The 55,888-nt window shown below is 73.4% G+C and carries 50 protein-coding genes and 1 pseudogene (2 of these 51 running past the window's edge); 23 read left to right on the top strand and 28 right to left on the bottom strand.

The window, feature by feature from the left end; translation table 11 throughout:
- A protein-coding gene (locus MPTA5024_RS32950; RefSeq protein ID WP_232326765.1) for a TetR/AcrR family transcriptional regulator crosses the window boundary here: on the bottom strand, positions 1 to 77 show its beginning. 547 nt of this gene lie to the left of the window's left edge; the window shows 77 of its 624 coding nt (coding positions 1-77); its start codon is at positions 75 to 77; the stop codon falls past the left edge of the window.
- Between the two features lie 88 nt (positions 78 to 165).
- Between MPTA5024_RS32950 and MPTA5024_RS32945 the strand changes: the two genes are divergently transcribed.
- The gene (locus MPTA5024_RS32945) at positions 166 to 849 is read left to right on the top strand and encodes a class I SAM-dependent methyltransferase (protein WP_036331607.1); all 684 of its coding nucleotides are present in this window, start codon (positions 166 to 168) and stop codon (positions 847 to 849) included.
- Between the two features lie 4 nt (positions 850 to 853).
- Here the strand turns inward: MPTA5024_RS32945 and MPTA5024_RS32940 are convergent, their stop codons facing one another.
- Positions 854 to 1,114 carry a 4a-hydroxytetrahydrobiopterin dehydratase gene (locus MPTA5024_RS32940; RefSeq protein WP_036332104.1) on the bottom strand — a complete coding sequence of 87 codons (261 nt, stop codon included), beginning with the start codon at positions 1,112 to 1,114 and terminating at the stop codon, positions 854 to 856.
- Positions 1,115 to 1,177: 63 nt separating this feature from the next.
- Between MPTA5024_RS32940 and MPTA5024_RS32935 the strand changes: the two genes are divergently transcribed.
- Entirely contained in the window at positions 1,178 to 1,795 is a 618-nt protein-coding gene (locus tag MPTA5024_RS32935; RefSeq protein WP_198167533.1) for a class II aldolase/adducin family protein, read from the top strand.
- Here the strand turns inward: MPTA5024_RS32935 and MPTA5024_RS32930 are convergent.
- Entirely contained in the window at positions 1,785 to 3,359 is a 1,575-nt protein-coding gene (locus MPTA5024_RS32930; protein WP_036331606.1) for a DUF885 domain-containing protein, read from the bottom strand. The two genes, MPTA5024_RS32935 and MPTA5024_RS32930, sit on opposite strands and share 11 nt — an antisense overlap.
- 58 nt (positions 3,360 to 3,417) lie before the next feature.
- Between MPTA5024_RS32930 and MPTA5024_RS32925 the strand changes: the two genes are divergently transcribed.
- Positions 3,418 to 4,665, top strand: coding sequence for a DUF4032 domain-containing protein (locus MPTA5024_RS32925; RefSeq protein WP_198167532.1), 1,248 nt, complete (start codon positions 3,418 to 3,420; stop codon positions 4,663 to 4,665).
- Positions 4,666 to 4,721: 56 nt separating this feature from the next.
- Here the strand turns inward: MPTA5024_RS32925 and MPTA5024_RS32920 are convergent, their stop codons facing one another.
- Positions 4,722 to 5,237, bottom strand: a complete 516-nt coding sequence (locus MPTA5024_RS32920; protein WP_036331605.1) for a DUF523 domain-containing protein — start codon at positions 5,235 to 5,237, stop codon at positions 4,722 to 4,724.
- 250 nt (positions 5,238 to 5,487) lie between these two features.
- Complete coding sequence (locus MPTA5024_RS32915) at positions 5,488 to 6,354, bottom strand: alpha/beta fold hydrolase (RefSeq protein WP_036331604.1); 867 nt, start codon at positions 6,352 to 6,354, stop codon at positions 5,488 to 5,490.
- A gap of 90 nt (positions 6,355 to 6,444) precedes the next feature.
- Here MPTA5024_RS32915 and MPTA5024_RS32910 point away from each other — a divergent pair, with 90 nt between their 5' ends.
- Entirely contained in the window at positions 6,445 to 7,854 is a 1,410-nt protein-coding gene (locus MPTA5024_RS32910; RefSeq protein WP_036331603.1) for an MFS transporter, read from the top strand.
- Complete coding sequence (locus MPTA5024_RS44015) at positions 7,851 to 8,513, top strand: MarR family winged helix-turn-helix transcriptional regulator (RefSeq protein ID WP_232326744.1); 663 nt, start codon at positions 7,851 to 7,853, stop codon at positions 8,511 to 8,513. Before MPTA5024_RS32910 ends, MPTA5024_RS44015 begins: the two co-directional genes overlap by 4 nt.
- A 7-nt stretch (positions 8,514 to 8,520) precedes the next feature.
- On the opposite strand, the gene MPTA5024_RS32900 is transcribed toward MPTA5024_RS44015, so the two are convergent.
- The 3 genes from MPTA5024_RS32900 to MPTA5024_RS32890 all read right to left on the bottom strand — a co-directional run bounded on the left by MPTA5024_RS32900 (position 8,521) and on the right by MPTA5024_RS32890 (position 11,506).
- Positions 8,521 to 9,960: an MFS transporter gene (locus tag MPTA5024_RS32900; RefSeq protein ID WP_232326743.1), complete on the bottom strand. Its 1,440-nt coding sequence runs from the start codon at positions 9,958 to 9,960 to the stop codon at positions 8,521 to 8,523.
- Between the two features lie 241 nt (positions 9,961 to 10,201).
- Positions 10,202 to 10,972 carry an extracellular solute-binding protein gene (locus MPTA5024_RS32895; RefSeq protein ID WP_051458948.1) on the bottom strand — a complete coding sequence of 257 codons (771 nt, stop codon included), beginning with the start codon at positions 10,970 to 10,972 and terminating at the stop codon, positions 10,202 to 10,204.
- Positions 10,973 to 11,086: 114 nt separating this feature from the next.
- Positions 11,087 to 11,506, bottom strand: a complete 420-nt coding sequence (locus tag MPTA5024_RS32890; protein WP_036332096.1) for a hypothetical protein — start codon at positions 11,504 to 11,506, stop codon at positions 11,087 to 11,089.
- Positions 11,507 to 11,724: 218 nt separating this feature from the next.
- Here MPTA5024_RS32890 and MPTA5024_RS32885 point away from each other — a divergent pair, with 218 nt between their 5' ends.
- Positions 11,725 to 12,246, top strand: coding sequence for a Dps family protein (locus MPTA5024_RS32885; RefSeq protein WP_232326764.1), 522 nt, complete (start codon positions 11,725 to 11,727; stop codon positions 12,244 to 12,246).
- A gap of 142 nt (positions 12,247 to 12,388) precedes the next feature.
- Here MPTA5024_RS32885 and MPTA5024_RS32880 read toward each other — a convergent pair whose 3' ends face one another.
- From MPTA5024_RS32880 to MPTA5024_RS32870, 3 genes are all read right to left on the bottom strand, one after another.
- Positions 12,389 to 13,357, bottom strand: coding sequence for a CapA family protein (locus MPTA5024_RS32880; RefSeq protein WP_036331599.1), 969 nt, complete (start codon positions 13,355 to 13,357; stop codon positions 12,389 to 12,391).
- 63 nt (positions 13,358 to 13,420) lie between these two features.
- The gene (locus tag MPTA5024_RS32875) at positions 13,421 to 15,409 is read right to left on the bottom strand and encodes a phosphocholine-specific phospholipase C (protein WP_051458946.1); all 1,989 of its coding nucleotides are present in this window, start codon (positions 15,407 to 15,409) and stop codon (positions 13,421 to 13,423) included.
- A 280-nt stretch (positions 15,410 to 15,689) separates the two neighbouring features.
- Positions 15,690 to 17,114 (bottom strand): helix-turn-helix domain-containing protein, encoded by a 1,425-nt coding sequence (locus tag MPTA5024_RS32870; protein WP_036331594.1) that lies wholly within the window; start codon positions 17,112 to 17,114, stop codon positions 15,690 to 15,692.
- A 97-nt stretch (positions 17,115 to 17,211) separates the two neighbouring features.
- Here MPTA5024_RS32870 and MPTA5024_RS32865 point away from each other — a divergent pair, with 97 nt between their 5' ends.
- Together MPTA5024_RS32865 and MPTA5024_RS32860 are read left to right on the top strand one after the other, a co-directional pair.
- Entirely contained in the window at positions 17,212 to 18,288 is a 1,077-nt protein-coding gene (locus tag MPTA5024_RS32865) for a winged helix DNA-binding domain-containing protein (protein WP_036331591.1), read from the top strand.
- A 195-nt stretch (positions 18,289 to 18,483) separates the two neighbouring features.
- The gene (locus MPTA5024_RS32860; RefSeq protein WP_036331590.1) at positions 18,484 to 18,921 is read left to right on the top strand and encodes an SRPBCC family protein; all 438 of its coding nucleotides are present in this window, start codon (positions 18,484 to 18,486) and stop codon (positions 18,919 to 18,921) included.
- A 162-nt stretch (positions 18,922 to 19,083) separates the two neighbouring features.
- Here the strand turns inward: MPTA5024_RS32860 and MPTA5024_RS32855 are convergent, their stop codons facing one another.
- Complete coding sequence (locus tag MPTA5024_RS32855) at positions 19,084 to 19,758, bottom strand: TenA family protein (RefSeq protein ID WP_198167531.1); 675 nt, start codon at positions 19,756 to 19,758, stop codon at positions 19,084 to 19,086.
- Positions 19,759 to 20,282: 524 nt separating this feature from the next.
- Between MPTA5024_RS32855 and MPTA5024_RS32850 the strand changes: the two genes are divergently transcribed.
- Entirely contained in the window at positions 20,283 to 21,791 is a 1,509-nt protein-coding gene (locus MPTA5024_RS32850) for a pectate lyase family protein (RefSeq protein ID WP_036331588.1), read from the top strand.
- Between the two features lie 173 nt (positions 21,792 to 21,964).
- Here MPTA5024_RS32850 and MPTA5024_RS32845 read toward each other — a convergent pair whose 3' ends face one another.
- From MPTA5024_RS32845 to exaC, 3 genes are all read right to left on the bottom strand, one after another.
- On the bottom strand, positions 21,965 to 22,468 hold the full coding sequence (locus MPTA5024_RS32845) for a hypothetical protein (protein ID WP_036331585.1): 504 nt from the start codon (positions 22,466 to 22,468) through the stop codon (positions 21,965 to 21,967).
- Positions 22,469 to 22,654: 186 nt separating this feature from the next.
- Positions 22,655 to 23,035, bottom strand: coding sequence for a DUF779 domain-containing protein (locus MPTA5024_RS32840; RefSeq protein WP_036331584.1), 381 nt, complete (start codon positions 23,033 to 23,035; stop codon positions 22,655 to 22,657).
- Between the two features lie 4 nt (positions 23,036 to 23,039).
- Positions 23,040 to 24,563: an acetaldehyde dehydrogenase ExaC gene (gene exaC, locus MPTA5024_RS32835; RefSeq protein ID WP_036331582.1), complete on the bottom strand. Its 1,524-nt coding sequence runs from the start codon at positions 24,561 to 24,563 to the stop codon at positions 23,040 to 23,042.
- Between the two features lie 278 nt (positions 24,564 to 24,841).
- Here exaC and MPTA5024_RS32830 point away from each other — a divergent pair, with 278 nt between their 5' ends.
- Together MPTA5024_RS32830 and MPTA5024_RS32825 are read left to right on the top strand one after the other, a co-directional pair.
- Positions 24,842 to 26,101: a serine hydrolase domain-containing protein gene (locus MPTA5024_RS32830; protein ID WP_051458945.1), complete on the top strand. Its 1,260-nt coding sequence runs from the start codon at positions 24,842 to 24,844 to the stop codon at positions 26,099 to 26,101.
- Between the two features lie 45 nt (positions 26,102 to 26,146).
- A complete protein-coding gene (locus MPTA5024_RS32825; RefSeq protein WP_198167530.1) occupies positions 26,147 to 27,292 on the top strand; it encodes an NAD(P)/FAD-dependent oxidoreductase in 1,146 nt (381 codons plus the stop codon).
- A gap of 4 nt (positions 27,293 to 27,296) precedes the next feature.
- Here MPTA5024_RS32825 and MPTA5024_RS32820 read toward each other — a convergent pair whose 3' ends face one another.
- A complete protein-coding gene (locus tag MPTA5024_RS32820) occupies positions 27,297 to 28,556 on the bottom strand; it encodes a helix-turn-helix domain-containing protein (protein WP_036332092.1) in 1,260 nt (419 codons plus the stop codon).
- Positions 28,557 to 28,742: 186 nt separating this feature from the next.
- On the opposite strand from MPTA5024_RS32820, the gene MPTA5024_RS32815 reads away from it, so the two are divergent.
- The 3 genes from MPTA5024_RS32815 to MPTA5024_RS41510 are packed head-to-tail and all read left to right on the top strand — an operon-like array spanning position 28,743 to position 32,145.
- Positions 28,743 to 29,267, top strand: a complete 525-nt coding sequence (locus MPTA5024_RS32815) for a PadR family transcriptional regulator (protein WP_036331581.1) — start codon at positions 28,743 to 28,745, stop codon at positions 29,265 to 29,267.
- Entirely contained in the window at positions 29,264 to 29,944 is a 681-nt protein-coding gene (locus MPTA5024_RS32810; protein WP_036331580.1) for an ABC transporter ATP-binding protein, read from the top strand. Before MPTA5024_RS32815 ends, MPTA5024_RS32810 begins: the two co-directional genes overlap by 4 nt.
- Entirely contained in the window at positions 29,941 to 32,145 is a 2,205-nt protein-coding gene (locus MPTA5024_RS41510; RefSeq protein ID WP_036331578.1) for an FtsX-like permease family protein, read from the top strand. The genes MPTA5024_RS32810 and MPTA5024_RS41510 overlap by 4 nt, the downstream gene beginning before the upstream one ends.
- A 15-nt stretch (positions 32,146 to 32,160) precedes the next feature.
- Here the strand turns inward: MPTA5024_RS41510 and MPTA5024_RS32800 are convergent, their stop codons facing one another.
- On the bottom strand, positions 32,161 to 33,642 hold the full coding sequence (locus MPTA5024_RS32800) for an FAD-dependent monooxygenase (protein ID WP_036331576.1): 1,482 nt from the start codon (positions 33,640 to 33,642) through the stop codon (positions 32,161 to 32,163).
- A 68-nt stretch (positions 33,643 to 33,710) separates the two neighbouring features.
- Here MPTA5024_RS32800 and MPTA5024_RS32795 point away from each other — a divergent pair, with 68 nt between their 5' ends.
- Entirely contained in the window at positions 33,711 to 34,409 is a 699-nt protein-coding gene (locus MPTA5024_RS32795) for a TetR/AcrR family transcriptional regulator (RefSeq protein WP_036331575.1), read from the top strand.
- Positions 34,410 to 34,516: 107 nt separating this feature from the next.
- Here the strand turns inward: MPTA5024_RS32795 and MPTA5024_RS42895 are convergent, their stop codons facing one another.
- Entirely contained in the window at positions 34,517 to 35,086 is a 570-nt protein-coding gene (locus MPTA5024_RS42895) for a TetR/AcrR family transcriptional regulator (protein WP_051458944.1), read from the bottom strand.
- A gap of 96 nt (positions 35,087 to 35,182) precedes the next feature.
- Here MPTA5024_RS42895 and MPTA5024_RS32785 point away from each other — a divergent pair, with 96 nt between their 5' ends.
- The gene (locus tag MPTA5024_RS32785; RefSeq protein WP_036331574.1) at positions 35,183 to 35,533 is read left to right on the top strand and encodes a nuclear transport factor 2 family protein; all 351 of its coding nucleotides are present in this window, start codon (positions 35,183 to 35,185) and stop codon (positions 35,531 to 35,533) included.
- Positions 35,534 to 35,536: 3 nt separating this feature from the next.
- Here MPTA5024_RS32785 and MPTA5024_RS32780 read toward each other — a convergent pair whose 3' ends face one another.
- Genes MPTA5024_RS32780 through MPTA5024_RS32770 form a run of 3 tightly spaced genes read right to left on the bottom strand, consistent with a single transcriptional unit; the run spans position 35,537 to position 39,847 of the window.
- Positions 35,537 to 36,820, bottom strand: a complete 1,284-nt coding sequence (locus MPTA5024_RS32780) for a glycosyltransferase (protein WP_036331573.1) — start codon at positions 36,818 to 36,820, stop codon at positions 35,537 to 35,539.
- Positions 36,821 to 36,825: 5 nt separating this feature from the next.
- The gene (locus MPTA5024_RS44010; protein ID WP_036331572.1) at positions 36,826 to 38,895 is read right to left on the bottom strand and encodes an HAD-IIIC family phosphatase; all 2,070 of its coding nucleotides are present in this window, start codon (positions 38,893 to 38,895) and stop codon (positions 36,826 to 36,828) included.
- 25 nt (positions 38,896 to 38,920) lie between these two features.
- A complete protein-coding gene (locus MPTA5024_RS32770) occupies positions 38,921 to 39,847 on the bottom strand; it encodes a TauD/TfdA family dioxygenase (protein ID WP_036331571.1) in 927 nt (308 codons plus the stop codon).
- Between the two features lie 490 nt (positions 39,848 to 40,337).
- On the opposite strand from MPTA5024_RS32770, the gene MPTA5024_RS32765 reads away from it, so the two are divergent.
- Positions 40,338 to 45,839: a non-ribosomal peptide synthetase/MFS transporter gene (locus tag MPTA5024_RS32765; RefSeq protein WP_036331570.1), complete on the top strand. Its 5,502-nt coding sequence runs from the start codon at positions 40,338 to 40,340 to the stop codon at positions 45,837 to 45,839.
- A 68-nt stretch (positions 45,840 to 45,907) separates the two neighbouring features.
- Here MPTA5024_RS32765 and MPTA5024_RS32760 read toward each other — a convergent pair whose 3' ends face one another.
- Entirely contained in the window at positions 45,908 to 46,474 is a 567-nt protein-coding gene (locus MPTA5024_RS32760; protein ID WP_442922109.1) for an RNA 2'-phosphotransferase, read from the bottom strand.
- A 186-nt stretch (positions 46,475 to 46,660) separates the two neighbouring features.
- On the opposite strand from MPTA5024_RS32760, the gene MPTA5024_RS32755 reads away from it, so the two are divergent.
- The 3 genes and pseudogenes from MPTA5024_RS32755 to MPTA5024_RS44760 form a co-directional block, all read left to right on the top strand.
- Entirely contained in the window at positions 46,661 to 47,488 is an 828-nt protein-coding gene (locus MPTA5024_RS32755; RefSeq protein ID WP_232326742.1) for a hemerythrin domain-containing protein, read from the top strand.
- A 173-nt stretch (positions 47,489 to 47,661) separates the two neighbouring features.
- On the top strand, positions 47,662 to 48,492 hold the full coding sequence (locus MPTA5024_RS32750) for a transglutaminase-like domain-containing protein (RefSeq protein WP_036332086.1): 831 nt from the start codon (positions 47,662 to 47,664) through the stop codon (positions 48,490 to 48,492).
- A gap of 102 nt (positions 48,493 to 48,594) precedes the next feature.
- Positions 48,595 to 49,335, top strand: a pseudogene (locus tag MPTA5024_RS44760) (IS701 family transposase); the annotation flags it as partial.
- A 21-nt stretch (positions 49,336 to 49,356) separates the two neighbouring features.
- Here the strand turns inward: MPTA5024_RS44760 and MPTA5024_RS32745 are convergent.
- The 4 genes from MPTA5024_RS32745 to MPTA5024_RS32730 form a co-directional block, all read right to left on the bottom strand.
- A complete protein-coding gene (locus tag MPTA5024_RS32745) occupies positions 49,357 to 49,641 on the bottom strand; it encodes a HesB/IscA family protein (RefSeq protein WP_051458942.1) in 285 nt (94 codons plus the stop codon).
- A gap of 98 nt (positions 49,642 to 49,739) precedes the next feature.
- Positions 49,740 to 50,342, bottom strand: coding sequence for an Rv1733c family protein (locus MPTA5024_RS32740; protein ID WP_157099852.1), 603 nt, complete (start codon positions 50,340 to 50,342; stop codon positions 49,740 to 49,742).
- Between the two features lie 340 nt (positions 50,343 to 50,682).
- Positions 50,683 to 51,066 carry a hypothetical protein gene (locus MPTA5024_RS32735; protein WP_036331569.1) on the bottom strand — a complete coding sequence of 128 codons (384 nt, stop codon included), beginning with the start codon at positions 51,064 to 51,066 and terminating at the stop codon, positions 50,683 to 50,685.
- A gap of 49 nt (positions 51,067 to 51,115) precedes the next feature.
- Positions 51,116 to 51,979 (bottom strand): LysR family transcriptional regulator, encoded by an 864-nt coding sequence (locus MPTA5024_RS32730; RefSeq protein WP_036332082.1) that lies wholly within the window; start codon positions 51,977 to 51,979, stop codon positions 51,116 to 51,118.
- 124 nt (positions 51,980 to 52,103) lie between these two features.
- Here MPTA5024_RS32730 and MPTA5024_RS32725 point away from each other — a divergent pair, with 124 nt between their 5' ends.
- Entirely contained in the window at positions 52,104 to 52,823 is a 720-nt protein-coding gene (locus MPTA5024_RS32725) for an SDR family oxidoreductase (protein ID WP_036332081.1), read from the top strand.
- 116 nt (positions 52,824 to 52,939) lie between these two features.
- A complete protein-coding gene (locus MPTA5024_RS32720; RefSeq protein WP_036331568.1) occupies positions 52,940 to 53,464 on the top strand; it encodes a DUF1697 domain-containing protein in 525 nt (174 codons plus the stop codon).
- Positions 53,465 to 53,489: 25 nt separating this feature from the next.
- Here the strand turns inward: MPTA5024_RS32720 and MPTA5024_RS32715 are convergent, their stop codons facing one another.
- Complete coding sequence (locus tag MPTA5024_RS32715; protein ID WP_036332080.1) at positions 53,490 to 54,446, bottom strand: DUF2332 domain-containing protein; 957 nt, start codon at positions 54,444 to 54,446, stop codon at positions 53,490 to 53,492.
- 52 nt (positions 54,447 to 54,498) lie between these two features.
- Here MPTA5024_RS32715 and MPTA5024_RS32710 point away from each other — a divergent pair, with 52 nt between their 5' ends.
- Positions 54,499 to 55,749: a cytochrome P450 gene (locus MPTA5024_RS32710; protein WP_051458940.1), complete on the top strand. Its 1,251-nt coding sequence runs from the start codon at positions 54,499 to 54,501 to the stop codon at positions 55,747 to 55,749.
- 12 nt (positions 55,750 to 55,761) lie between these two features.
- Here MPTA5024_RS32710 and MPTA5024_RS32705 read toward each other — a convergent pair whose 3' ends face one another.
- On the bottom strand, positions 55,762 to 55,888 hold the end of the coding sequence (locus MPTA5024_RS32705) for an acyl-CoA dehydrogenase family protein (protein ID WP_036331565.1). Its footprint extends 1,022 nt past the window's final position; 127 of the gene's 1,149 nt are visible here — the last part of the coding sequence; the start codon falls outside the window, past its right edge; the stop codon is at positions 55,762 to 55,764.

Here is a 55,888-nt window from a genome sequence, read left to right as displayed (position 1 = left end):
GTGGCGGCGGCCAGGATCGACTCCCGTCGCTCCTCGGGCCGCATCCGGGTACGCCGCCGCGCGGCCGGGGCATCCATCACGTCCGGCATCCTACGCCCCTTGCCCTTCTGCTTAGTCACGACTAAGTTAGGAGATAACTTAGCCATGACTAAGCAAGGAGGCATCATGGGTCTCGGACGGTTTCTCCTGACGGCGCACGGGGCCGGAGGCGGCGGACACCGGCACGGGCTCTTCCACGGCGGCACCATCGACCATCCCCGCACGTATGAAGTGATCTCGACGCTCGCCTTCGCGGGGAGGCGCGGCGGTTCCTTCGCCCGCCTGGCGGCGCTCTCCGGCGCCCGGCCGGGTGACCGGGTGCTCGACGTCGGCTGCGGCACCGGTTGCCTGACGCGGGCGATGGCCGCGCGGATCGCCCCCGACGGCCGGGTGACCGGCCTGGACCTCTCACCCGCGATGATCGCGTACGCCGGGGCCCGGGGCCCCGCCTCCTGCTCATACGTCCTGGGGGCGGCGCAGGACCTCGCGTTCGACGACGGGTCGTTCGACGTGGTGGTCTCCAGCTACGCCGTCCATCACGTCCCGGCGGAGGCCCGTCGGGCGGCGTTCGCCCAGATGCACCGCGTGCTGCGGCCGGGCGGACGGCTGATGGTCGCCGACTTCCGGCCGCCGAGGGGCGGTCTCGGACGGCGGCTGGCCGGCGCGCTGGCTCCGGCCATTGCCGGGGACGGCACGCCGGGAACCGACATCGACGGGCTGGCCGGCATGGTCGCCGGTGCCGGGTTCACGATCGAGGCGGAGGGCCGCCTGCGGCCGGTGACCCGCTACGTACGGGCCGTCCGGCCCTGAGCCGCTACCCGGCCTGGTGGTCGGCGACGATCGCGTCGATGCGGGCGGCCAGCTTGTAGTCCAGCTCGGTGAGGCCGCCCGCGTCGTGGGTGGTGAGCGCGAGGTGCAGGGTCCGCCAGCGGATGTCGATGTCCGGGTGGTGGTTCAGCGCCTCCGCCTGCTCGGCGATCTCGTTCACGATCGCGATGGCCGTGCGGAAGTCGGTGGCGACCACGGTCCTGCGGATGGTGTCGCCGTCACGGCGCCAGTCTGGAGCCTCGTACATGCCACCAGGACATCACGAATCACACGAGGCGGCTACTTGGCTGGATTGTGTAGATTCGCCCGCGTGGATGAGCTGCGGCGGGAGCTGTGCGAGCACGGCAGGCGGGCGGCGGCCCTGGGCCTGGTCATCGGGACGTCCGGGAACCTGAGCGCCCGGGACGGCGACCTGGTGGCGGTCACGCCGTCCGGGGTGGCGCTGGACCGGCTGCGGCCGGAGGACTGCCCCATCGTGGACCTCGACGGCCGGGTGGTGGAGGGCGACCGCAAGCCGTCGTCGGAGACCGCGATGCACCTGGCCCTGTACGCGTCGACCGGCGCCGGGGCCGTCGTGCACACGCACTCGGTGTTCGCCACCGTGGTCGCCTCCACCATGGCCGAGCTGCCGCCGATCCACTACAACGCGCTGCTGCTCGGCGGCGCCGTCCGGGTCGCCCCCTACGCCACGTACGGCACCCCGGAGCTGGCCGAGAACGTGCGGCGGGCGCTGGAGGGACGGCAGGCCGCCCTGATGGCCTCCCACGGCGGGGTGACCATCGGGGCGACCCTGGAGCAGGCGTTCGAGGCGACCCGGCTGCTCGAATGGCTCTGCGAGGTCTACGTCCGGGCCCTCGGCGTGGGCGCCCCGGCCGTCCTCACGGAGGAGCAGCTCGTCGCGGTCATCGAGCGTGCCTTCAGCGGATGACGGCCTTGCGGGCCAGGCCCAGCGGGAGGCCGCCCGACCCGGCGATCGTGTCGTGGAAGGTCCGCAGGTCGCCGGCGTACTCCTCCCGGATGCGCTCGATCTCCAGGGCGCCGGTGAGGTACGAGGGGGCCTGGGTGGGCCAGGCGCAGTAGCGGCTCACCTCGCCCCTGGCCGTCCCCGGCGACAGCGACGCCTTGGTGGCCATGAACGTCTCGGCCTCCTCGATCGACATGTCGCCGCAGTGCAGGGCGGTGTCCACGACGATCCGGGCGGCCCGGAAGATCCGGCAGTCGAGGTGGGCCAGCTCGGTGGCGGGGGTGTCGAAGTAGCCCTGCTCGTGCATGACCTTCTCGACGTACAGGGCCCAGCCCTCGACGAAGTACGGCGTGCGGAAGATCTTGCGGGCCCTCCGGGGGTTGCCCGCCATCCAGGCGAGGTGCCAGTGGTGGCCCGGGTAGGCCTCGTGGACCGAGATCGAGGGCATCTGGGCCCGTGAGTTGGTGCGCAGGCGCTGCCGCACCTGCTCCTCGGTGAACCCGTCCGGCGTGAACGGCACGAAGAACACCCCGGCCCTGGACGGCGTGAGCGGCGGCGGGGCGAGGTAGTTGGCCACGGCGAGGATGGGCCGCTGGAACTCCGGCGACGGGAGCACCAGGCACTCCTCGCCCTCGGGGAAGGTCACCAGGCCGCGCTCCCTGGTGAAGTCGCGGGCCCGGAGCGTCTCGGCCTCGTACTCGGCCCGCATGGCCTCCAGCGTCGGCGGGTGGTCGTCCATCAGGGACTCCATGGCGGCCCGCCAGTCGTCGGACCCGAGCCGGGCGGCCACCTCCCGCATCCGGGCGTCGAGCTCGTCCCACACCGTGCGGCCCATCTCGTGCAGCTCGGCCGCGCCGTACCCGAGCATCTCCCGCTCGCGCAGCAGCTCGGAGTAGAGCTTCTCACCCATCCGCCAGCTTCCCCGGGCCTCGAAGCCCTCCAGGAAGCGGACCAGCTCGTCGAACGCGTCCGCCGCCGGCTCGGCCGCCTGGGCGAGCCGTACGCGCAGGCCGGGGTCGCGGACCTCGGCGGGCAGCGTCACGGTGAGGAACCGCCGGGCCGTCCGCGCCTGGTCGAGCCCCCGCGCGATGAGCAGGTCGGCGGCGAGATCGGGGTCGAGGTTCTCCCGGCAGGCGGCGAGCACGGCCGGGACCTCGGCCAGCCGGGCGCAGGCGGCGTCGACCAGCTCGGGCTCCGGCTTCAGCCGTTGCTGCAGCGGCGTGAACATCGAGCCGAACACCGCGCCCAGGTAGGGGGAGGGGTCGCGGCGCCACTCGGGCCACGACGCCGAGGCGATCGCGCCGCGCAGATGGGAGACGATCAGATCCCGGTCGATCTCGTCGTCCGGGGACCCGGGGACCTGCGCGGACAGCCGCTCCAGCCACACCTCCGCCGCGCGCTCCCGCGCCTGGAAGGCGGACGCGCTGAAGTCGCCGAGCGTCCGGTCGTATCCGTCGGCTCCGAGGAGGGCCGCGCGGATGGGGTTCTCTGCCAGGTAGTAGTCAAGGAACTCGTCCACCAGCGTCATAGCGCCCGACTCTATCCGCGACACTGGGTGGTGAAGACCCCGAAAATAGGAGCAATTGGTGCCCCTGCAGATGATCGGCGCGCCGAGCGACCCCGACCTCATCCGCCTGCCCTGGGACATCCCCCTCGAAGAGTGGCCCGTCCATCACCTCGTGACGCTGCCGCGCGGCATCTCCCGCCACGTGGTGCGGTTCGCGCGCCTGTCGGGCCGCGTGTACGCGATCAAGGAGATCAGCGCGCGGTACGCCAAGCGGGAGTACAAGCTGCTGTGGGACCTCGCGCGCGTCGACGCCCCCGCCGTCGAACCGGTCGCCGTGGTCACCGGCCGCACCGCCGCCGACGGCTCGGAGCTCGACTCCGCGCTGATCACGCGGCACCTGCAGTTCTCCCTGCCGTACCGGGCCGTGCTGTCCGGCTCGGTCCGCCCCGACACGCTGACCCGCCTGCTGGACGCCCTCGCGGTGCTGCTCGTGCGGCTGCACCTCAACGGGTTCTACTGGGGCGACTGCTCGCTGTCGAACACGCTGTTCCGCCGGGACGCGGGCGCCTTCGCGGCCTACCTGGTGGACGCCGAGACCGGCGAGCTCCACCCGGCGATCAGCGAGGGCCAGCGGGCCCACGACATCGACGTGGCGCACGTCAACATCTATGGAGAGATGCTCGACCTGGAGGCCGGCGGCCTGCTCCACCCCACCATCGACCCCCTGGCGTTCTCCGAGCAGCTCGTCGAGCGGTACACCCGCCTGTGGGACGAGCTGACGCAGGACGAGATCATCGAGGAGGTCGACTGGCACCGGGTGGACCATCGGGTCAGGCGGCTCAACTCGCTCGGCTTCGACGTGGCGGAGATGATGATCCGCCGCAAGGCCGGCACGTCGCGGATCATCGTACGGCCGAAGGTCGTGGACGCCGGGCACCACCAGCGCCGGCTGCTCCGCCTGACCGGCCTCGACGTCGAGGAGAACCAGGCCAGGCGGCTGCTGAACGACCTCGACTCGTTCCGGGTGTCGAAGGGCCTGCGGCACGAGGACGAGGCGATCGTCGCCCACCGATGGCTGGCCGAGGTGTTCCAGCCGGTGGTCGGCGCGATCCCGGCCGAGCTGCGGCGCAAGCTGGAGCCCGCCCAGCTCTTCCACGAGGTGCTCGACCACCGCTGGTACATGTCGGAGGCCGCGGGCAAGGACGTCGGGCTGGAGGCGGCCGTGAAGTCCTACGTGGCCAACGTGCTCGTCCACAAGCCGGACGAGAAGGCGGTGATCACCGCGGCCGACCCGGTCGGCGCCGCGGCCGACCCTCTGTCGCCGTGAGCCCGACCCCGGTCAGCGCCGCGGCCGACCCTCTGTCGCCGTGAGCCCGACCCCGGTCAGCGCCGCGGCCGACCCTCTGTCGCCGTGAGCCCGGCCAGGTAGCCGGCGGCCTCGCCGATCCGGTCCTCGCCGAAGACCCGGATGCCGTTCGCCTCCAGGAGGGCGGCCGTGACACCCTGCCCGGGGGTGGTGCGCCCCCGGAAGGTGCCGTCGTGGATCCGCAGAGATCCGCACGACGGGCTGCCCTCCTTGAGCACGGCCATCCGCACGCCGAACGAGGTGGCGACCGCGAGGGCCTGCTGCGCACCGGACAGGAAGGCGGCGGTCACGTCCTCGCCCGCCGGCGTCAGGATGCGGGCCGCCCCGGCGAGGACGGCCGCTCCCCCGGCCCCGCCCTCGATCTCCGCTGGCGGCCGGGGCACCGGCAGGCGACCCTCGACCTCCGGGCAGAACGGCACCAGCCGCCCCTCCGCCCGCCAGGCGGCGAGCACCTCGTCGTCGCTGGTCTTGGCCCCTCCGTCGAACCGCACCCGGCTGCCGAGCAGGCACGCGCTGACCAGAATCCGCTCCACTCCCCCATTCTGGACGCCCCCGTACCCCGCGCGTCCCGCAGGCGTTTCCGCGCCGCCGTCGAGGGCGTCGCGATGTCGTCGCCCGAGGGGGCCTTCCGGCGTCAAGGACGTGATCGTCACCACCGACACGGCGCGACGCGCTGGAGGCGCTGTAGTGATCGCGCGTACGTGGCTCAAGCGGACCGGAAGGCTGTCTCGATGGACCTGCGCCGCGACATACACGAGGTGTGAGGGCGTCCCCCGGAGGCCGTCAGCCGGCGGTCTCCCGGCCCGTGAGCTCGGTGATCGCGTCGACGATCTCCGGCCACAGCTCGCGCGGCAGGTCGTGCCCCATGCCGGGGAACGTGAGCAGCTTCGCCCCGGGGATGGCGTCCGCCGTCGCGGCGCCGCCGGGCGGGGTCACCAGCGGGTCGTCCTCCCCGTGGATCACCAGCGCCGGGACCGCCACCTCCCGCAGTCCCTCCGTGCGGTCGTCGGCCGTGATGATCGCGACGAGCTGGCGGCCGGTCCCCGCGGGGTCGTAGCCCCGGTCGTAGCTCTCGCGGGCGACCCGCGCGACCCGGTCCGTGTCCATCGCGAACCCGGGCGAGCCGATGACCCGCCACGTCTCGACCGCCCGCTGCGCGGCCGCGTCGCGGTCGGGCGCGGGCGGGGCGAACAGCGCGGCCGTGGCGGCCTCGGTCGGCTGTCCGACGTCCGGGCCCGTGGTGGACATGATCGAGGTCAGGGTGCGCACGCGGCCCGGATGCCGGATGGCGAGGGCCTGCACGATCATCCCGCCCATCGACGCGCCGACGACGTGGGCGCTGTCCCAGCCGAGGGCCTCGATCAGGCCGGCCGTGTCGTCGGCCATGTCGTCCAGCGTGTACGCCACGGAGGACCGGTCGCCGGACAGGGCCGCCATGAGGTCCGGCTCCTGGGCGAGGTGCGTCGACAGCCCGACGTCGCGGTTGTCGAACCGGACCACCTGGTGGCCGCGGTCGACCAGCATGCCGATGAAGTCCTCGTCCCAGCCGATCATCTGCATGCCGAGGCCCATCACCAGCAGTAGGGGACGTCCGTCCGGCTCGCCGAACACCTCGTAGCAGATCTCGATGCCGTTCGCTGTCGCTCGCATGCCAGCAGAATGTCATTCGGTTTCCCCGCCCCGCAAGCGCCGGAGGCGACCCGGTAAGGTTGTATTAGTACAACTAATAAGGGGTCGCCCATGAGCCGCCGCCGGCGGATCCTCGTCCTTCTCATCTGCTGCATGAGCCTGCTGATCGTGGCGCTGGACAACACGATCGTGAACGTCGCGCTGCCCGCGCTCGGTCACGACCTGCGCGCTCCGGTCTCCGGCCTGCAGTGGACGGTGGACGCCTACACACTGACGCTCGCCAGCCTGCTCATGCTGTCGGGCTCCACGGCCGACCGGATCGGGCGGCGCAGGACGTTCCAGACCGGGCTCGTGGCGTTCACCATCGGCTCCTTGCTGTGCAGTCTCGCCCCGAGCCTGGGCTGGCTGGTGGCCTTCCGGGTCCTCCAGGCCGTGGGCGGGTCGATGCTGAACCCGGTCGCCATGTCGATCATCACGAACACGTTCACCGACCGCCGGGAGCGCGCCCAGGCCATCGGCGTGTGGGGCGGGGTCGTCGGCATCAGCATGGCCCTCGGGCCGGTGATCGGCGGCCTGCTCACCGACTCGGTCAACTGGCGGGCCATCTTCTGGATCAATGTGCCCATCGGCCTGGCCGCGCTGGTGCTGACCTGGCTGTTCGTCCCCGAGTCCAAGGCGCCCAGGGCGCGCAGGATCGACCCGGTGGGGCAGGTCCTGGTGATCCTGCTGCTCGGGACGCTGACGTACGGCATCATCGAGGGACCCGACGCGGGCTGGGGCGTCAGCGCCGGCTGCTTCGCGGTCGCCGCGGTCGCGCTCGCGGCCCTGGTGGTGTACGAGTCCCGGAGGGAGGAGCCGCTCATCGACGTGCGCTTCTTCCGCAGCGCGCCGTTCTCGGGGGCGGCGGCCATCGCCGTGTCCGGGTTCGCGGCACTGGGGTCGTTCCTGTTCCTGAACACGCTCTACCTGCAGAGCCACCGCGGGCTGTCGGCCCTCGACGCCGGGCTCTGCACGCTGCCGATCGCGCTGATGGCGACGGTCTTCGGCCCGCTGTCGGGCCGGCTGGTCGGGACCCGCGGGCCGCGCGTGCCCCTGGCCGTGGCCGGCGTGTGCCTCACGGCGGCCGGGGTGCTGCTGACCGGGGTCACGCTGTCGACGCCGATCCCGGCGCTGCTCGCGGTGTACGTGGTCTTCGGCCTCGGCTTCGCCATGCTCAACCCGCCGATCACCAACACCGCGGTCTCCGGGATGCCGCTCGCGCAGGCCGGCGTGGCCGCCGCCGTCGCCTCGACCAGCCGCCAGGTGGGGCAGTCGCTCGGCGTGGCGATCGCCGGGTCGGTCGTCGCGGCGGGCGCCCACGGCGCGGGGTTCATGTCCGCCGCCCACGCCGGCTGGTCGATCGTCGCGGTGTACGGCGTGCTCGTGCTGTCCCTCGGCCTGCTGACCACCGGCCGATGGGCCAGGCGGACGGCGGACCGCACGGCCGAGCGGCTCCAGCCCCGGGAGGCGGTGGGCGCATGACCCGCGGCCCCGATCCCCTCGCCCGCGACGACGCCGGCCGCTCTCCCGGCGAGACGTCGCCGAACGGCGAAGCGTCGCCGAACGGCGAGACGACTCAGGACCGCGAAGCGTCGCCGAACGGCGAGACGACTCAGGACCGCGAAGCGTCCCCGAACGGCGAGACGACTCAGGACCGCGAGGCGTTCACGGACGGCGAGACGTCCCCAGACGACGAGACGTCGCCGGGCGGCGAGGCGTTTCCTGACGGCGAGGCGGAGCGGGCGGCGCGGGTGTGGCGGAGCATGCGGACGCTCGTGCTCGAGGCCCACGACCGGCGCAAGGACGTCTCCACAAGCCTCGGCATCAGCTTCATCCGGGTCAAGGCGCTCACCAAGCTCGCGCCCGAGCCGCTCACCCTGCGCCGCCTGGCCGACCGGCTGGGGACGGACGCCCCGTACACCACCCTCGTCGTGGCCGACCTCGAACGGCGAGGGCTCGTGGAGCGGGTCCCCCACCCCGGTGACCGGCGGGCCAAGCTCGTCCGGCTCACCGAGGCGGGCGCGGCGTCGGCGGAGCACGCCGAGCGGATGCTCAACGCGCCGCCGGCGCCGCTGCTGGCCCTCGACTCGGCCGACCTGGCCGCACTCGACCGGATCATCACGGCCCTCGGCGGCCGCTGAGGGCGCGTCACCGCCCCACCTGCCGTCTGCCGGCGGCGCCCGCCTCCCCGGGCCCTCGAACGGCGCGCAGGGTGACCACGATCGCGGCCAGCCACAGCAGGGCCGACAGAACGCCGGCCCAGTGGAGACCGGCCGTGAACCTCATGGGCTCTGACGGGTCCTGCACCACCGCGCCCAGCACCGCCACCCCGAGTGCTCCGCCCGCCTGACGGGCGGTGTTGTTGACGCCCGACGAAAGCCCGGGACGGGAGGGCGGCCCCGCCCGCAACGCCGCCGCCACCACGGACGCGGTGAGCAGGCCCATGCCCAGCCCGAGGCCGAGCAGGGCCGGGACGAGCACGCCGTACGGGCTGCCGGGGGACACGAGCAGCAGGCAGGCCGCCCCGGCGGCGCCGAGGGCCAGACCCGCGATCATCGGCGGCCGCGGGCCGGCGCGCGCGACGAGGCGGCCGGTGAACGGCGCGCACAGCGCCAGCGGGAGGAACAACGGCAGCAGCATCGCCCCCGCGGACAGAGCGGTGTGGTGCCGCACACCCTGCAGGTAGAGCGTGACGACGAAGACCATGCCGATGCCGACGAAGTTCATCGCGGCGGCCACCGCGTTCGCGCCGGCGAAGCCGGGCCTGGACAGCAGGGACGGCGGGAACATCGGCTCGGGCGCCCTGCGCTCCCACCACGCCAGGGCCGCCGCCGCGACGACGGCGGCCACAGCGGCCGCGGCCGTCCACACCGAGGGACCGAGACGGCCGAGGGCGATCGCGCACGACGTCAGCGCGGTCAGGGCCAGCGCCGCGGTCGCCACCCCCAGCGGATCGAGGCGCCGTTCCCGGTCGGGCTCGTCCCGGCTCACCCGCCGCAGGGTGAGCACGACGGCCGCGACGACCACGGGCAGGTTGATCAGGAAGACGGCGCGCCACCCGGCCAGGGTGACCAGCAGGCCGCCCACCACCGGGCCGGTGGGCAGCGCGAGGGCGCTCACCCCCGCCCAGATCCCCAGGGCCCGCGCCTGCTCGGCACGCTCGGGGAAGGCGCGGGTGACGATCGCGAGCGTGCTCGGCAGCAGCGACGCGGCGGCCAGGCCCTGCACGGCGCGGGCCGCGACCAGCCAGCCGATCGCCGGGGCGAGGCCGCACAGCAGCGACGACGCGCCGAAGAGCGCCAGCCCGGCGACGGCGATCGTGCGGTGCCCGAGCCTGTCGCCCACCACGCCCGCCGCGAGCAGGCAGGCGGCGAGGACGATCGTGTAGGAGTCGACGACCCACTGCAGGCCGGCCAGACCGGTGTGGAGATCGGCGCCGATGTGGGGCAGGGCGACGTTCACCACGGTCACGTCGAGCTGTACAAGGAACATGCCCGCGCACATCACGCCGAGGACGATGCCGCGGCCTCCGGGCGCCGCGACCGGTCCCGGCTTCGGGGCGGTACGGGAAGGATGCGGGAAGGACATGCCCGCACCCTGCCCGCGGAGACTTCGCCCACCGCCGAAGCGTGCCGGCAAAACCCGGCCCCACGTCACAGCCCGCCTTCCGGCCTGCCCGGCGGCCCGCAGCCGCCCCACGGGCCCGCGCCCCACGGGCCCGCGCCCCACGGGCCCGCGCCCCACAGGCCCGCGCACCACAGGCTTGCGCACCACGGCGCGCATTCCGGGCCGCCCGGCGGACCCGGTCCGCACCGCCGGGGCGCGCGGGTCAGGCCGGGGAGAAGCCGGCGTCCGCCAGGACGCGGCGGCCCTGGTCGGAGAGCACGAGGTCGACGAACTCCCGGGCCGGCACGTGGTTCTCCGACTTCGGCACGGAGGCGATGGCGTACTCGCCGGCCGCCCCGGCCGACGCGGGGAGATCGACGCCGTCGACGGCGCCCGCCGCCGCCCTGATGTCCGTACGGCCGACCAGTGCGGCGTCCGCGTCGCCCCGCCTGACCTTGGCCAGCGCGGCCGACGCGTCCATCGTCCGCACGACCGGCCCGGGCGTGACGCCGGCGGCGGCGAGCGCCCTGTCGGCCGACGCGCCACAGGGGATGGCGGGCACGCACAGGACGAGCCGCACGCCGGGGGCGGCCAGGTCCGCGAGGGCCGCCACGTGGGCGGGGTTCCCCCTGGGCACGGCGATCTCCATCCGGTCGCGGGCGAAGACCCTGGGCGTGGCGCCGCCGACGAGGGACGTCGCGTCCGGAGCCGCGGCCAGCACGTCGGCCGCCTCGCCCTGCGCGATCCGTCGCGCCAGCGCCGGCCCGCCACCGAAGTGGAAGGCGATCGCGACGTCCGGATGGGACGCCTCGAACGTCCTGGCGAGCGTGCCGAAGACCCCCGTCAGCGACGAGTCGGCGAAGACCCGCAGCGTCTGCCTCTGCGTGACGCCGCACGCCGCGGCGGCGAGCAGGGCCAGGGTCAGCAGGACGACCGTGGCCTTCCGCGCCGCACGGGAGGCCGGGCCCGCCGCCCGCTCGCTGGTCCGGAACACGGCACCAAGCGTAGTGACGCGGATACCCGGCTCGGGTCCAGACCCCGTGACGGCGCGGCGCCGCGCGTGCGCACCGTCCTCTGAGGAGAACGGGACGGACCGCGGGGGGCGTGGTCAGCGGGGGCCGGGGCTCATCGTTCGGTGGTCCTTCAGATGGAGGTCCCCGCCGATCTCCTGCCGCAGTTTGTCGAGCACGACGCGGGGGGCGAGGGCCGTCCAGATGTTCCCCACGAGGTGGGGGCTGTACTCCGGCGCCTGGTCCATCCACTCGTCCTTCCCCTGCTGGGTGGCGAAGGTCGTGATGAAGAACTCGCCGATCGACGTGCGGCAGAAGCCCTGCCGGAGCTCCTTCGCGTCGATCTGGATCTTCGGGGTGCACCCGGCCTTCGCGGCCAGCTGCTCCACCGTGGGCGGAGGGCCGTACGTCGAGGGGTCGTCGGGGGACGCGGCGTGGCTCGCCGCGCACGCGGACAGCAGGACGGCGGCGGGGACGACCGCGACCCGGGCGAGCGCGGTCCGGGGTGAAAGTCTCAACACCTCGAAGGTACGCAGGGCCACGGAGGACGGTTCAGAGCCAGATAAACGGATAAGGGAACCGAGAAGGACGCTTTATCACCTTCTTGGTACATACCGAACGAAACACTCTTATGAGTGATAACCACCCCGAAGTGAGGAGAGACGCCTTGGCTGTCAAGCCTTCCGCCAGAGCCCACCCTCGTGAGACCAGCCAGCCGTGGCTGCACCAGAAGGGGATGGAGATCCAGCAGTTCGGCACGGTCCGGGACTTCCCGGTCGGCCTGTCGCGGGAGACCCGTGAGTACTCCTGCCAGCGGCTCAACCAGATCCTGGCCGACACTCAGATCCTCTACAGCCTCTACAAGAAGCACCACTGGCTCATGCGGGGCCCGACGTTCTACCAGCTGCACCTGCTTCTCGACAAGCACGCGGGCGAGCAGCTGCCCATCATCGACGAGATCGCGGAAAGGATCCAGACCCTCGGCGGGGTCGCGGTCGGAGACCCGCGTCAGGTGGCGGAGATCACCGTCATCCCGCGGCCGCCGGACGGCGTGGAAGAGGTCCCGGCCATGCTCTCCCGCCTGCTCGAGGCCCACGAGACGATCCTCGTGGCCTCCCACGACGCCGCGGCCCGCGCGGCGGACATGGGCGACGACGGAACCAACGACCTGCTCGTCTCCCAGGTCATCAGGACCGGCGAGATGCAGGCGTGGTTCCTCGCCGAGCACCTGGTCGAGACACCTCTCGTCCGGGCCTGACCCGGACACCCGCCCGCCCGCGCCCGGGGCCGTCCCAGGCGCGGGCAGGCAGAGCCGCGAGGCGCCCCCGCACCGGGGGCGCCGGCGAAGGGGGAGATCCCCGCCGAGACGGCGAACGGGGGGGATCCGCGCCGAGACGCGCTCAGCGCAGCTCGATCACGAGCTCGCCCTCCTGCTCCTGGACGGCGCCGCCCAGCTCGCCGCACGCCCGGGTGAAGCGGTCGCTGATCCAGTGCCACTCGTCGTCCCTGGCCAGCCGCGTCCGGCCGTACTCGAGCTTGGTCGGCACCGCCCGCAGCAGGAGCGGGCCGGTGTCGTCGAGCCCGACGAGGAACAGCAGGCCGAGGTCGTTGCGCAGGTCGTCGTCCACGATGTAGTCGTCGATGAAGTCGCCCAGGTCGTAGAGCACGGGCGGTTCGACGCCGTGGAACACGTGGGCGGAGTGGCCGGCGACGAGCGTGGCGCCCGCCTCCGTCAGGACGCGGGCGGCCGACCGGATGTACGGGCGGGGCTCCTGGGCCATGTTCGGCCCCCAGTGGGGCGTCACGATCACGATGTCGACGTGCTCACGCAGGTCGCGCACCGCCTCCACCAGCCAGTCGGGCACGCCGGCCATCAGGTCGGCGTACGCGACGCCGGGGCGGGTCGGCGACGCCGCGAAGTCGGCCGGGTGGTCGGCCACCCCGAGAACGCCGACGCACAGGCCGCCGACGGGAATCAGCTCCGCCCGTCTGGCCTCGGTCTCGTCGGCCCCCGCCCCCACGCAGCGGATCCCGGCCCGCCCCAGGTGGTCGCGGGTGTCGAGGAGCGCCTCCGGGCCGTAGTCCAGCGCGTGGTTGTTGGCCAGCGTGACGCAGCCGACGCCGAGCCCGCCCAGCAGGCGGGCGGCCGCGGGCGGCGCGCGGAAGTGGAACGGCTTGCCCGGCGCGTCCCACTTGCGGCCGCGCTCGGACACGCAGCACTCCAGGTTGAGCAGGAACAGATCGGCCTCGTCGATCCGTTCCCGGACTCCCGGCGAGAAGAACCGTGCCGGATCGGCCGACCGCGCGATCAGTTCGGCCACGCCGCGCCCCAGCATCGTGTCCCCCGCCAGCGCCAGAGTCAGCGACATCGCACATCACCTACCAGGCCGGCCACGCTGTCCTTACCCGCCCTGGAGGGGCCGACACGGCGGTCAGCCGGTGACGCCCGGCCTGCCGTCCTCGATCCGGCCCATCAGGCGCCGCGCGAAGCCGTCGTGGCCCGCCACCTCGACCAGCAGGTCGTACCAGCCGGTCGGCGCGTGCCAGGGCAGCCGGGCCGTGCCGCCGGCGGGGACGTCGAGGGTCCGCCGCTCGCCGCCGTACGCAAGGGGGGTGACCACGATCTCCAGCGGCGTCCCGCCGAGGTTCCCGGCCGCGATCTCGACGGTCATCGTCGCGGGGTCGATCGCGCTGGTGATCTCCACTGGGTCGGACGGGTCGCCGCGGAACTCCCGGCGGAACCCGTTCGGCCCCGTCAGCACCAGGTTGTACGTCGGGCAGGGGACGTAGACGACCTCCCGCGCCGTGCCGAGCACGTCGAAGTGCAGCGGCTTGACCAGCTCGCCCAGGTAGCCGTACAGCGCGAGGTGGGCGCTCGCCACTCCGGCGTTGCTCATCTCGATCTCGACCGACTGGCCGCGGGCGCGGGCCCAGGCGTCGGGCCGGTACGGCAGCGGGCGGGCCGGCCGCGCGCCCGGCTCCTGGACGGGCATGCGCTGCTCCGACGGGACCTCGGGATACCACCGGCCGGTCACGGCGGCGGCGACGGGCGCGGGCGCCGGCACGGGAACGGGCACCGGGGGCGCGGCCGGAGCGGCGAAGTCGAACGCCGAGGTGAGGTCGCCCACGACCGTCCGCCGCCACGCGCCGATGTCGGGCGCCTTGATCCCGAGCCAGGTCTCCAGGAAGCGCACGGTCGAGCTGTGGTCGAACGTCTCCGAGCAGACGTACCCCCCGACGCTCCACGGGGAGACGACGAGCATGGGGACGCGCATGCCGAGCCCGAGGGGCCTGCCGTTGACGAACTCGCCCGGCGTCCCGTCGGGCGGCACCGGCGGGGGGACGTGGTCGAAGAAGCCGTCGTTCTCGTCGTAGGTAACGAAGACCGCGGTGTGCGCCCAGGTCTCCGGGTGGGAGGCGAGCGCGTCGAGGACCTGGTAGATGATCCGCCCGCTCTCGACGGCCGACGATCCCTCCGGGTGCTCGGAGTCGGCGAGCGAGGTCACGACGTACGACACGGCGGGCAGGCGGCCGGCGGCCACGTCGGCGGCGAACCACTCCCCCAGGCCGCCGGTGCGCGTGCGGCGCAGGGCCCGGTCGTACAGCTCCCGGTCGGCCTGGTCCAGCCCGGCCACGCGCTCGTCGAGCTCCGCGAGCATCGGCCCGGGGTCGGCGGCCGCCCGCACCCTCTCGTAGAACCCGTGCATGCTCGTCAGCCCGAGCTTGGCCATGACGGCCTTGAACGTGGCGAAGAACTCCAGGTTGTTGCACTGGTAGTTGTCCCACTCCTGGTAGACCTGCCAGGTGTGGCCCGCCTCGGTCAGCAATTCGGGCACGGTCACCCAGTCGTACCCCGCGTGGCCGTCCTCCTCGCAGGCGCCGTTGTCGACCGCCCGCTGCCCGGTGCCGGGCTCGAAGCCCGTGTAGCCCGAGATGTGGTAGTTGCGGTTGGGCGTGGTCGAGGTCAGCAGCGAGCAGTGGTAGGCGTCGCAGATGGTGAAGGTGTCCGCGAGCTCGTAGTGGAACGGCATGTCCCGGCGGTCGTAATAGGCCATCGTGGACGGCCCCTTGTTGAGGCTCCAGGCGTCGTTCCAGCCCATGGCCCAGGCGTTCTGCGTGCCGAGCCAGGTGTGGTCGTGGGTGTCCACCAGCATGGGGTCGGCCCCCGCGCGCTCGGCCGCCTCCCGTACGGGGAAGGGCAGCACCCCGTCCTGCTCGAAGATCGGCCGCCAGGTCCGGGTCGACACGGCGTTGCGGTCGCCGAACCCGCGCACCCCGCGCATCGTGCCGAAATAGTGGTCGAACGACCGGTTCTCCTGCATGACGAACACGACGTGCCGCAGGTCCGACAGGTCGCCGGACGGGACCGGCCGCGCCAGCGCACGGAGAAGCGAGGGGGGCAGCGAGGATCCGGCCGGCATTCGGGGCGTCCCTCCTGGGAGATATAGGACGAATCGCCCACAACTTACTCGGCTCACGGACCCGATGGCCGTCCGTCCCCTGAACGAACCGTGAACGACTCGGCCTCCGCGGCCCGTCGGAGCGGGACGCCCGCCACATCCGGCGCCGTCTAGACACCGCCGCGCCGCGGCGTCCCGGGCCGTCGGGGCAGGACACGCACGCCCAGGCCCGAGGGCCGAGGGTTCGGAATCCACGGCCGTCACAGAAGAACCCGCCGCCGGGCCGTCGGCTCCGGGGCCCTCAAAGCAGGACGCGCCGCCGGGCCGCGGGGTCCGGGGGCAGGTGCAGCGCGGCGAGCTCGCGCAGCGCCCGCGCCGCCCCGGCACGGCGGGCCAGGTCCAGCGCCTCCCGCGCCAACGTCGCCGCCCGGTCCCTTTCGTGCGCCTCCGCGTACGCGTGGGCCACACGGGCCATCGTGAAGGCGGCGGCGTACCCGGGCTCGAAGCTTACCCGGCCGCCCACGGCCGCCCCGCGCTCCAGCCCGCCGCCTTCCCGCCCGCCGCGTTCCAGCCCGCCGATCTCCTCGGCGCGCTCCGGCCGGCTGTGCCACGGCCCGCCGCGCTCGGGGCCGCCGATCTCCTCGGCGCGCTCCGGGCCCGGCTTCGTCCCGGCACGCCCTACCCCGAACGGCTCCTCGCCGAGGCCCGGGCCACCGGCCGCCTCGCGGGCGCCTCGCTGTTCGAGGATCTCGACGGCTCCACCGGCGTGGCCCAGATCGACCAGGCAGCCGGCGCACAGGACGACCTCCGGCTCGGCCGGCGGGTCGAGGCGGTAGCGCTCGTCCTGATCCGGCTCCCCCGGGCCCGGGGGCCAGGCCGACTCCTCCAGGCACCGGTGGCACAGGTCCTCCTCGCCGGCGATGGCGTGGCCCCGCGCCTCGTACCGTCGTGACGCCGCCGCCATCCCGGCCGTGATCCGCCCGCGCTCCCTCGCGGAGACGGCGACCTCCACCGCCTCCCGGGGGCCGGTCGCGTCCACGAGCCCCGCCCGCTGGACCAGCGCGTACGTCTCCAGCAGCGTGTCCGCGCACTCACGCGCCTCCCCGATCGCGCGGTCGGACCACTCCCGTGCTCCCGGCGCGTTCCCGGCCTCGTGCTCCAGACGGCTGATCAGCTCGGCCTCCCGCGACGCGAACGCCAGGAGCGACCGCCGCACGGCGGGCCGGGCGTCCCTGTGGAAGCCCTCGACCGCCGCGAACACCGGGCGCAGGGCGGCGGCGAGGCCGGACGGGGGACGATCGGCCCGCAGACAGGCGTCCGCCAGGGTCTGGAAATACCGGACCGTCGCCTCGTCCGCGCGTTCCGGTCGCTCGATCGCCCGTCCGGCCCGTTCCTCCTCGTCCTCGTCGACCAGGCCCGGAACGAGCGGGATCCGGGTGAGGTGGTGCCACAGGGTCGTGCCCGACCGCTCTCCGGCGAACAGATCGCGTTCGGACAGGCCGAACGCCCGGCACAGCAGGTCCGTCTCGGCGTCGCCGGGCCGCCGCTCACCGCTCTCCCATCGTCGGACGGTCTCGGCGAACGCGGCGGGGGACGGCAGCCGATCGCGCTCGTCCTCGCTCGCCGCGCCGCGCAAGCGGGCGGCCAGGTCGGGGCGGCTCCAAACGCGGCTCTCCCGGAGCGCGCGCAGCCGGGCGGCCCACAGCGGGATGTCTATCGTGATCATGACGTGCCCCCGTTCCCCCTTCTCATCGTCCGCCTCCTGCGGGAGCGAGGTCCACGGGGACCGCGGAAATGTCGGTGCGGGTCAGTAGGTTGACGGCATGCTCACCCGCCGGGCGCTCAACCGGGCGCTGCTCGACCGTCAACTGCTGCTGCGCCGACACCCGATGACGGCTCTCGAGGCCGTCGAGCACCTGGTCGGCATGCAGTCTCAGGCGCCGCTGTCGCCGTACGTCGGGCTGTGGACGAGGCTGACGGCCTTCGCCCACACCGACCTGAGCCGGCTGCTGATGGAGCGCGAGGCCGTCCGGGTGGCGCTGATGCGCGGCACGATCCACCTGGTCAGCGCCCGCGACTGCCTCGATCTGCGCCCGGTCGTGCAGCCGGTGCTCGAGCGGTGGATCCGCACGTCGTACGGCAAGAGCCTGGCGGGGGTCGATCTGGAGACGCTGGTCGAGGTCACCCGCGCCCTGACGGAGGAGCGGCCGCTCACCTTCCAGGAGATCGGCGACCTGCTGGGCGAGCGCTGGCCGGGTGCCGGAGGGCTGCCGCAGGCCGCCCGCGGGCTCGTGCCGCTCGTCCAGGTGCCGCCCCGAGGCGTCTGGGGGGCGGGTGGCCAGGCGCGGCACACGCCCGCCGAGTCGTGGCTCGGCCGGCCCATGGGCGACGGCTCCGCGGTCGACGCCATGGTGCTGCGCTACCTGGCGGCCTTCGGTCCCGCGTCGGTCAAGGACGTGCAGGTGTGGTCGGGGCTGACCGGCCTGCGGGCCGTGATCAAGCGGCTGCCCGACCTGGTCTCCTACCGGGACGAGCAGGGGGTGGAGCTGTTCGACGTGCCCGGGCGGCCGCTCCCCGATCCGGACGTCGAGGCGCCGGTGCGCTTCCTGCCCGACTTCGACAACGTGCTGCTCTCCCACGCCGACCGCAGCCGGATCATGCGCGACGACCACAAGAAGCGGGTCTTCTCCGTGAACGGCATCGTCAGCCCCACGATCCTGGTGGACGGCTTCGTGGCGGGCATGTGGCGCGTCGACCGGGGGAAGGACGCCGCCGTGCTGGAGATCGAGCCCTTCGACCGCCTGCCCGCGACCGTCCGCGACGCGTTGGCCGAGGAGGGCGAGTCGCTGCTCGGCTTCGCCGCCCCCGACGCCGCCGCCCGCGGCATCCGCTTCGTCTGACCCCGCGTCGCCCTGTCCCGCCCCACGCGATCACGGAACCCCGTCTCGCGTCCGGATCGGCCGACATCGCGGCAGTGCCGCCCTCCCTCCGGCTCGGCCGATCGTGACCGCGCCACCGGTGGCCCCGATCTGCCGCTCGATGCCGCCGCGCCTCGGTGAGCGTCCGGTGAGGGCGTGTCGCACGTATTGGAGGGCATGAGTCGTCTCTCGGTCGCGGTGGACGCGCCCGCGAGCCCGGACCGGGTCTTCGCCCTGCTGACCGACTGGCCGCGGCACCGCGAGTGGATGATCCTGACGCGGGCCTGGGTGGTCGGCGGCGACGGCAGGAGCGCCGGCAGCTGTCTGGCGGCCTCCACGGGAGCCGGCCCACTCCGGTTCCTCGACACGATGGAGATCACCGAGTGGGACCCTCCCCGGCTGGTCGAGGTCCGGCACACCGGCAGGCTGATCCGGGGCACCGGCCGTTTCAGCGTGCTGGCGCGGGCCGGGGGCGGCAGCAGGATCGTCTGGGAGGAGGACCTCGACGTCCCCTTCGGGCTCGCCGGACGACTCGGGTGGCGGGTGGCCGCGCCGCTCAACAGGGCGTTCCTCACGATCTCCCTGCGCCGTCTCGCGGCCCTGTCCCGCCCCTGACCGCCGCCGATACGACACGACGTCCTCGGCGGCCCGAACCGCAGCCGGCCAGGCCGGCCCCCGGACCTCGTCCGCTCAGCGCCTCCGCGGGCCGGGGCTGCGGACCGCGATCACGTCAGGGCCGAGCCTGGACCGCCGTCGAGGGGGGCGCGGGATCAGCCGTCAGGCGGCGGCCATGTCGAAGAACCGGCGTTCGAGGCGGGTCGCGTGGCGGAAGACGTCGAGGACGCGACCCTGGCCGGCCTCGTCGAGCCCGGGTCCGAGGCGGTCCAGCTCGCGGCGGAGGAACCCGACCCACCCCTCGAACTCCGGCCCGCTGTGCAGCTCGATCCACTCCCGGTAGACGAAGTCGTCCGGAAGCGGCTCCCGCGCCCGGGAGGCCCAGCCGAGGTAGCTCCACTCGGCCACGCACAGGACGGCAATGATGAGCGGGTACTCCTGGCCGCGGCGCACCTCGTCCATCAGCGACCGGAACTCCTCCGTCACCGGCTCCGGAGTAACCGGATCGGGCTCGCCGCCGAGCGCGGCCAGCGCACGGGCGAAGTACCCGGCCTCCGTGTCGGCCACGGTCATCCCGAGGAACCGGCCGACGGCGACCCGCGAGCCGAAGGAGTCGGCCGCGGCGACCGCCGCCCCCAGCAGGGCCGTGAACGCGTCCACGAACTGGAAGTCCTGCACCAGGTAGCGGTACATGTCGGCGTCGCCGCGCACGATCGCGGACGCGAAGGGGTGGGTGGCGACCTCGGTCCAGTCCGGTTCGCTCGACAGGCGCAGCCACTCGCTGAACCGCGGCTCGGCCGCCGTCGTCCGCCACTCGTCGTAGGTCACCGTCGTCACGACGTCTGCCCTCCCCGCTCCTCGCACGCCGCCCTCGTCACGACACCTCCCGCTCGTCACACGCCGCCCTCCTCCTGACGCCGCGCCCTCTTCCCGGACCGACGTCCTCACGACGCCCCCCGCTCGCCGTACGCCGCCTCGTTGTGCGGCCCTCCCTGTCGCGGCCGGCCGCGGCGCGGTGGTCTCTATCCTCCGTCCTCGCCGGGCGCGCACCGAAGCCGGGGGCTCCGTGAACATTTCAGAGCGGCCGCCGGGGAGCCCGGCGAACGTCTTCACCTCACGGCGGACCCGTAGACGCAGGACACCCGGCCCCGACCGGTCGTACGCCCTGCCGTACGACAGGAGAGACCCGAGGCGCCGGACCGGGGCCGGGAAGGACGCGTTGACCGGCACATGCCTCGTACGTACCGTGAAGCCTGTTCTCGTTCATGGATGTTGTTCACATTCATGAAAACCCTGGCGGGACCAGGTCGCTCCCCGCACCCGTGGTCAGGGGTCCTGCATGATCTGCAAGGAGCTCGGCTTTGAGAGCTACAACCAGAACCGGAGCCCGGATCGCCGGCACCTTCGCAGTGGTGGCCGGCCTCGTCGGCGGCGCCTTCGCGGGCGTGTCCGCCGCGGCTCCAGGGGCGGGCGCCTACCAGCTCGTCAACGCGGCGAGCAACCTGTGCCTCACGGTCCCGGGCGGCAGCACCTCGGACGGCGTCCAGCTCGTCCAGTCCGCCTGCGACGGCTCTCCCGCCCAGACGTGGAACCTGTCGGCCCAGGGCAGCGGCTTCCGCCTGGCCGCTGCCAACAGCGGTAAGTGCGCCGGCGTCGCCGGCGCCTCGACCTCGGCCGGCAAGGCCGTGGAGCAGGAGACCTGCACCGGAGCGTCGTCGCAGACGTGGGGGCTCGCCGCGAGCGGTTCCACGTACCAGGTCGTGAACGCGGGCAGCGGCAAGTGCCTGAACGTCAAGGACAGCTCCACCGCTTCGGGAGCGCTCGTCCAGCAGAACTCCTGCGACTCGGTGACGAGCAAGAGCTGGAAGGTCCAGCCCACCGGCTCCACCCCGAGCCCGACGCCCACAAGAACCCCGACACCCACACCGACGCCCACGCGGACACCCACGCCCACCCCGCCGCCGCCCGCCACCGGGCTGGTCGGCTGGGCGACGCAGGGCGGCGGGACCACCGGAGGCGCCGGCGGGCCGGCGACCGCCGTCGCCTCCCTGGCCGCGCTCACCACCGCCGTCAAGGGGGACGCCGCGAAGACCGTCCAGGTCAACGGCACGTTCACCTGTTCCGACGACGTCCGGGTCGGATCCAACACCACCGTGATCGGGGTCGGCGCCAACTCGGGGCTGACCGGCTGCGGCCTGAACATGAAGGACGTCAGCAACGTCGTCGTCCGCAACCTCAAGATCTCCAAGGTCCTGGCCGGGAACGGCAACGGCGACGCCATCCACATCGACGGGTCCACCCGCCTGTGGATCGATCACAACGACCTGTCCAGCGACACCGCCCACGGTACGGACTACTACGACGGCCTGCTCGACATCACCCACGGCGCCGACTACATCACCGTCTCCTGGAACAGGATCCACGACCACGTGAAGTGCTCACTCGTCGGCCACAGCGACGGCAACGGATCCGAGGACGGCGGGCACCTGCGCGTGACCTACCACCACAACGCGTTCCAGACCTGCGCCCAGCGCAACCCCCGCGTGAGGTTCGGCAACCCGGTCCACGTGTTCAACAACTACTACTACAAGGACCCCTCCTACACCGATTACAGCTACGGCGTCGCGTCCACCTGCAACGCCGGCGTACTGGTCGAGGGCAACTACTTCGAGAACGTCGCCGAGCCCACCCACATCGGCGAGGGCTCCTCACCCGCCGGCTCGATCGTCTCCCGCAACAACCACCTGGTGAACTCCGGCACGCCGCTGAGCTCCGGCAGCGTGGCCTCCATCCCGTACCCGTACACGGTCGACAGCCCGGGCACGGTCAAGTCGGCCGTCCTCGCCGGCGCGGGCACCGGCCGGATCTGAGGCGACCCCCCAGCCCGTGGGGTCACCCGGGTCACCCGTGAGCCGCCGGACGGCACGTTCCTCCCCGTCGAGCGATCAGGATCGCGATCAGGGGCTGTCCGGCGGCGAACGAGCGGCGCGCGCAGCGACCCGCCTCCGTCAACCACCATGACCGTCGGCCCGTGGCCGCGGAGTCATGAGGCGAGCAGGTCGAAGTGGAAGCCGATGATCAACCCTGCCAGGGACAGGATTCGTATGGCGGTGGCGAAGCCGGGCTTGCTGAAAAGCCAACCGAGGAACCGTGGGCCGAAGATCACAGCTGTCGCCGGTACGCCTATGGCCGTCAGGGGCACGAGCAGAGCCGGCAGCCCGGTGAGGTGCCAGGTGGTGTCCAGTGGCACGTGCATGATCCGCAATGTGAGCGCGACGCCCGCCACGGCCAGCCCTATGAGGAGATAGGCGAAGACGTAGGCGGTCTTGGTCTCGATGGGCTCGTCGACGTTCGTGAGCCAGCGTCCGTAGCGGCTGATCCGGTCGGGCCCGACGATGTCGACAAGTACGGCGAAGGCACTGATGAAGGCGAGGATCTTGCCGGCCCGTCCCACCCAGATCATGGGGATGCCGTAGAGGGTGTGGCCGATCGTGGATTGGCCGTCCAGCCAGAGGCTCCATGCGTCGAGGAGTCCGAGGTTGGTCATGAGCGGAGAGTACGGCGCCGACAGCGGGCCGGGTAGCGGTCATACAGTCGTCCGCGTTCGGCTTCGACATCGGACAGCCATCGACGAACGCCGGCCGTACGCCCTGAGGACGCACACGTACGGCCGGCCGGATCCGAGGCGCCGCGCCCGCCGCCCGGCGGGGGGACCGGGCGGCGGGCATGCCGGTCAGGCGTCGAGGACGGCGCGCTCGTCCTCGGTGAGCAGGCGGGAGCGGATCAGGAACCGCACCCCCTCCGGGGCCTCCAGGGAGAAGCCGCTGCCGCGCCCCGGGACCACGTCCACGGTCAGGTGGGTGTGCCGCCAGCGCTCGAACTGGCTGGTCGACATCCAGAACGTCACCGGCTCGTCGACGCCCTCGACCGACAGCGAGGCGAGCAGCACGTCGGAGGAGCCGGTACGGAACTCCCCCTCCAGATAGCACATGGGCGCGCTGCCGTCGCAGCAGCCGCCCGACTGGTGGAACATCAGCGGGCCGTGGACCTCCCGCAGCCGCCGGATGAGGTCGGCGGCCGCGGGGGTCAGGTCGACGCGGGAGATCTCGCCCATCGGCCTAGAAGAACCCGACCTTGTCGGGCGAGTAGCTGACCAGCAGGTTCTTCGTCTGCTGGTAGTGCTCCAGCATCATCTTGTGGGTCTCCCTGCCGATGCCCGACTGCTTGTAGCCGCCGAAGGCCGCGTGCGCGGGATAGGCGTGGTAGCAGTTGGTCCACACCCGGCCCGCCTGGATGGCCCGGCCGGCCCGGTAGGCGGTGTTCATGTCGCGCGTCCACACCCCGGCCCCCAGGCCGTACAGGGTGTCGTTTGCGATCTTGATGGCGTCGTCGAAGTCGGTGAACGACGTGACCGACACGACCGGGCCGAAGATCTCCTCCTGGAAGACCCGCATGTGGTTGGCGCCCTCGAAGATCGTCGGCTGGACGTAGTAGCCGCCGGAGAGCTCGCCGCCGAGGTCGGCCCGCTCCCCGCCGATGAGCACCTTGGCACCCTCCTGCCGCCCGATGTCCAGGTACGACAGGATCTTCTCGAGCTGGTCGTTCGACGCCTGGGCGCCGACCATGGTGGTGGTGTCCAGCGGGTGGCCCTGCACGACCTTCTCCGTACGGGCGACGGCGGCGTCGAGGAACCGCTGGTAGTGGCCCTGCTGAATCAGCGCCCGCGAGGGGCAGGTGCACACCTCGCCCTGGTTCAGCGCGAACATCGTGAAGCCCTCCAGCGCCTTGTCGTAGAAGGCGTCGTCGGCGCGCGACACGTCGTCGAAGAAGATGTTCGGGCTCTTGCCGCCCAGCTCCAGGGTGACGGGCTTGATGTTCTCGCTGGCGTACTGCATGATCAGCCGCCCGGTCGTGGTCTCGCCCGTGAACGCGACCTTCGCCACCCGGGCGCTGGAGGCCAGCGGCTTGCCGGCCTCGACCCCGAAGCCGTTCACGATGTTCACGACCCCGGGCGGCAGCAGGTCGGCGATCAGGCTCATCCAGTAGTGGACGGACGCCGGGGTCTGCTCGGCCGGCTTCAGCACGACCGCGTTGCCGGCGGCGAGGGCGGGCGCGAGCTTCCACGTGGCCATGAGGACGGGGAAGTTCCACGGGATGATCTGCGCCACGACGCCCAGCGGCTCGTGGAAGTGGTAGGCGACGGTGTGCTCGTCGATCTCGGCGAGCCCGCCCTCCTGGGCGCGGATGGCGCCGGCGAAGTAGCGGAAGTGGTCGATGGCGAGCGGGATGTCGGCGGCCAGCGTCTCCCGGATGGGCTTGCCGTTCTCCCAGGTCTCGGCCACGGCGAGTTGCTCGGCGTGCTCCTCCATCCGGTCCGCGATGCGGTTGAGGACGCCGGCCCGCTCGGCGGCCGGGGTCCTGCCCCAGGCCGGGGCCGCGCCGTGCGCCGCGTCCAGGGCGCGCTCGACGTCGCCGGCCGTGCCGCGGGCGACCTCGGTGAAGGTCTGGCCGTTGACGGGTGACGGGTTCTCGAAGTACTGCCCCTTCTCGGGCGGGACGTACTCGCCGCCGATCCAGTGGTCGTAACGGGGCTGGTAGGCCATGACGGCGTCGGGCTGTCCCGGGGCTGCGTAACGGGCCATGATGCGACCTCTCAGGGGGTTTCCACGTGACGCCACGGACGCTAGTTGCGCGCATGTTGCCGGTACGTTGCCGCCGTGTCTCGCGGCCGCCCGCCGTCGCCGCCGTATCGCGCGGCGCCGCCGCTGCCGCCGTCGCCCTTGCCGTCACCGCCGTGTCTCGCGGCGCCGCTCCCTTACCGGGAACGCCTCCCGCCCGCACTGACCGGCACGCCCACGAAGAGACGATCTTTACCGTAAGATCCGTTCCCTGTTCCGTTGCGACGATCGGGGGATCAACCGTGCCGACCCGGAGAGACGCCCTGAGGCTGCTGGCGGGAGCCGCGGCCGGAGCCGCCGCCCTGCCCGCCCGTCCGGCGGCCGCCCTGCCCGCCGCCGCGGCCGCGCGCGCCTGGACCGTGACCGGGCGGAGCGCGACCGGCCTGACGTCGTTCGATACCACGTTGAAGACGTTCATGCAGGCCAGGAACGTGCCGCACGCGTCGCTGGCCGTCGTGCGCAAGGGAAGGCTCGTGCTGGCCCGGGGGTACAACTGGACGGCCGACACGTCGTTCCAGGCCGGCCCGACCTCGTTGTTCCGGATCGCCAGCCTGAGTAAGCCGGTCACCGCGACGGCCGTGCTCACGCTCGTGCAGAGCGGCAAGCTCAGCCTGTCGGCCAAGGTCGCGCCGCTGCTCGGGCTCGCCACGGCGGCCGACTCGCGGCTGGGCTCGGTGACCGTGCTCCACCTGCTGCAGCACCTCGGCGGCTGGGATCGCGCGGTCTCGCCCGACCCGATGTTCGCCGACCGGGCGGTCGCCGCGGCCCTCGGGGTGCCGCTGCCGGTGACCCAGGCCCAGATCGTCCAGTACGCCTCGAAGCGGCGGCTGGACGCCGCTCCCGGCACGAGGTACGCCTACTCCAACTACGGCTACCTGCTGCTCGGGCGGATCATCGAGAAGGTCAGCGGGCTGCCGTACGCCGACTACGTCCAGCGCACCGTGCTGTCGCCGATGAAGATCAAGCGGATGGTCCCCGCGCGGTCGGCGAAGAGCCTGCGGCGGACCGGCGAGGCGCCGTACCTCTCGCAGTACACCGGCACCACCGTGCTCGACGGCTCGGGGACGGTCGTGCCCTCGCCGTACGGCGGGTTCGACATCGAGAACATGGCCGCCCACGGCGGCTGGCTCTCCTCCGCCGTCGACCTGGCGAAGTTCACCCGGATCTACGACGCCGCCGGGGTGCTGACCTCGGCGTCGATCTCCAAGGCGTTCGCCAGACCGGCGACCGGGGTGAACGCCGACGGCTGGTACTACGGCCTCGGCTGGATGGTCCGGCCGGTCTCCGGCGGCGGCCGCAACACCTGGCACGACGGCTCGCTGCCCGGCACCTCGACGCTCATGGTCCGCCGGTTCGACGGGCTGAGCTGGGTGGTGCTGTTCGACCAGCGCGACGACCCCTCGGGGCTGTCGTACTCCGACATCGACGGCCTCCTCCACAAGGCCGCCGACGCGGTCACCTCCTGGCCGACCGGCGACCTGTTCCCCACGTACGGCCTCTGAGGAACCGAGCGGTTTGGGCGGGTTCCGGCGTGGCACCCTGATCATGTGGACGACATCTGGGACCTGGTGATCGTCGGCGCCGGGCCCGCGGGCGCGGCGGCGGCCCTGCGGGCCCGGCAGCTCCGGCCCGAGGCGCGGGTGCTGCTGCTCGACCGGGAGGACTTCCCCCGGGACAAGGCCTGCGGCGACGGCATCGCCGCGCACGCCCGGGTCGAGCTCGCGACGCTCGGGCTCCCCGGCCTGATCGACGACTACCGTCCGACACGCCGCCTGTCGGTGGTGTCCCCCGGCGGGGAGCGGGTGCTGGCGACCGTGGCCCGGCCCAACCACGTCGTGCCGCGTGCCGTCTTCGACGCCCGCCTGGTGGAGGCGGCCCGGTCGAGAGGCGTCGAGGTCCGCCGCCATCGCGTGCGGACGCTGGAGGAGCGCGACGGGCACGTGGTCGTGGACGGGACGGCCGCGGGGCGGACCGTCGTCGCGGCCGACGGCGCCAACTCGACCGTGCGGCGGCTCATCGGCGTCCCGGCCTCCCCCGCCGCGCACACCGCCATCGCCGTCCGCGGCTACGCCGACGTCCCGGCCGACGACGACGTCCAGCTCATCGCCATGCAGCGGGACGGCTGGCCGGCGTACGCGTGGTCGTTCCCCGTCGGGGACGGCACGGCCAACGTCGGGTTCGGCATGCTGCTGCCCCAGCTGCGGGCCACCGGGCTGCCGGGCCGCGCGGTCCTGCACGGCCGGCTCGAACGGCTGCTGCCCCACCTGACGGCGCGCGACCTGCGGGCCCACCACCTGCCGCTGTCCACCGCCCGGCCGGGTCCGGGGAGGGGGCGGGTGCTGCTCGCCGGGGACGCGGGAAACTTCATCAACCCCCTGACCGGCGAGGGCATCTACTACGCCCTCCTCACGGGCCGCCTCGCGGCGGAGGCGGCCCTGCTGTCCACCGCCGGCCCGGTGCCCGCGTACCGGCGGTCGCTGCGCCGCGCCCTCGGGCGGCACCTGGTCACCACCGACGTCCTGGCCCGCGCCTCCCGGTCGCCCGGCTTCATCGACGCGGCCATCGCCACGGCGGCCCGGCGGGGCGACGTGTTCGACCTCCTCGTGGACGTCGGCCTCGGTGCGGGCACGGTCCCGTTGCCGCTCGCCGCCGCGGTCGTCCGCCGCTGGCTGGCGTCGTCCCTTGGGCGGTAGCGCCTCAGGCGTCCGGGAGGCCGTACTCGGCGTCGAGGTCGCGGACGCGGCAGGCGACGCGGGCGCGGCTCGGGCTGCCCGGAGGCAGCGCGGCCAGCAGGGCCTGCCAGGCGAACAGGTCGTCGCGCCCCCAGGGCGTGCGCACCCACCGCTCCAGCGCCGCCGGGTCGCGGCCCGTGACGAGCAGGTCGCGCAGCCCGTCGTCGAGGAGCCGCCGCTCCCACACGATGCCGGGCGCGTCCGAGGTGGGCAGCAGCGGCCCCCGGTAGGCGCGCAGCGCCGCCTCCGCCGCGCCGGTGGCGAGGTGGCCGGCGAGCACCTGGAAGTCGGCGCGGACCGGCACCCGCAGCCGGTACGGCCGGGAGTCGAGCAGCGGGCCGAGGCGGTGGCGCAGCCGGGACAGCTCCGCCCGCAGCGTCACCGGGTTGAGCATGCGGTCGCCGTACAGCTCGGTGATGAGCTGGTCGCTGGTGAGCCCCTCGGGATGGCACGCGAGCAGGACGACGATCTCGCTGTGCCGGCGGCCGAGCCGGATGCGGCGCGGGCCCATGGACAGCAGGACGTCGTCGCGGCCGAGCGCCGAGAGCGTCACAGATGCGGACGCGCGGGCCGGGAGTGTGGCCAGGTGGGCCTCGGCCGCCCGGGCCGCGGCCTGGACGAGCCCCAGGCTGTAGGGGCTCGCGAGGTGGTCACCCCCGGTGACGTCGACCGCGCCCAGCAGCAGCCCGGTGTGCGGGTCGTGGATCGGGGCGGCCGCGCAGGTCCACGGCTGCACCGGCACGCTGAAGTGCTCGGTGGCGAAGATCTGGACGGGGTGGTCGACCGCGATCGCCACCCCTGGGGCGTTGGTGCCGGCGTGGGACTCGTCCCACCGTGCCCCGGCCACGAAGTTCATCCGCTCGGCCTGGAGCCGTACGCCCCGGTGGCCCTCTACCCACAGCAGCTGGCCGTCGGCGTCGCAGACCGCGAGCAGGTGGTGGCCGTCGTCGGCGATCGACCCGAGCAGCTCGCGGAACAGCGGCAGCACCTCGGCGAGCGGATGGGCCCGCCGGTACTCCTCCAGCTCGTCGTCCGCCAGCTCCAGCGGCGGGAGCGTCACGGGGTCGACCGACCGCGCCGACCGCCGCCACGAGTCGGCCACCACCGGGCGGACCGACCCGGGCACGACCCCGGCCGACAGGAACCTCTCGTGGGCGCGGCGCACCTCGCTCGTCCGCTTCGCCGCGTCCGCTCCGGACTCAAGCGCAAGCCATGGATTCGTCACGGCGCCCTCACTCTCCGGGTCCCTCCGCGCCATCGTCACTCACGTCCGGCGCGCCAGGCAACAGCCCCCGGCCCACGAACGCGGACACGCCGGACACGCGCCGGCGACCCCAGGCCGTGACCAGGAGGACGAGGCGTTTCGCGCCGACTATTCTCTCAAGGTATACATCAGACGTATAGTCGGGGCATGAACATACCGGGGACGTTGCTGGGGCTCCTCGAACCCCGGCCCAGGCACGGCTACGACCTCAAACGCGCCTACGACGGCTACTTCGGGCAAGGCAGGCCCCTTCCGTACGGGCAGGTGTACGCCACCCTGGGACGGCTGGAACGCGACGGGCTGGTGACGGTCGCCGGCCTGGAGTCCGGCGCGGGGCCGGAGCGCAAGCGGTACGCCATCACATCGTCGGGCGTGAGCACGGTCGAGACCTGGCTGGCGACGCCCGAGCAGCCCGAGCCGCACCTGCAGACCGTGCTGTTCGCCAAGGTGGTGCTGGCTCTGCTGTCGGGCCGGCCCGCCGAGGAGTATCTGGACGCCCAGCGCGCCGCCCACCTCCGGCGGATGCGGGAGCTGACGACGTTCCGCCGCGAGGCCGACCTGAGCGGCTCCCTGGTCGCCGACTACGCGCTCTTCCACCTGGAGGCGGACCTGAGGTGGCTGGACCTGGCCGTCGCCCGCCTCGACCGCCTCGCCAAGGAGATCCAGCCATGAGCGCCGCTCCCCTGCTGGCCGCCCGCGCGGTGGTCAAGACGTTCGGCGCCACACAGGCGCTCCGGGGCGCCGACATGTCGGTGCAGCCGGGCGAGATCCTGGCGGTGATGGGGCCGAGCGGCTCGGGAAAGTCGACCCTGCTCCACTGCCTCGCCGGCGTGCTCACCCCCGACTCGGGCGAGATCCGCTACGACGAGCGGCGCATCGATCTGCTCGGCGAGCGGGCCAGGAGCGAGCTGCGCCGCCGGCGCTTCGGCTTCGTCTTCCAGTTCGGGCAACTCGTCCCGGAACTGCCCGCGATCGAGAACGTGATGCTGCCGCTCCTGCTCGACCGCACCACCCGCCGCGACGCGCGCGAGGCGGCGACGCGCCTGTTCGACCGGCTGGGCCTGGACGGCCTGCAGCGGCGCAGGCCGGGCGAGCTGTCGGGCGGCCAGGCCCAGCGCGTGGCCGTCGCCCGCGCCCTCGTCACACGTCCCGAAGTGATCTTCGCGGACGAGCCGACCGGATCACTGGACTCGCTCGCGGGAGAGGACGTCATGGAACTGCTGGTGGCGGCATCCCGGGAGCAGGGGGCCACGGTGATCCTGGTGACCCATGACCCGCGGGTCGCCGCCTACGCCGACCGGGAGATCATCGTGCGCGATGGCCGGGTGACCGCGGCGGCCGCGGCATGATCCGCCTGTCGGCCCGCATCGCGGTGGGGGGCGGGACCGAGGCGATCGTGCGGCTGGCGGTCATGGCGGCCGGCACCGCCGTCGGCGTGGCCATGCTGCTGTTCGGCACGGTCGTCGCTCCGGCGCTGCACGCCCACGACGTCCGGGCGGCCTGGCTGCGCACCTCGCCTCTCGACGTCCGCCCGGAGGGCCGGCCTGCGGACCCGGCGCTGTGGCGCAGGAGCGACGACAGGTATCTGGACCGGCCGATCGTCCGGGTGGACGTGGCGGCTCTGGGAGCGGCGCCGCCCCTGCCGCCGGGGCTGTCCCGGCTGCCGGGACCGGGTGAGCTGGCGGTGTCGCCCGCCATGGCGCGGCTGCTCGCGACCACGCCGGCGCCGCTGCTGGGCGCGCGCTTCCCCGGGGCCGTGACACAGATCATCGGCGACCTCGCGCTCCGCGGGCCGGACGACCTCGTCGTCGTCGCGGGACACGACGCGGCCGAGCTGCGCTCGTACCCCGGTGTGGAGCGGGTGACCGCCATTGAGGCCGAGCCGGAGGACCACGGCTCGACCGGGCTGCTGGCCGTGGTCATCGCGGTCGGCGTCACCGGTCTGGTGCTGCCGGTGCTGGTGTTCGTCTCGATGGTCACCCGGCTGGCGGCCGCCCGGCGGGAGCGGCGGTTCGCGGCCATGCGCCTGGCCGGAGCCACCCCCGGGCAGATCGGCGTGGTGGCGGCGGTGGAGGCGGGAGCGGCCGCGGTCACCGGGACGGCCGGCGGCTTCGCCGCCTTCCACCTGCTCCGGCCGGTGGTGGCCGGCTTCCCCCTGGACGGCTGGTCGTTCTTCCCCTCCGATCTCGCGCCGGCGGCTCCGTACGCCGCGCTCGTCGGAGCCGGCGTCCCCGCGCTGGCGGCGGCGACCGCCATGGTCAGCCTGCGCCGCGTCCGGATCTCCCCGCTCGGTGTGTCGCGGCGCGCGGTCGCGCCCCGACCGGGCCGGCGGCGGCTGTTCCTGCTGCCCGCGGGCCTGGCGGCCTTCGTGCCGGCGGTGCTGGTGTCCCTGCACAGCGACAGCCCGGGGGCGGTCGCGGGGGTCGTGCTGGCCTTCGCGGCGATCGTCGCCGGGATCGTGGCCGCGGGGCCGTCGCTCACGGCGGCCGTCGGCCGAGCCCTCGGCAGGACGCGGGGCCCGGCGGGACTGCTGGCCGGACGGCGTCTGCAGGCCGACCCGTCCGCGGGGTTCCGCGCGGTCAGCGGACTCGTGCTCGCCGTGTTCACCGCCACCGTCATCAGCGGGGTGCTTCCCGCGATGGGAGGGAGCGCCGGGAAAGCCCGCGCGCTGCCCGGCGACCTGGTCGCGATGGCCCTCACCGACAGGGACGGCGCCGTGGCCGCGCCGCCGCGAGCCGCAGACGCGATCGCGGCGGCCGCCGGCCGGACCGGCCGGGTGGTGGAACTGCGGGTCCCCGCGGGCGCGGCCGCGCGATGGCGGGGGAAGGCGAACACCGCGCTGAGCACCGTTTACGCCCGCTGCGGCGATCTGCTCGCCCTGAGGATGGCCTCCTGCTCAGAGCCGGCCGCGATCGTCGCCGCCGACGCCTCCTACCTGGGAGAGGGTCTGTTCGCGGGGACGGCCCGGCCGCCGTCCCCGCCGGTGGGGCCCGCGGAGCTGGCGGCGATGCGGGTCGCCGCGGTGGCCGTCGCCACGGACGGGCGGCCCGCGACGATCGAGCGGGCTCGCACCGCCATGGAGGCGGCCTACCCCGCGGCCCGGTCCACCCCCGCGACCGCCGCGGAGGCGCGCGCGGACGCCAACCCTCACCTGGTCAACCTGGAACGGCTGAGCGACGCGGGCCTGTCGCTCGCCCTGCTCGTCGCCGCCTGCAGCCTGGCGACCGCCGTGACCGGCGGGCTGATCGAGCGCCGCCGCCCACTGGCCCTGCTCCGGCTGGCCGGCGTCAGGGTCGGGTGCCTGGCCCGGATGACGCTGGCCGAGACGGCGCTGCCTCTCCTGGTGGTGGCGGGGGTCAGCGCGGCCCTGGGACTCGTGGTGTCGGCTCTCCTGCTCGGCCTGTCGGCCGGGACGCCGCCGTGGCGACCGCCCGGCGGGGCGTACTGGCTGTCGCTGGCCGGGGGTCTGACGGTGGCGGTGGCGGTCACCGCCGTGCCGCTGACCCTTCTGCGGCGTCTGACGTCTCCGGAGTCGGCCCGTTACGAGTGACGGCGCGGTGTGCCCTCACTTGCTGGACCGCCCGGCGGGTGAGGGGGCGCCGAGCCAGGGGGTGAGGTCGCCGGCGTCTCCGCCCGCCACGTAGCCGTCCGGGCGGACCAGCAGATCCCCCGGTCCCGGGAGCACCGTCAGCCGGTCCGCGTACGGCGCGGCGAGCTCCCGCAGCCGGGGGTCGCGGGTGACGAGGAGGAACCGGGCCTCCTCACACCGGGCGGACAACGTGGTGCCGTCGTCGAGCGGGAGGTCCGGCGCGAGGCGGCCCGCGAGCGGGTGGCCGTCCCGCGTGCCGTACCCCCGGCCGAGCCCGCTGATCTGCTTGACCACGTACGTCGCCGCCGCCCGGGTGCCGAGGAGGTCGGCGACGACGGCGCGCAGGGCCGCGGTGCGGCCATCGGGACGGCCCAGCGCGGTCTGGGCGTCGCTCCACCCCTGCACCCAGGCACCGATCGGATGCCGCTCGGCCGTGTAGCTGTCGAGCAGGCCGTCCGGCGCCCATCCGCGGACGGCCGCCGCCAGCTTCCAGCCCAAGTTCACCGCGTCGCCGAGACCGAGGTTCATCCCCTGCCCGCCGGCCGGGGAGTGGATGTGCGCGGCGTCCCCTGCGAGGAGCACGCGACCCGCCCGGTACGTCGCGGCCTGCCGGGTGGAGTCCGTGTAGCGGGTGCCGGCCCGCACGGCGGTGATCCCGGCGTCGATCCCCGCGATCCTGCGAAGGCTCTCGTTCATCTCCTCGGCCGTCACGGGGGCCTCGCGACCGCCGGGCACCGGGCCGTACTCCACCGTGTGGACCCGCCCGGGGACCGGCCCGTGGACGTATGCCCCCCGCTCGGTGCGCACCCAGCCGCCGAGGGGCAGCCGGGCGGGATCGGCGAACTCCACCATCGCCTGCCGCCCGGCGAACTCGGCGTCCGTGCCCGGGAAGGCGATGCCCGCGCGCCTGCGCACCGTGCTCCGGCCGCCGTCGCAGCCGGCCAGCCAGCCCGCCCGGATCGTGCCCTCCTCCGTCACCGCGGTCACGCCTTCGCCGTCCGCCTCGAAGCCGGTGAGCGCGACGCCCCGCCGGACGGCCGCGCCGAGGGCCAGGGCGCGCGTCTCCAGGATCGTCTCCAGGTCGAGTTGGCTGATCGCGCCCCCGCCGAGCGTGTACGCCGCGAGGTCCGGGTCGGCCGGGTCGAGCAGGTCCGCGCGGATCGGGATGCCCGCGAAGTGGCCCACGAACACCGGCTTTTCCGGAGGTGCGTCCGGTTCGCCGCCGGGTTCGAACCACATGAGCGCGGCCCGCCGCACCTCGTCCAGCAACCCGCGGCGCCGGAAGGCGTCGGCCGTCGGCGCGTTGACCGAGCGCGCGCCCATGGCTCCCGCCTTCAGCTCTGCGGCCCGGTCGGCCCGGCGTTCCAGCACCAGAACCGAGGCCCCGCCCAGCCGCAGCTCGCAGGCGAGCATCAGCCCGACCGGGCCGGCGCCCGCCACGACCACGTCGACGTCCATGCGTCCTCCCAAACCCGGGTACATCGTTCGCAGTTGTTGACCGTACGCCACTGCGTACACTGTTCGCAATGGAGCCGATCTGGAACCGCCCCGAACGGGCCGCCCGCGGCCCCCGGCCCGCGCACAGCCGTGACGAGATCGCGGCGGCCGCCGTCCGGGTGGCCGACGCCGAGGGGATCGACGCGGTGTCGATGCGGCGGGTGGCCGCCGAGCTGGGGACCGGCACGACCTCGCTCTACCGGTACGTGTCCCGCAAGGACGACCTGCTCGACCTGATGGTGGACGCCGTGATGCGCGAGGAGGACCCGCCGGAGCCCGGCGGCGACTGGCGGGCCGATCTGCGCGTCCTGGCCGGGCGCACCCGGGCGCTGCTGCTGCGCCATCCCTGGTTCTCCGCGGTGGCGGCGGCCCGCCCCGGCCTCGGACCCGGGAGCCTGCGCTGGCTGGAGGCCTGGCTGCGCGCGGTCGACGGCCTCGGGCTTGACCCGGACGGCATGCTGGCCGCCGTCGGAACACTGCGGATCTTCGTGCAGGGTGCGGTGCTGGGCGAGCACGCCGAGCGGGCGGGCGGCTACGACAACGACGCCTGGCTGGCCGCGCAGGGCTCGTACGGCGACCGGATCATCGCCGAGGGCGCGTACCCCACGCTCGTGCGGATCATGGTGGAGGCGCGGACCCCGCACCGGGCCGACCGCCACGACACCGCCTTCACCCTCGGCCTCGAACGCGTGCTGGACGGCCTGGCCGCCTTCCTCCCCTCGCCCTGACGTTCAGTGGGCGCGGATCGGCCGGTCGCGGCGCGGGCGCGGTCGGCGCGCGTACGCGCGGGTCGGCCGCCCACGACGAGTGCACGGTCGGCGCGCGTGTATGCGGGTCAGCCGGTCGCGGTGAGGGCGCGGACGGCGGCGGCGAGCAGTTCGGCCCGGTCGGACGGCGAGAGGCGGCCGCCGCCGGAGGCGAGCAGAGCCAGGGTGCCGTTCTTCGCCACGGCGTAGGCCGCCTGGGCCCGGACCTCGCCGGCGCGCCCCGGCCCCTCGCCGGCCAGCGCCGCGACGACGGCCTCGTTGATCTCGCGAGACCGGGACACGAGGGCGCCGCGGGCCGACTGCAGGGACGGGTCGCCGCCGATGACGCCGACCAGTTCGTGCAGCTCCTCCGTCGTCGCGATCACCGCCGCCAGCAGGTCCTCGGCAGGCCGGCCGGCGGCCCCGGCGGTCAGCCGCTCGTACGCCTCCAGCGGCCCCGCCAGCAGCGCCTGGGCGATCTCCGACTTCGACGAGAAGTGGTAGTACAGCGCCGCCTTGCTGGTGCCGAGCCGGCCCGCGATGTCGGCCACCGACGTGCCCGCGTACCCCCGCTCGGCGAACAGGCTCTGCGCGACCGCCAGGATCCGGCCGCGGGTCTCCGCCGCGTCCCGGCCGGCCCGCCTTCTCGGCTCCGCCATCGGTCCCCTTCCTTCCCGCCGCAGTCTACTTGACGACCGTTCGGTAAGCGGCCATGCTCATACTTACCGACCGATCGTTAAGGAGCGAGTGTCGCGATGACCGAGAAGGACATGAAGGCGCTGGTGGAGCGCATGTACGCGGCGGCCATGGCAGGAGACGTCGACGCGGTGGACGAGATCTTCGCCCCCGGCTTCTACAGCCACCCCATGGGCACGACGGGCGTGGAGGCGGTGAAGAACGCCTGGCGGGAGATCCTCGCCCGCTACCCGGAACTGCGGGTGGAGGCCGACCAGATGGTCGCCGAGGGCGACACGGTCGCCGTCCGTGCCAGCGTCTACCCGCGGCCCGGCGCGGACGGCGAGCCGGCCGCGCTGCTGGAGATGATGCGCGTGGAGGACGGCCGGATCGCGGAGCTGTGGGCGGCCTCCAACGTGAGCCTGCGCTAGGCGTCAGGCGGAGGCCACGTCTCGGCGGGCGCGGGCCATCGCGGCCAGGCGCGCACGCTGCTCGGGGGTGAGCCGGGCGAGCCGCTCGCGCGGATCCGGCCGCGTCATGACGGCGTCGGTGCCGAGCAACGCCTCGGCGTGCTCGGCGACGACGCGCACGGAGTCCTCCGACCCGGCGGCGGCCGCGAGCGGCGCGATCCGGTCGCGGTATCCGTCGTCGCCAAGGGCCCGGGCCAGCAGTCCGGCCGCCCGTTCCGCGTCCCAGTGCGACACGGGCAGCCACTCCGCGACCCCCGCGCGGTCGAGCCGCTCCGCGTTGTCCGGACGGTCGACGCCGTGCGCGAGCAGCACCTGCGGGGTCGACGACTCCAGCGCCCGCGCGAGCGTGCCGATCCCCCCGTGATGGACGACCGCGGCGACACGGGGCATCACCGTGGCGAACGACGCCGAGGGCACCCACTCCACCCCGTCGGGCAGCGATTCGGGAAGGAACGACGGGTGCCGGGTCACCAGCAGGGCCTTCCTGCCGATACGACGGCACGCGCGGGCCGCCACGTCGTAGAACCGCTGGTGCAGCACCTGCCCGGTGCCACCGGTGATCAGGACGGGCGGCTCGGTCCAGTCGGGGACCGGCCCCTCCGCCGTGTCGCCGAGCACGAACCCGCAGCGCACGACGTTCTGCGGCGCCGGCTGGCCCGCGGCGTCGAACCATTCCGGCCACAGGGCGAGCTGCGTCTTCACACTGGTCAGATAGGCCGCCCAGTCGCGGACCGGGCGCAGGCCGAAGGCCTGGAACACCTCGTCGTACCCCTGCCCGAGCACGTGCCGGAAGAGGTTGCCGAGCACCGGCAACGACACGTACTGGTGGGGCGTGACGGACACCAGCGCCACCGGCACCCCGCGGAGCTCGGCGACCATCTGCGCGGCGATGCCCGAGGTGTGCCGGGCGACCACCACGGTCTCCCCCGGCCGGTAGTGCGCCTCGATCATGCGGACCTCGTCGGCCAGCAGCTCGAACAGGCCGTTGCGCCGGTAGAGCGCGAGCACGCCGTCGGGGTCTCTCAGAGGATCGAGCATGAACCGCCGGGCGTCGTCGAGGTGCCGGTCGTAGCCCTCCGCCGTGTCGATCGGCAGATGACGCAGCCCGGCGGCGGCTATCGGGCCGGCGAACCAGGAGTGGGTCATCACGACGACGTCGTGTCCGCGCTCCGCAAGCTCGCGCCCGATCCGTACGAACGGGAGCACGTCGCCGTTGGTGCCGTGGGCGCTCAGCAGCATCGTGGCCATGCGGATCAGCCGTTCCCGGAGTCGAGCAGGGCGTCGATCTCCTCGTCCGACAGGCCCGCGAGCTCGTCGAGCAGCCCGGCCAGCTCCTCGTCGTCGGTGTCGGCGAGCTGCCGCTCCTCGATCACCTTGGCGACCTCGGCGACGGTGAACGAGGTGGTGTAGAGCGTGTCGAAGGGCAGCTCGACGCCGAACTCCGCGCGCACCCGCGCCATGAACTGCACCAGCCGCAGCGAGTGGCCGCCCAGCTCGAAGAAGCCGTCGTTCACGGAGGTGGGCGCCAGGTCGAGGAGCTCCGCCCACCACCGCATGACGGTCGCCTCGACCGGGCTCGCTCCGGCCACCTCCGTGACGGGGCGGGCGGCGCGCATCGCGTCCATGATCGCCTCGGCTCCGGTGAGCCGGGTCGCGATCCGTTCGACGGCCTCCCAGGCCGCCGGAGCGGCGAGTTCCGTGGTCCTGGCGGGCCTCGCTGCCCTCTCCCCAGCAGGGCCCGCCGGATGGACCGCGGAGTGGACGACGGCTGCCGCGTCGCCCGCGTCGAGGACGTACCAGGCCGCCTCCTCGTCGTACGGCTCGACGGCGGCGGGCAGCGTGGCGAGGAAGTCCCTGGCCGGCTGGTTGCGCTCGGTCGCCCGGAAGGACAGGGCCACCCTGGCTAGCCCGCGCTCGCGCGCGAGGGCGCCCAGGTGGGCGAGCATGCGGTGCTCCACCCCGCGTCCGAGTGCGCGGCAGCTCAGCAGGAACGCGCCGGCGCGCAGCGTGTCCCCGTCCGCCCGTACGTCGGTGAGGCCGACGACGCCGTAGTCCCCGAACCGGTCGCGCACGTCCACGACGAACATCTCGTCGCCGTCCAGGCGCCGCGTCCCGGAGAGGTTGAACTGGTTGGTCCGCTCGGCGAGCTGGGCGGCCCGCGCCTCGTGCTCGGGGCCGGCCGGAGCGATGGTCACCCGCAGGTCGAGCGTGGCGAAGAAGTCGGCGAGGGACATCTCGCCCCTGGCCTGCTCGCGCCGCCGTTCCTCCTGGTAGTACCGGGTGCGCTCGCGGTCGGTCTCGGTCACCGCGGTCACGTCGAGCGGCCAGCAGTGCCGCAGGAAGGCGGCCGCCCCGGCCGCGTCGGCCGGGAGCCGGAGGGTCAGCACCTCGGGGCAGCCGGCCCGGACCTCGGCGCACTCGACCGGGCTGTCGTCGAGGAAGACGAAGGAGTCGAGCCCGAGGTTCAGCTCGGCGGCCAGCGAGCGCAGGGCCTGAGACTTGGCCTCCCACCCGACGCGCATCGCGGCGACGTCGTCCAGGCCGAACGGCAGCTCGGGATGCCGGGTGAAGACCTCGCGGACGTCCTTCTCCTCGTTCTTGCTGCACAGGCACAGCAGCCGGCCGGCCGCGACCTGCCGGGCGAGCTCCTGCCAGATCTGCCTGCGCTCGGAGCCGATGACGACGCCGTCCGGGCCGTCCTCGCCGACGACGCCGTCCCACAACGTGCCGTCGCAGTCGGCCACGACGACCTTGGGACGCGGGGTGGTCGTCGCGTGCAGGCGGCGGGCGAGGGCGCCGGCGAGCGCGGCGAAGTAGCGGTCGGTGTAGGGCACGTTGCCGGTCCGGTCGGCGAAGGCGTCGTGGACGGCCTCCGGGTCCGCCGGCTCGTACGGCTCCGCGGAGGTGAGCACGGAGACCGCGGGATCGCCCTCGAACGCCTGGGCCAGCCTGGCCGTGAGGCGCACGTGGGCCGCGGGCGAGCCGTGCCCGGGCGAGGCCGGGCACACCGCGACGAGGTGGGGGGTGCCGGCCGCGCCCGACGAGGTCCGCAGCGCGGCGGCCAGGTCGTCCGCGGCGGCGTCGAGCGCGCCCGGATCGCGGGCGCCGTCGCCGTTCACGAGGTCCTCGGCGCGGACGAGGACGACCGCGGCGCCGGCCCGGCCGAGCACGCTGCCCGGGTCGAGGAGCGAGGGGAAGACCTGGTCGTACGGAGCGAAGGCGACGTCCCCCTCGACACCCAGCTCGGCGAGCCAGAAGCGCAGGGCGTCCCCGAGCGGCTCGGCGGTGAAGGTCGCAGCGACCCCCAGAGCGATCGTGTTCACTGCGGTTCCCCTTTCGCGGGCGTGGTCAGTCGGACATCGCGACGAGGATGCGGCGGGAGCCGGTGAAGGGCCGGCGGCCGTGACCGACGAGCACGTTGTCGATCAGCAGCAGGTCGCCCGTCCGCCAGTCGACGTCCACCGCGTTGTCCAGGCCGCGGTCGCGCGCCTGGACGACGTAGTCGCCGGGGATCGGCGCGCCGTCGGGGAACGTCACCGACTGCGGCAGCTCCTCCGGCGGCATGAGTTCGGCGAGCATGGCGGCGGTCTCGTCGCCGAGCGAGGCGGGGTGCCACTGGTCGGCCTGGTTGAACCACACCTCGACCCCGGTCACCGGGTGCCGGGTGGTGGCGGGCCTGATCTGCGAGACCCGCACGCCGCCGTCGGGCCGCCACTGCCAGTCGGCGCCGATGCGGTCGAGGAACTCGGCCGCCTGGTCGCGGTCGTCGGTCTCGAACGTCTCCTGCCAGCTCTTGCCGAGTCCCCGGCCGGCGTGCAGGTTCTGGGTGTAGCGCACCCCCTTGGCGAACGCCTCCCTGACCTCGTCGTCGAGCGACTCCAGCCAGCGCACGCCGTCCACCACGGGGGTCGCCCCGCCGCTCTCGGCCGCCTTCTCGCAGTAGAACAGCAGGCGGGAGGGCCAGGCGGCGGAGTACGACAGCTCGTTGTGCATGGAGATCGTGTACTCGGGCGGGTACTCGGTCGAGGTGTAGACGTTGCCGCCCACCTTGGTGCGGGGCGAGTTGCCGTGGACGTAGGCCAGCCGGTTGGGCAGGAGCATGTCCATGACGGGGTCCAGGGTCCCGGGCGTGACGCCGAACCCCCGGAAGACGAGCGCCTTCTCGCGGACGAGCAGGTCGCCCACGTCCATTCCGCGCAACCGCTCCAGCAGCCCCTCGGGCGTGGCGGCGGCGCCGTCCGGAGTTATCTCCAAGGGCTTCCAGAAGTCGTCCATCGTCCTCCTTCTACGCGGGATCCAGCCGTGGTCGACTGCGATGACGAGTCGAATTAAGGAGGCAGGCGGGCCCTCGAATAGGCGGCGCCCCTGCGAGAAAAAGATTCCGGCGGCCAACATAGAACCCGGGTCGGCTTACGCGCAAGAAACATGTTTCATCCGGTAAGCCTCACGCCCGCTGTCAAATTATCCGACACCTCTCTGTGTCTCTCGGGAACCCCCGTCTGCACGCGGGATCCGGCGTCCGCAAACGATGACGGAAGGTCGATTTCCTCTTACACGTCGTGTCTGGCGGCAGGTCAACGCGAGGCTTGCGTTAACAGGGGGTAGTCCCGTATCGTGAAAATAATGCTTTCGTGGGAGCGCTCCCACGCGTCTCGACTCGAAACGCGGCGAGATCCTGCGAATCGACGATCAAGCGTTTTCTCGTTCAACCATTTTCATGTGGTCAGTTGTTCTGCGCATTAGTGCGCAGAGAGGAGAACGCTCGGTGACGATAACGCCGACGACTGACAACGAGCATCTAATAGCCTCGCTTTCCCCGCGCCGGCAGGAGGCGCTGCGCAGGCTTCTCGCCACCCGGGCCGCCGCCGCGGACGCGATCACTCCGCGAGGCGGGGGCCCGGCCCCCTGCTCCTACGAGCAGGCGCAGATGTGGCTCGGCGCGCGGCTCGGCGAGGGCGCGCCCGCGCCGAACTCCACCATCGGCCTGCGGCTCACCGGCCCGCTCGACACGCGCGCCCTGACCGTGGCGCTGGACACCCTGGTCGAGCGGCACGAGATCCTGCGCACCGTCTACGAGGGAGACGGGCACGAGCCCCGCCAGATCGTCCTCGACCCCGGTCCGGCGCCGCTCGACGTCGTCGACCTGCGTGACCTGCCGGAGGCCGAGCGGGAGGACCGGGCCCGGGAGATCACATTCAGGGCCGCGGTCGAGCGGTTCGACCTGGAGACCGGACCGGTCCACCGGACGACGCTGGTCCGGCTGGGGGACGAGGAGCACGTGCTGCTGTTCGTCTGCCACCACATCGCGTGCGACGGGTGGTCGGTCGGCATCATCGTCGACGAGCTGACCGGCGTCTACGCGGCCGTGCACGAGGGCCGCCCGGCGGGGATCGCCCCGCCCCCGCTCCAGTACGCCGACTACGCGGCGTGGTCCCGGCGCGAGCTGACCGGTGAGCGGCGCGAGCGGCGGCTCGCGTACTGGCGCGACCGGCTGGACGGCGCGTCCGCGGTCGAGCTGCCGATGGCCAAGGAGCAGAGCGCCGCCCCGTCCGGCGGCACGCGCAGCGGCTGCCACCTGTTCACGCTGCCGGACGAGGTCCTGCAGGCGCTGCGGGAGGCCGGCGGCCCCGGGACCACCCCGTTCGTGGCCCTGCTCACGGTCTTCTCGATGCTGCTGGCGCGCTACACCGGCCAGAGCGACCTGACGCTCGCCACCGTGAACGGCGGGCGCCGCCGGGTGGAGCTGGAGCCGGTGCTGGGCTGCTTCGTCAACGCCCTCCCGCTGCGCGCCGACCTGTCGGGCGACCCCTCGTTCCGCCAGGCCGCGGCCGGGGTGCGGCAGCGGCTCGGCGAGGCGCTCGCCAACCACCTGCCGTTCTCCGAGCTGGCGGGGGCGCTGAGCGACCGGGACGCCCGCAACTTCTCGCTGTCGACCGTGGGTTTCTCCCTGCGCGTCTTCCGCGACCAGCGCGGGCGCTGGCCGGGGCTTGAGGCGTCGGTGTGGGAGCACGAGGTGGACGACTTCACCTACGACCTCGCGCTGCTGGTCCACCTGAACGGGGCGGACGACCCCGAGCTCTACCTCACCTACCAGAAGGACCGCTTCGACGAGGACGCCGTGGTCCGGCTCGCCGGGCACTACCGGGCGCTCGCCGAGCGGATCGCCGCGGCCCCCGGCACGCCGCTCGCCGACCTGGAACTGCTCACCGACGCCGAGCGCGACCTCGCCCTCGGCGCGTGGAACGATTCGGCCCGGCCGTACCCCGGCGTCGCCCTCCCCGAGCTGCTGGAGCGCCACGCGGACTCCGGCGCGGTCGCGGTCTCCTTCGAGGGCCGCACGACCACGTACGCCGAGCTGCACGCCCGCGCCAACCAGGTGGCGAGCCTGCTGCGCGAGCGCGGCATCGGCCCGGAGGACACGGTGGGCGTGCTGCTCGACCGGAGCCCCGAGCTGATCGCCTGCCTCATGGGAGTGTGGAAGGCCGGCGCGGCGTACCTGCCGATGGACCCGAAGTTCCCCGCGCAGCGCGTCCGCGACATGCTCTCGATCGCCGCGACCCCGCTGGTCCTGACCTCGGCGGGTCACGCGCACCTCTTCGAGGGCCTGCGGGACGTCGAGATCGTGGACGTCGGGAGCGGCGTGCTCGACGGCCGGCCCGCCGACCCCGCCGGCGTGCCGTTCGACATCGACCGGCTGGCGTACGTGATCTTCACGTCCGGGTCGACGGGACGGCCGAAGGGCGTGCAGGTCACCCACCGCGGGCTGGTCAACCACGTGTGGTGGGCGGTCGAGGAGCTGGCCGGCGACGGGGACGGCGGCGCCCCGTTGTTCGGCTCGGTGGCGTTCGACCTGGTCGTGCCGAACCTGTGGACGCCGCTCGTCCTCGGCCGCCGGGTGACCGTGCTGCCCCAGGACTTCGACATGGGCGAGCTGGGCGCGCTGCTGGTGGCGGGCGGCCCGTACGACTTCGTCAAGTGCACCCCCGGCCATCTGGAGGTCCTCGGCCACCAGATCGACGCCCGGCAGGCCGCCGGGCTCGCCGGGACGATCGTCGTCGCGGGCGAGGCGCTGCCCGGTTCGATGGCCAACCGGTGGCTGGAGATGCTGGGGCCGGGCCGGCTGGTCAACGAGTACGGCCCGACCGAGGCGTCCGTCGGCACCTGCGTCTACCCCGTGCGCGACCGGCAGCTCGTGGAGGCCGTGCCCATCGGCAGGCCGCTGCCGAACATGCGGATGTACGTCCTGGACGAGGGCCGGCGGCTGAGGCCCGTCGGCGTGCCGGGCGAGCTGTACGTCGGCGGCGTCGGCGTGACCCGCGGCTACATGAACCGGCCCGACCTCACCGAGGAGCGGTTCCTGCCCGACCCGTTCGACGAGGGCGGCCGCATGTACCGCACCGGCGACCGCGTGGAGTGGCTGCGCGACGGGAACGTGGCCTTCCTCGGCCGCTTCGACGACCAGGTCAAGATCCGCGGCTACCGCATCGAGCTCGACGAGGTCAGGGCGTCCGTGCTCGACCACCCCGGGGTGCGGGACGCCGTCGTCACCGTGCACGCCTTCACCCCCGAGGACAAACGGCTCGTGGCGTACTACGTGCCCGCCGGGCCGGAGGTCCCCGACCTGGCCGGGCACTGCGCGGAGCGGCTGCCGGAGTACATGGTCCCGTCGATGTTCGTGCCGCTGGAGACCATCCCGCTCAACCAGAACGGCAAGGTGGACCGCAAGGCGCTCCCCGACCCTGTCGTGACGGCCGGCGAGGACCTCGCCGAGCCGACCACGGACACCGAGGTCCTGGTGACGGAGGTCTGGCGGGAGGTCCTCGGCATCGAGGCCGTCTCGATCGACGCCGACTTCAACGCGCTCGGCGGCCACTCGCTGCTGCTCATCCGCATGGTCGCGAAGCTGCGGCAGGTGCTGCCCGCCGACGGCTACCAGGTCAGCGTCCTGGACGCCATCGCCAACCGGACCGTCAGGGAGCTCGCGGCCCTCATCGACCGCGCGAACGGCGCGGCCGAGGCCGGGGAGGACGACGGCCCCCGCGGCCTGCTGGTCGAGCTCACCCGCCCGGTGGCCGCCCCCGCGCTCACGCTCGTCTGCATCCCGTACGGCGGGGCCAGCGCGATGGTCTACCAGCCGCTGGCCGACGCGCTGCCCGACGGCCACACGCTGTTCGCGGTCGCGCTGCCCGGCCACGAGCTGGGCGTGGAGGAGGCCGTGCTGCCGTTCGAGGAGGCCGCGCAGCGGGTCGCCGACGAGGTGATCGCCCGCGTGCGCGGACCGGTCGCGCTGTACGGCCACTGCGTCGGCAGCGCGCTGACCGCGGAGATCGCGCGGCGGCTGGAGGCGGCCGGCCGGCGCGTCGAGGCCGTCTACACGGGCGGCAGCTTCCCCTTCGCCACGCCGCGCAAGGGGCTCAACGGCCTGCTCGGCCGCCTCTTCCGCAGCGAGCGGCTGGACAACGCCAACGCGCACGCCAACTGGCTGCGGGCGATGGGCGCCGACCTTCAGGACCTCGACCCCGAGCAGGTCGACCACATCATCCGCACGATGCGGGTGGACGCCCGGGCCGGCGAGGACTACTTCAGCGAGCTGGTCGAGCGGCAGAGCCCCCAGCTGCGGGCGCCGGTCATCTCGATCGTCGGCGACCGCGACGCGCTCACCGAGTTCTACCAGGAGCGGTACCGGGACTGGCACGCCGTCTCGGAGACGACCGGCCTGGTCGTGATGGCCGAGGCCGGGCACTACTTCCTGCGGTACCGCACGGAGGAACTGGCCGAGATCGTCACGTCCACCCACACCCTGGTGGAACGGCCATCGGAGTGGCGGCCGCTCCACGACCAGTCGGCCACCTGGTGGCGCCAGGCGCTCTCGGCCGACAGGAAGCAGCAGACGGCCGGGGCGCAGCCCAGCCTCGGCCGGTTCTTCACGGTCGCGACGGGCCAGATCGTCTCCATGATCGGCGCCGTCATGACCGAGTTCGCCGTGCCGATCTGGGCGTACCTCAAGAGCGGCTCACTCGTGCAGTTCGGCCTGTTCGCGATCATCGCGCTCGTGCCGGGCCTCGTCCTCGCGCCACTGATCGGCGCGCTGGCCGACCGGTACGACCGCAAACGGAGCATGCTCGCGGCCGACGGCCTGTCGCTCGCCGTCCAGGCCGCCCTGCTGGCCCTGATGGTCACAGGCACGCTCGCCCTGCCCGTCCTGTACGGCCTGCTGGTCCTGCTGTCGATATCGGTGACCTTGCAACGGGTGGCCTGGCAGTCGGCCGGGCCGCAGCTCGCGCCCAAGCACTACCTGCACCACGTCGGCGGCGTCGTCCAGCTCGGCAACGCGGTCGCCCAGCTCATGGTCCCGCTGTTCTCGGTCGCGCTGCTCTCGCTGATCGGCATCACCGGCATCCTCACGGCCAACGTCGTCTGCTACGCCGTCGCCTTCTCGGTGACGCTGCTGGTCCGCTTCCCGGCGACGATGGCGTGGCGGCGCAGGGAGACGGTGTCGGCCGAGATCCGCAACGGCTTCCGTTACCTGCTGCGCCGCCGGGGCCTGCGCGCCATGGCGTTCACGATGTTCATCGTGAACTTCTTCCTGTTCACCGGGTTCATCATGATCCCGCCGCTGGTGCTGTCGGTCGGAGAGCTCGCCGACACCGGGCGGGTCGCGCTCATCGCCGGCGTCGGCGCGGTCTGCGGCGGCCTGATCATCACCCTGTGGGGCGGCCCACGGAACCGCCGGATGTTCGGCATGCTCTCCGCGGCCGGCGTGCTGGGCGTCTTCTGCGCCGTCGCCGGGCTTCGGCCGTCCCTCGTGCTCATCACGGCCGGCGCGTTCGGGATGTCGCTGATGATGACGATCAGCGACGGCATCTGGCTGACGATCATCCACTCGAAGGTGCCGCAGCGTTACCACGCCCGCGTCATCGCGATCAACCGCATGCTCGCCCTGTCGACCCAGCCGGTCGGCCTCGCCGTCCAGGCGTGGCTCGTGGGCCTCGTGTTCGAGCCGCTCATGCGCGAGGGCGGGCCGCTGGCGGGCACGGTCGGCCGGATCATCGGCACCGGCGAGGGCCGCGGCATCGGCCTGCTCTACATCGTCTGCGGCCTCGCCATCGCCACCACGATCACCCTGGCTCTGCGGCATCCGGCGCTGGCCAGATTCGACCAGGACACCCCCGACGCCGAGGCCGACGACCTGATCGGCCTGGAGGCCCTCCGCTCCCGGCAACCGGCCCCCGCCGGCGAGCGGAGCATGTCAGCCGTAGGAGGCTGACACGGTCCGGGAGGCCCGCCGGCCCGCGTACACGGCGGGCCTCCCGGTTCACCGCGCACCGAGATCGTTCAGGGAAAGCGGAGGAAGGCCGGCGGGACGTGGGCGACGAGCCAGACGCCGTTGGCGCTGACGTGGAACGCGTGACCGGCGGCCTGCATGGCGGCGGCGTCCACCTCGAGGATCACCGGCCGGCCGCGGCGGCCGCCGACCCGGGTGGCCGTCTCCCTGTCGGGCGACAGATGCACGTGGTGCCGCGCCATCGGCCTGAGCCCCTGCTCCCTGATCGCGGGCAGGACGGCGGCCACGGTGCCGTGGTAGAGCAGCGGCGGCGGCTCCGCGGCCGGCAGCGCGAGATCCACCTCGACCGAGTGGCCCTGGCTGGCCCGGATCCGGCCGACGTCGATCACGTACCGCTTCTTGTCGTTGCGCTCGACGACCTCCTCCAGCTCGCCGCGGGAGAAGGGGAATCCGTCGCGGGCGGCGGCGTCCAGGAGGACCCCGACGTCGACCCAGCCGTGGGCGTCCAGCTCGATGCCGATGCGTTCGGGCTGGTGCCGGAGGTGCTTGGCCAGGTATTTGGATATCCGCACCATGCGCCGCTCGTCCATCGGCACCATCGGCACCTCGCTCGCCATGAGCAATCAGTAGCAGAGCGGATCGGCTGGCCGCCTCCGCATTTCGGTCGAATGGGCCATGAGGCGGTCAGCGCCGTTCGTCGTGACCGAGCGCCTGGCCACGGCTGAGCGGGGCGCCGGCTGATCTGAGGCAAGTATTACCCGCGTCATCACATCAGCTCACCGCCGGCCGGGCAGGGATCGGGCGTGACGCGGTCCGGCCGGGCCGCGTCGAACTGGTTCGGGGGACCGGAGGCGACGATGAGGGACGAGGCGACGGGTGACCGCGGGACACCGATCGTGCACCGCCGTCAGGTGCTCGGCCTGCCTGTCGCCCTCCCCGTCGTGCTGCCCGTCGTCCTGGCCGGCGGCTCGCCGGCGCTGACCGGCGGCGGCAGCGCACAACGACCCAGCAGCGCCACGACACCCGCCCCCGACCAGAAGCAGGCGGCCGAGGTGCCGGTGACGCCACCCGAAGACCTCATGCGCGAGCACGGAGTGCTCAAACGCGTCCTGTTGATCTACCGGGAGGGCATCCGGCGGATCGACGCCGGCGAACAGGTGCCCGCGCACCCCCTGCACGCCGGCGCCCGCGTCATCCGTGACTTCATCGAGGACTACCACGAGCGGCTCGAAGAGCGATACGTCTTCCCGCGCCTGCTCAACGCGGGCAAGCTGACCGACACCGTGCCGGTGCTCCTCCAGCAGCATCAGCGCGGGCGTGTCCTGACCGGCCGCATCCTGGACGCCACCGCCAGGCCCACCCCGCAACAGGCCCGCCGCGGCCTGTTGGCCGATATGGCCGCCTTCATCCGCATGTACGAGCCACACGAAGCCCGCGAGGACACCGTCGTCTTCCCCGCCATGCGGGAGGCCGTCCCGCCCAAGGAGTTCGCCGAGATGGCCGAGACCTTCGAGGACGAGGAGCACCGCCGCTTCGGCCCGTCCGGCTTCACCGGCATCGTCGGGCAGGTCGCCGACATCGAAAAGGAGCTCGGGATCTACGACCTGTCCCAGTTCACGCCGCGCGTGTAGGCCCGTGGCCCGCACGTAGACAGGCCCATCGCGCAAGCGCCCCGTCCTGCAAGGGGCCGGGCGGGATCCGGACGCCGGGCTAGTACTCCAGTGACACTTTGAGATCACGGCGGAGATCTGCGCTGCTGGTGGCAGGCACTCGATTGTCGTACCCGGTCCCTATGATCCGGGTCATGGCCGACGACGTGCTCGACTACTCACTGCCCGGTCCCTTCACGAGTCTCGATCCCTCGCAGCTCCGGCTCGCCGAGGGGCTGCCCGACGACCCCGTCGGCATCTGCGCCGCAGCCCAGGGCCTGGTCATCCACATCTTCGATGTCGGCCCCCTGAACCTTCCCGAAGACCGCCTCGCCGAAAAGGACATCAGGCCCGTCAACGCCCTGATCACCGCGCTGACCGCGCTCGACCCATCCCCCCTCCACCAGGCCCGGCCTCCCGGGAGGCGCGTCGTCGGCACCTGCCGAGACTTCGTCACGATCGCCTGCGCCCTCCTGCGGTTACGAGGCATCCCTGCACGTGCGAGATGCGGGTTCGGCATGTACTTCAAGGAGGGCTACGGCCTCGACCACTGGATCACCGAATACTGGCGCGACGACGAAGACCGCTGGGTGCGCGTCGACACCGAGCACCTCGGCCACGGCTTCGTCGCCCGCCCCGACGACCTGGCCGAAGGCGAGTTCCTGACCGGAGGCGAAGCCTGGACCCGTTACCGCCAGGGCCACGTCGACGGCCACCGTTTCGGCGTCCCCGGCACGGACGACGCCTGGGGACCGTCCGAGATCCGCGGCAACGCCGTCCGCGACCTCGCCGCACTCTGCAAACACGAGATGCTGCCCTGGGACGAATGGGGCCGCATGACCGATGCCTACGCCGGCAAGACAGGCCCCGACTACGACCTCCTCCTCGACACCCTCGCCGACACCTGCGCCGACGCCCATCTCCCCGCCCTATTCCACCTTTCCACCCACCCCGACCTTGCCGTTCCTGCCCACCTACTCGCCTGACTCCACACCCTCTGGTGCTTCAGTGACACTTCACGATCTATGTGGGTGAGGTCGCATGGAAACGGCCACCACATGATCGTTCGGAGTTTGTGAAGACATACCGCTCTGGCCGCACAGATGATCGCCGCAGCGTTGCAAGCGGGCTTGACCGCCCGCTGGGTGACCGGCGATGAAGTCTACGGCCAAGACCCTCGCCTGCGAACGCTCCTGGAGGAGCGCCATCTGGCCTACGTACTGGCGATCGCTGGCAACCGGCGCGTGGACCTGGAAGGCACCCAACGAACCGCCGAAGAGATCGCCGCAGGTATGGCCGACCGGCACTGGCACCGCTACAGCGCCGGCAACGGGGCCAAGGCCCACGCATGTACGCCTGGGCGTAGGCCCGCATCGATGCCAGCCGGCCCGGCCACCGCTGGCTGCTGATCCGGCGCAACCTGGTCACCGACGAGCTCGCCTTCTACCGCTGCTACGCGCCCACCCCAAATGCCGCTCTTGACCCTGGTACGCATCGCGGGTATCCGCTGGCACGTGGAGGAATCCTTCCAAGCCGCCAAGGGCCAGGCCGGGCTGGACCACTACCAAGTCCGCAACTGGACCGGCTGGCACCGGCACATCACGCTGGCCTGCTGGCATTGGCCTTCCTCGCCGCGCTGGCAGCCGCCCAACCCGGCACCGACGAGGATCACATCCCTTTGAACCGTGCCTGAACTCCGCCGTCTGCTGGCCGTACTCGTTCTCACCCAGCCCCGGCCGGTCGCACAGATCCTGCGTTGGTCACAGTGGCGACGCCGCCACCAGGCCACCGCCCGCCGATGCCATTACCAGCGCAGATACCAACCATGATCCCGAAGTGTCACTGGAGTACTAGGACTCGGGGGTGAACTGGAACGTGGGCCGGCCTCCTGGTCCGGTGTGGACGTCGAGGGTGCGGTCGCGCAGGAGCCCGGCGGCCTCGGGTTCGAGGAACACGCGCACGTCCGACCTATCCAGCACCTCGTCACCCGGAGAGGGTGCGCTGACCAGCGAGAACTCCAGGCCCGCCGCCTCCCCGGGCAGGGCGGAGATCCGCAGCCCGGCCCTCTTCGGGAGGTACTCCCCCACCATGAGGTCGCGGATCGCCTGAACGGCACGGTCGGTGAGGGTCAGCACTGCGGCCTCCTCGGATGCGCGGCTCCGATCGGTAACGCCCTGGAACGGGATCGTCTGGAACGCGACTCGCGTAGCCGCGGGACTCGCCGGGACGGGCCTCAGGGCAGGGCGTCCTCACCGGGGCGGCGGCGACGGGGGTTCACGGAGATCCACTCGGCCTCCCAGGCGGCGAAGCGACGGCGGTCGAGCAGCGCGCGGAACAGCGCCAGCGACGCCAGCAGCAGACCCACGGCCACGGCCTCGGTCGACACCCCGGTGACCACCGCGCCGACGGTCGTCTCCATGTGGACGGGCGGGCCGTCTCCCGGGCGGCCGGACGGGTCGAGCCAGACGCGGACGAGGGCGCCCGGCTTCGTGCCCTCGGGCACGGGGGCCTCGCCGACGACCCGGCCGCGCCCCGGGACCGTCCAGGCGACCCGGGTCCGCAACTCGGCTGCCGCGCCCTCCAGGGACACCCAGGTGAGCTTGGGGGCCTCGGCCAGGACCGTGGCCGTCACCCACTGGCCCGCCCGCTCCTGGGCCACGCCCGATCGGTAGACGGCGTTGCCCGCGACGGCGGCCGGCCCCAGGCAGGCCACGCAGAGCGCGAGGAACACGAGCGCGGCGAGCGCTTCCAGGCGGTCGGAGGCGCGCCGGAGGGGGTTGCCGTCCGGCCGGTACAGGCGCACACGCCTGAGGGCCCATTCAGCCGTTCCTCGCACCAGACCCACCTCCTCCTGCAGTTCTCCCCACGGTGACGCATCCCGCACGGCTCCGGCAGGGCTTTTGGCCGTACGCTTGCCGGGACGTTCGCCCCTCTTCCGTCTTTTCTACGCGGCGCACCGGGCGGTCCTCCCCCCGGCCCGGTGGGTTGGCTCCCGTGAAAGCCCGGACCGGCCAGGCCGCCCCTGGTGCCGACGCCACGCCCACGCGGGACGCCGCGCCGGCGCTACCGCCGCCCCGGCCGCCGTCCACCTCGCCCGTTGCTCGCATGCCGACAGTCTCGCCTCTTCCCGCCGCCCCGACTCGCATCTCCGGCCCGCCTGTGGACAACGGGGAGCCTCAGACCTCCGGTTCGCGGAACTCGGGGACGTCCTGGGGCGGCGCCGAAGGGTCGGGGTTCAGGGCCTCCAGGGGCGTGTCGTCCTCGATCGCCCGTTCGGCCGCGACGGTGTCCTCCACGGCGGTGAGGCGGGGCGGCACCTCCAGCAGGCCCGGCTCGCCCTCCTCGCCGCGCCTCTCGATGGCCGCGTTCACGGCCCGCACCAGGTCGTGGTGGGTGTAGCCGCCCTCCGGCACCTCGTTGAGCAACTCCAGGACGCCCGGCCCCAGGGCGTCGTCCGCCCCCGCCGCGGCGTACAGATCCCGCCGCGTCACCTGCGCCCGGGTCAGGAAGAGCTCGTCGATGATCTCCCCAAGCCGTTCCAGCTCCGTACGGTCCGGCATGTCCGATCCCTCCTCCGTCTCCCCTCCAGCCGTACCCGTAGTGCGGGTTTCAGCCCTGCAGATCGACGGCGACGGCGACGAATTCCTGGATCAGCCGGCTGCGGCGGGTGGCGTCCCAGGCGAGGTGGACCTGGTTGGGCGGCAGATCGCGCACGGAGACGTGGACGACGTCGGGCCGGGTGTAGAAGGCCGCCGTGGACGCCGGAAGGATCACGATCCCGTGTCCGGCGGCGACGTGTTCGAGCTTCTCCTCGACCGTGCGGATCCGGGGACCGGCGCTGCGGGAACCGGCGGCCGTCTCGGTGGCGACGTCCCGCCATTCGGGGACGGCGTCCGGGTCCTGCAACAGGTGCTCGTCGGCGAGGTCGGCCACGCTGATCGCGTCCTTGCCCGCCAGGCGGTGGTCGGCGGGCAGCGTGACGACGCGCGGCTCGGACAGCAGGTGGCGCGTCCGGAGGCCGCGCCGCTCGATCGGCAGGCGGACGTAGCCCACGTCCACCTGGCCGTCGCGGATGAGCTCGGCCTGGTCGTCCCAGCTGACGCGCAGCACCTCGACGGTCAGGTCGGGGTGGCGGGCCGACAGCGCGCGGACGGCGGGCGTCACGATCAGGCCCGGCATGAACCCCACGGTGAACGTACGGGGGCCGCGTGCGGCCCGGCCGACCCGGCGGCGCAGCGCGTCGGCGGAGGCCAGCAGGGGACGGGCGTCCTCCAGCAGTTGCCGGCCCGCGGGCGTCAGCTCGGTCGCCCGCTTGTCCCGGACGAACAGCTGGGCCTTCAGCTCGTTCTCCAGCGCGCGTATCTGCCGGGACAGCACGGGCTGCGCGATGTGCAGCGCCTGCGCGGCTCGGCCGAAGTGCAGCCGCTCGGCCACCTCGACGAAGTAGCGCAGCTTGCGCAGGTCGACGTCCACCGGCATCTCCTTCGGCCCGTGATGCCTTCAGGGTATTGCAGCCGCCGGGAAGGGTCTTGGACGCCGGGGGCCGCGCGGCCACATCGTGAAGGGGACGGAACGCAACTACGGAAAGGCCCGTCTCATGAACCTCAAGGGACAGCGCGTCGTCGTCCTCGGCGGCACCTCCGGCATCGGCCTGGCCACGGCGGAGGCCGCCGCGGCCCAGGGCGCGGAGGTGGCGGTGGTGTCCAGCAGGCGTGCCAGCGTCGACCGGGCGCTGGCCGCCCTCCCCGCCGGGACCCTGGGAAGGGCCGCCGACCTCGGGGACCCCGCCCAGGTGCGGGCGGTCCTCCAGGAGATCGGCGAGTTCGACCACCTCGTGTTCACGGCCGGCGAGGCGCTGGACCTCATGCCTGTCGCCACACTCGACCCGGGCGCGGCCCGGGACTTCTTCACGGTGCGCTACTTCGGCGCCCTGGCCGCCGTCCAGGCCGCCGCCCCGCTGATCCGTCCCGGCGGCTCGATCACCCTCACCACCGGGATCGCCAAGGACCGTCCCGGCCCCGGATGGGCCGTCGCCGCGAGCATCTGCGGGGCGATCGAGTCGCTGACCCGCGCCCTCGCCGTCGAACTCGCCCCCGTCCGCGTCAACGCGGTCTCGCCCGGGGTCGTACGGTCACCCCTGTGGGCGTCGATGGGCGAGGCCGACCGGCAGGCCCTGTTCGAGGGGGTCGGCGCGGCCGTCCCGGCCGGCCGGGTCGGCGAGGTCGGCGACGTCGCTCCCGCCTACCTCTACTGCATGACCCAGCCATGGGTCACCGGCACCGTCCTCACCGTGGACGGCGGCGCGATCCTGGTGTGACCGCCCGCCGCACACCTGCCGTACACGCCGCCGTGCGCCGGCCTCACACCTGCCGCATACCTGACGCGTTCCGGCAGGAACCGGGGGTAGCGTCGCCGCCGTAAGGAGGCGATGCGATGCGGTACGTGGCGCTGCTGCGCGGGATCAACGTCAACCCCGCCACCGCGGTCGCGATGGCCGACCTGAAGGCGGTCCTCGAACGGCTCGGGTACGGCGGGGTGCGCACCCACCTGCGCAGCGGGAACGTCCTGTTCACGGCCGACGGCGACCCCGGCCCGGCCGCCGCGATCGAGCGGGGACTCGCGGACGACCTGGGACTGCGAATCGCGGTGATCGTGCGAACGGCGGAGGAACTGCGCGGAGTGGTGGAGCGCAACCCGATGGAGGTGCGCGACCCCGCCCGGTTCGCGGTGGTGTTCCTGTCCGGCCCCCCGGACCGGGAACGGCTGGAGGCGGTCGACCCGGCGGCGTACGCGCCGGAGGAGATGGCGATCGGCGAGCGGGAGCTGTACGTCCACTTCCCCGACGGGCTGCGGCGCCCGAAGCTGCCGCCCCTGCTGGAGAAGCTGTCGTCCACCCCCGCGACGATGCGCAACTGGAACACCGTGACGCGTCTGCTCGCGCTCGCCGAGGAGCCCTGAGACGTCTCCGGACCCCTTGGACGCTTCAGGCGAGCCACTCCAGCCATTCGCCGTGCGGGCCGGCCATCGCGAGGGGCTCCCCGTCCAGCGCGGGCAGGAACGCCAGGCGATCCTCGGGCAGCGGCCGGGTGAGCCGGGCGAGGACCGCGGGCAGCCGGGGTGAGCCCTCGTTGGACACCCATCGGACGGGCAGGCTCCTCACGGTCGCCACGAAGCGGTCCCGGGCCTCCGCGTCCAGGTACGGCAGGACCGCGCTGTGGAAGACGACGACCGTGGCGCCCCCGGGCGCCCGGTCCACCAGTTCGGGAAGCGCCTCTGTGGCGTCGCCCCGTACGAGCAGCGGCGGGTCCTCCCGGGCCATCCGGGCGGCGCCGCGCAGCCGTTCGAGCCGGTCGTCCTGGCCGGGCCACACCAGGGACTCCAGCCAGCGCAGCGCCTCGTCGTCCCGGACGTCCACCGGGTCGAGGTCGATCCCGGCCCGCCACACCACCTCCGGCACCCGCTCGGGCACCGGCACCCTCCCGTTCGTCCGGCACGTCAGGACGACCGGGCCGTCCGCCGGCCCGACGGGCGGCAGGTCGTCGTACCGGTAGCGGTAGCGGTCGGGGTAGAGGCACAGGCCCGCGGAGGCGCCGACCTCGATGAGGGCGAGCGGCTGCGGCAGCGACGCGAGCACCGGGAGCAGGCTGGCGCACCGCCCGGCCTCGTTGGTCTGGGTGCGGTGGGTGAGGATCGTCTCCCGCAGCGCGTCCCAGTGCCGCACGCACCACCGGGGGAGCCGCGCCGCGTCGTCGCGGGGGCCGCCGAGGAAGCCCGCCGCGGCCAGCAGCAGGTTGGGCTGACGCTTCGCCGGCGGCAGGGTGTCGATGAGGCCGACCAGCTCCGGGTCGGCCGCGACGGCCCGCGCCACCTCCTCGTACGCCGGGGAGAGCCCCCGGACCTCCTGCCGGGCGAACCGCCGGTACGTCTCCGCCGTGTCCACGCGCGCCACCTCCGCGTTCCGTGGGCGCCACCGCCGCCGATCGTCGATCAGTATGGCGGTGAGGACACGCACGCCCGACAACGGGAGGCACCCTGTGGCCGACGCCGAGCGCGACGCCCTGCTCCGCGACCCCTATCCCCGCTACGCCGAGGCCCGCGAGGCCCCGGGGCTGACCTTCCTTCCCGAGATGGACGCCTGGCTCGTCAGCAGGGACGCCGACGTGCGGGAGGTGCTGCGCCGGCCCGGGGACTTCTCCTCGGCCAACGCGCTGCGCGGCGGCCAGGTGCCGCCCCCGGCCGTCCTGGCCGAGCTGGCCAGGGGCCTCGGGGGGTCGCCCGTCGTCGTGACCTCCGACGGACCGGCCCACCAGCGGTACCGGGCGCCGCTCGTCCGCGGCCTCTCCCCCGCCCGGGTCGCCGCGATCGCGCCGTACGTCGCGGAGCGCGCGGAGGCGCTGATCGCCGGCTTCGCTCAGGCCGGCCGGGTCGAGCTCGTCGGCGCGTACTCGAGACGGCTGCCGGGCGAGGTCGTCGGCCGCCTGCTGGGCCTCGACCCCGAGGACGTGCCGGTAGCGGTGGAGGCGAGCTACCGCGCCGAGGAGCTCTTCTTCCAGCCGGGCGGCGAACGGGAGAAGGTCGCGGCCGCCCGCGAGGTCGTCGCCCTGCAGCATCTGCTCGACGGCTACGCCCGGCGCCGCAGGGACGACCCGCGCGACGACCTGTGCACCGAGGTCGTCCAGGCCCTCGCCCCGGGACGCGCTCCCCTCACCGCCGAGCAGCGGTCCGAGCTGGTCTCCAACCTGCAGAACCTGCTGATCGCCGGGCACCTCACCACCACCGCCCTCATCGGCACCGCCGTCCTCCACCTGCTGGAGGACCCGGCCCGGTGGGACCTGCTGCGCGAGCGTCCCGACCTGATCCCGGCCGCGGTGGAGGAGTGCGCCCGTTACGACGCCCCGGTCCAGGCCTTCCGGCGCCTCACGACCCGTCCGGTGACGCTCGCCGGCACCGAGCTGCCCGCCGGCGCCGCGGTCCTGGTCGCGTACGGCTCCGCGAACCGGGACGGGGAACGGCACGAGCGGCCGGACGAGCTCGACGTGACGCGGGCGGCCCGGCGGCACGTCGCGTTCGGGCACGGCGCGCACGCCTGCCCGGGGGCGCAGCTCGCCCGCGAGCAGGTGCGGATCACGCTGGAGACGCTGGCCCGGCTGCTCCCCGGCCTGCGGCTCGACCCCGACCGGCCCGTCGTCATGGCCCCCACGCTGATCCACCGCTCGCCCGAGGAACTGCACCTGCTCTGGTGAGCGACCGGGCGTTCAGGAGACCGCGGCCTCGGCCAGGGCGCAGGCTCCCACCATGGCCAGCGTGGCCTCGGGGTTGATCGGGTGGAACCGCCCGGCGCGGACGTCGCGATAGGCCCGCTCCAGCGGCGAGGTCCGGAAG

It is taken from the genome of Microbispora sp. ATCC PTA-5024, from assembly GCF_000511135.2.
In the GTDB taxonomy this organism is placed as follows: Bacteria; Actinomycetota; Actinomycetes; order Streptosporangiales; family Streptosporangiaceae; genus Microbispora; species Microbispora corallina.
This window is presented reverse-complemented; position numbering and strand designations above follow the sequence as displayed.

What these genes read in the sequence shown, in the direction of transcription:
- MPTA5024_RS32870 (WP_036331594.1), bottom strand. Translation starts at nt 17,114, where the DNA reads ATGATCACGATAGACATCCCGCTGTGGGCCGCCCGGCTGCGCGCGCTC.
- MPTA5024_RS32780 (WP_036331573.1), bottom strand. Translation starts at nt 36,820, where the DNA reads ATGGCCACGATGCTGCTGAGCGCCCACGGCACCAACGGCGACGTGCTC.
- MPTA5024_RS32785 (WP_036331574.1), top strand. Translation starts at nt 35,183, where the DNA reads ATGACCGAGAAGGACATGAAGGCGCTGGTGGAGCGCATGTACGCGGCG.
- exaC (WP_036331582.1), bottom strand. Translation starts at nt 24,563, where the DNA reads ATGGCCCGTTACGCAGCCCCGGGACAGCCCGACGCCGTCATGGCCTAC.
- MPTA5024_RS32910 (WP_036331603.1), top strand. Translation starts at nt 6,445, where the DNA reads ATGAGCCGCCGCCGGCGGATCCTCGTCCTTCTCATCTGCTGCATGAGC.
- MPTA5024_RS32750 (WP_036332086.1), top strand. Translation starts at nt 47,662, where the DNA reads ATGGCCGACGACGTGCTCGACTACTCACTGCCCGGTCCCTTCACGAGT.
- MPTA5024_RS42895 (WP_051458944.1), bottom strand. Translation starts at nt 35,086, where the DNA reads ATGGCGGAGCCGAGAAGGCGGGCCGGCCGGGACGCGGCGGAGACCCGC.
- MPTA5024_RS41510 (WP_036331578.1), top strand. Translation starts at nt 29,941, where the DNA reads ATGATCCGCCTGTCGGCCCGCATCGCGGTGGGGGGCGGGACCGAGGCG.
- MPTA5024_RS32810 (WP_036331580.1), top strand. Translation starts at nt 29,264, where the DNA reads ATGAGCGCCGCTCCCCTGCTGGCCGCCCGCGCGGTGGTCAAGACGTTC.
- MPTA5024_RS32900 (WP_232326743.1), bottom strand. Translation starts at nt 9,960, where the DNA reads ATGTCCTTCCCGCATCCTTCCCGTACCGCCCCGAAGCCGGGACCGGTC.
- MPTA5024_RS32930 (WP_036331606.1), bottom strand. Translation starts at nt 3,359, where the DNA reads ATGACGCTGGTGGACGAGTTCCTTGACTACTACCTGGCAGAGAACCCC.
- MPTA5024_RS32885 (WP_232326764.1), top strand. Translation starts at nt 11,725, where the DNA reads ATGGAGATCCAGCAGTTCGGCACGGTCCGGGACTTCCCGGTCGGCCTG.
- MPTA5024_RS32945 (WP_036331607.1), top strand. Translation starts at nt 166, where the DNA reads ATGGGTCTCGGACGGTTTCTCCTGACGGCGCACGGGGCCGGAGGCGGC.
- MPTA5024_RS32795 (WP_036331575.1), top strand. Translation starts at nt 33,711, where the DNA reads ATGGAGCCGATCTGGAACCGCCCCGAACGGGCCGCCCGCGGCCCCCGG.
- MPTA5024_RS32800 (WP_036331576.1), bottom strand. Translation starts at nt 33,642, where the DNA reads ATGGACGTCGACGTGGTCGTGGCGGGCGCCGGCCCGGTCGGGCTGATG.
- MPTA5024_RS32720 (WP_036331568.1), top strand. Translation starts at nt 52,940, where the DNA reads ATGCGGTACGTGGCGCTGCTGCGCGGGATCAACGTCAACCCCGCCACC.
- MPTA5024_RS32735 (WP_036331569.1), bottom strand. Translation starts at nt 51,066, where the DNA reads ATGCCGGACCGTACGGAGCTGGAACGGCTTGGGGAGATCATCGACGAG.
- MPTA5024_RS32875 (WP_051458946.1), bottom strand. Translation starts at nt 15,409, where the DNA reads ATGCCGGCCGGATCCTCGCTGCCCCCCTCGCTTCTCCGTGCGCTGGCG.
- MPTA5024_RS32815 (WP_036331581.1), top strand. Translation starts at nt 28,743, where the DNA reads ATGAACATACCGGGGACGTTGCTGGGGCTCCTCGAACCCCGGCCCAGG.
- MPTA5024_RS32710 (WP_051458940.1), top strand. Translation starts at nt 54,499, where the DNA reads ATGGCGGTGAGGACACGCACGCCCGACAACGGGAGGCACCCTGTGGCC.
- MPTA5024_RS32915 (WP_036331604.1), bottom strand. Translation starts at nt 6,354, where the DNA reads ATGCGAGCGACAGCGAACGGCATCGAGATCTGCTACGAGGTGTTCGGC.
- MPTA5024_RS32880 (WP_036331599.1), bottom strand. Translation starts at nt 13,357, where the DNA reads ATGTCGCTGACTCTGGCGCTGGCGGGGGACACGATGCTGGGGCGCGGC.
- MPTA5024_RS32760 (WP_442922109.1), bottom strand. Translation starts at nt 46,474, where the DNA reads ATGGCGAGCGAGGTGCCGATGGTGCCGATGGACGAGCGGCGCATGGTG.
- MPTA5024_RS44015 (WP_232326744.1), top strand. Translation starts at nt 7,851, where the DNA reads ATGACCCGCGGCCCCGATCCCCTCGCCCGCGACGACGCCGGCCGCTCT.
- MPTA5024_RS32725 (WP_036332081.1), top strand. Translation starts at nt 52,104, where the DNA reads ATGAACCTCAAGGGACAGCGCGTCGTCGTCCTCGGCGGCACCTCCGGC.
- MPTA5024_RS32770 (WP_036331571.1), bottom strand. Translation starts at nt 39,847, where the DNA reads ATGGACGACTTCTGGAAGCCCTTGGAGATAACTCCGGACGGCGCCGCC.
- MPTA5024_RS32840 (WP_036331584.1), bottom strand. Translation starts at nt 23,035, where the DNA reads ATGGGCGAGATCTCCCGCGTCGACCTGACCCCCGCGGCCGCCGACCTC.
- MPTA5024_RS32860 (WP_036331590.1), top strand. Translation starts at nt 18,484, where the DNA reads ATGAGTCGTCTCTCGGTCGCGGTGGACGCGCCCGCGAGCCCGGACCGG.
- MPTA5024_RS32940 (WP_036332104.1), bottom strand. Translation starts at nt 1,114, where the DNA reads ATGTACGAGGCTCCAGACTGGCGCCGTGACGGCGACACCATCCGCAGG.
- MPTA5024_RS32845 (WP_036331585.1), bottom strand. Translation starts at nt 22,468, where the DNA reads ATGACCAACCTCGGACTCCTCGACGCATGGAGCCTCTGGCTGGACGGC.
- MPTA5024_RS32865 (WP_036331591.1), top strand. Translation starts at nt 17,212, where the DNA reads ATGCTCACCCGCCGGGCGCTCAACCGGGCGCTGCTCGACCGTCAACTG.